43 protein-coding genes, 2 tRNA genes and 5 pseudogenes (1 of these 50 running past the window's edge) are annotated in these 57,671 nt (G+C 36.5%); 21 read left to right on the forward strand and 29 right to left on the reverse strand.

The window, feature by feature from the left end; translation table 11 throughout:
• The 5 pseudogenes from ACFILW_RS05730 to ACFILW_RS05750 form a co-directional block, all read left to right on the forward strand.
• Positions 1 to 171: pseudogene (locus ACFILW_RS05730) on the forward strand (type II toxin-antitoxin system HicA family toxin); the annotation flags it as partial.
• Positions 143 to 539: pseudogene (locus ACFILW_RS05735) on the forward strand (type II toxin-antitoxin system HicB family antitoxin). The pseudogenes ACFILW_RS05730 and ACFILW_RS05735, both read left to right, overlap by 29 nt.
• 509 nt (positions 540 to 1,048) lie before the next feature.
• Positions 1,049 to 1,363, forward strand: a pseudogene (locus ACFILW_RS05740) (hypothetical protein); the annotation flags it as partial.
• Positions 1,364 to 1,373: 10 nt separating this feature from the next.
• Positions 1,374 to 1,955: pseudogene (locus ACFILW_RS05745) on the forward strand (hypothetical protein).
• A gap of 328 nt (positions 1,956 to 2,283) precedes the next feature.
• Positions 2,284 to 2,622: pseudogene (locus tag ACFILW_RS05750) on the forward strand (antA/AntB antirepressor family protein); the annotation flags it as partial.
• A 680-nt stretch (positions 2,623 to 3,302) separates the two neighbouring features.
• On the opposite strand, the gene ACFILW_RS05755 reads toward ACFILW_RS05750, so the two are convergent.
• The 3 genes from ACFILW_RS05755 to ACFILW_RS05765 form a co-directional block, all read right to left on the reverse strand.
• Positions 3,303 to 4,232 (reverse strand): outer membrane protein, encoded by a 930-nt coding sequence (locus tag ACFILW_RS05755; protein ID WP_375685326.1) that lies wholly within the window; start codon positions 4,230 to 4,232, stop codon positions 3,303 to 3,305.
• 560 nt (positions 4,233 to 4,792) lie between these two features.
• Entirely contained in the window at positions 4,793 to 5,065 is a 273-nt protein-coding gene (locus ACFILW_RS05760; RefSeq protein ID WP_375685327.1) for a hypothetical protein, read from the reverse strand.
• Positions 5,059 to 7,434 (reverse strand): mechanosensitive ion channel domain-containing protein, encoded by a 2,376-nt coding sequence (locus tag ACFILW_RS05765; protein ID WP_375685328.1) that lies wholly within the window; start codon positions 7,432 to 7,434, stop codon positions 5,059 to 5,061. The genes ACFILW_RS05760 and ACFILW_RS05765 overlap by 7 nt, the downstream gene beginning before the upstream one ends.
• A 178-nt stretch (positions 7,435 to 7,612) precedes the next feature.
• Between ACFILW_RS05765 and ACFILW_RS05770 the strand changes: the two genes are divergently transcribed.
• The 4 genes from ACFILW_RS05770 to ACFILW_RS05785 all read left to right on the forward strand — a co-directional run bounded on the left by ACFILW_RS05770 (position 7,613) and on the right by ACFILW_RS05785 (position 13,415).
• Complete coding sequence (locus tag ACFILW_RS05770) at positions 7,613 to 7,990, forward strand: hypothetical protein (RefSeq protein ID WP_375685329.1); 378 nt, start codon at positions 7,613 to 7,615, stop codon at positions 7,988 to 7,990.
• Positions 7,991 to 8,082: 92 nt separating this feature from the next.
• The gene (gene secD, locus ACFILW_RS05775; RefSeq protein ID WP_375685330.1) at positions 8,083 to 10,596 is read left to right on the forward strand and encodes a protein translocase subunit SecD; all 2,514 of its coding nucleotides are present in this window, start codon (positions 8,083 to 8,085) and stop codon (positions 10,594 to 10,596) included.
• Between the two features lie 98 nt (positions 10,597 to 10,694).
• Positions 10,695 to 12,446 (forward strand): YbaL family putative K(+) efflux transporter, encoded by a 1,752-nt coding sequence (gene ybaL, locus ACFILW_RS05780; RefSeq protein ID WP_375623600.1) that lies wholly within the window; start codon positions 10,695 to 10,697, stop codon positions 12,444 to 12,446.
• A gap of 15 nt (positions 12,447 to 12,461) precedes the next feature.
• On the forward strand, positions 12,462 to 13,415 hold the full coding sequence (locus ACFILW_RS05785) for a YbhN family protein (protein ID WP_375623602.1): 954 nt from the start codon (positions 12,462 to 12,464) through the stop codon (positions 13,413 to 13,415).
• A gap of 1,003 nt (positions 13,416 to 14,418) precedes the next feature.
• Here ACFILW_RS05785 and ACFILW_RS05790 read toward each other — a convergent pair.
• A tRNA-Lys gene (locus tag ACFILW_RS05790) sits at positions 14,419 to 14,494 on the reverse strand.
• A 437-nt stretch (positions 14,495 to 14,931) separates the two neighbouring features.
• Here ACFILW_RS05790 and ACFILW_RS05795 point away from each other — a divergent pair.
• On the forward strand, positions 14,932 to 16,500 hold the full coding sequence (locus ACFILW_RS05795) for a TerC family protein (protein ID WP_375685331.1): 1,569 nt from the start codon (positions 14,932 to 14,934) through the stop codon (positions 16,498 to 16,500).
• Between the two features lie 526 nt (positions 16,501 to 17,026).
• Here ACFILW_RS05795 and ACFILW_RS05800 read toward each other — a convergent pair.
• The 4 genes from ACFILW_RS05800 to ACFILW_RS05815 all read right to left on the reverse strand — a co-directional run bounded on the left by ACFILW_RS05800 (position 17,027) and on the right by ACFILW_RS05815 (position 20,617).
• Positions 17,027 to 17,311, reverse strand: coding sequence for a DUF6990 domain-containing protein (locus ACFILW_RS05800; protein ID WP_375623606.1), 285 nt, complete (start codon positions 17,309 to 17,311; stop codon positions 17,027 to 17,029).
• 151 nt (positions 17,312 to 17,462) lie between these two features.
• Complete coding sequence (locus tag ACFILW_RS05805) at positions 17,463 to 17,693, reverse strand: hypothetical protein (protein ID WP_375623608.1); 231 nt, start codon at positions 17,691 to 17,693, stop codon at positions 17,463 to 17,465.
• 1,853 nt (positions 17,694 to 19,546) lie between these two features.
• Positions 19,547 to 20,002 carry a YbfB/YjiJ family MFS transporter gene (locus tag ACFILW_RS05810; RefSeq protein WP_375685332.1) on the reverse strand — a complete coding sequence of 152 codons (456 nt, stop codon included), beginning with the start codon at positions 20,000 to 20,002 and terminating at the stop codon, positions 19,547 to 19,549.
• 538 nt (positions 20,003 to 20,540) lie between these two features.
• Positions 20,541 to 20,617, reverse strand: a tRNA-Arg gene (locus tag ACFILW_RS05815).
• A 263-nt stretch (positions 20,618 to 20,880) separates the two neighbouring features.
• On the opposite strand from ACFILW_RS05815, the gene ACFILW_RS05820 reads away from it, so the two are divergent.
• Both ACFILW_RS05820 and ACFILW_RS05825 read left to right on the forward strand, forming a co-directional pair.
• The gene (locus ACFILW_RS05820) at positions 20,881 to 21,654 is read left to right on the forward strand and encodes an NAD kinase (protein ID WP_375623610.1); all 774 of its coding nucleotides are present in this window, start codon (positions 20,881 to 20,883) and stop codon (positions 21,652 to 21,654) included.
• A gap of 146 nt (positions 21,655 to 21,800) precedes the next feature.
• Positions 21,801 to 23,204, forward strand: coding sequence for a DEAD/DEAH box helicase (locus ACFILW_RS05825; RefSeq protein ID WP_375623612.1), 1,404 nt, complete (start codon positions 21,801 to 21,803; stop codon positions 23,202 to 23,204).
• A gap of 60 nt (positions 23,205 to 23,264) precedes the next feature.
• Here ACFILW_RS05825 and gltX (ACFILW_RS05830) read toward each other — a convergent pair whose 3' ends face one another.
• From gltX (ACFILW_RS05830) to ACFILW_RS05860, 7 genes are all read right to left on the reverse strand, one after another.
• The gene (gltX, locus tag ACFILW_RS05830) at positions 23,265 to 24,638 is read right to left on the reverse strand and encodes a glutamate--tRNA ligase (protein WP_375623614.1); all 1,374 of its coding nucleotides are present in this window, start codon (positions 24,636 to 24,638) and stop codon (positions 23,265 to 23,267) included.
• Positions 24,639 to 24,648: 10 nt separating this feature from the next.
• The gene (locus ACFILW_RS05835; RefSeq protein ID WP_375685333.1) at positions 24,649 to 26,310 is read right to left on the reverse strand and encodes an NAD+ synthase; all 1,662 of its coding nucleotides are present in this window, start codon (positions 26,308 to 26,310) and stop codon (positions 24,649 to 24,651) included.
• Between the two features lie 121 nt (positions 26,311 to 26,431).
• Positions 26,432 to 27,811 (reverse strand): class II 3-deoxy-7-phosphoheptulonate synthase, encoded by a 1,380-nt coding sequence (locus tag ACFILW_RS05840; protein ID WP_375685334.1) that lies wholly within the window; start codon positions 27,809 to 27,811, stop codon positions 26,432 to 26,434.
• Positions 27,812 to 27,879: 68 nt separating this feature from the next.
• On the reverse strand, positions 27,880 to 29,271 hold the full coding sequence (gor, locus tag ACFILW_RS05845; protein ID WP_375685335.1) for a glutathione-disulfide reductase: 1,392 nt from the start codon (positions 29,269 to 29,271) through the stop codon (positions 27,880 to 27,882).
• A 203-nt stretch (positions 29,272 to 29,474) separates the two neighbouring features.
• Complete coding sequence (locus tag ACFILW_RS05850; protein WP_375623622.1) at positions 29,475 to 30,044, reverse strand: DUF2059 domain-containing protein; 570 nt, start codon at positions 30,042 to 30,044, stop codon at positions 29,475 to 29,477.
• Between the two features lie 105 nt (positions 30,045 to 30,149).
• Positions 30,150 to 30,854 carry a ribose-5-phosphate isomerase RpiA gene (gene rpiA / locus ACFILW_RS05855; protein WP_375623624.1) on the reverse strand — a complete coding sequence of 235 codons (705 nt, stop codon included), beginning with the start codon at positions 30,852 to 30,854 and terminating at the stop codon, positions 30,150 to 30,152.
• A 333-nt stretch (positions 30,855 to 31,187) separates the two neighbouring features.
• A complete protein-coding gene (locus ACFILW_RS05860) occupies positions 31,188 to 33,458 on the reverse strand; it encodes a ComEC/Rec2 family competence protein (protein WP_375685336.1) in 2,271 nt (756 codons plus the stop codon).
• Between the two features lie 111 nt (positions 33,459 to 33,569).
• Here ACFILW_RS05860 and gltX (ACFILW_RS05865) point away from each other — a divergent pair, with 111 nt between their 5' ends.
• The 7 genes from gltX (ACFILW_RS05865) (at position 33,570) to ACFILW_RS05895 (ending at position 41,564) form a co-directional block, all read left to right on the forward strand.
• Positions 33,570 to 35,000, forward strand: coding sequence for a glutamate--tRNA ligase (gene gltX / locus ACFILW_RS05865; RefSeq protein WP_375685337.1), 1,431 nt, complete (start codon positions 33,570 to 33,572; stop codon positions 34,998 to 35,000).
• 265 nt (positions 35,001 to 35,265) lie between these two features.
• A complete protein-coding gene (gltA, locus tag ACFILW_RS05870) occupies positions 35,266 to 36,561 on the forward strand; it encodes a citrate synthase (RefSeq protein WP_375623630.1) in 1,296 nt (431 codons plus the stop codon).
• Positions 36,562 to 37,231: 670 nt separating this feature from the next.
• Entirely contained in the window at positions 37,232 to 37,984 is a 753-nt protein-coding gene (locus ACFILW_RS05875) for a transporter substrate-binding domain-containing protein (protein WP_375623632.1), read from the forward strand.
• Between the two features lie 468 nt (positions 37,985 to 38,452).
• The gene (locus tag ACFILW_RS05880) at positions 38,453 to 39,205 is read left to right on the forward strand and encodes a transporter substrate-binding domain-containing protein (protein WP_375685338.1); all 753 of its coding nucleotides are present in this window, start codon (positions 38,453 to 38,455) and stop codon (positions 39,203 to 39,205) included.
• Between the two features lie 79 nt (positions 39,206 to 39,284).
• Complete coding sequence (locus ACFILW_RS05885) at positions 39,285 to 40,007, forward strand: ABC transporter permease (protein ID WP_375685339.1); 723 nt, start codon at positions 39,285 to 39,287, stop codon at positions 40,005 to 40,007.
• Positions 40,004 to 40,711 (forward strand): ABC transporter permease, encoded by a 708-nt coding sequence (locus tag ACFILW_RS05890; RefSeq protein ID WP_375623638.1) that lies wholly within the window; start codon positions 40,004 to 40,006, stop codon positions 40,709 to 40,711. Before ACFILW_RS05885 ends, ACFILW_RS05890 begins: the two co-directional genes overlap by 4 nt.
• Positions 40,712 to 40,790: 79 nt before the next feature.
• Complete coding sequence (locus ACFILW_RS05895) at positions 40,791 to 41,564, forward strand: amino acid ABC transporter ATP-binding protein (RefSeq protein ID WP_375623640.1); 774 nt, start codon at positions 40,791 to 40,793, stop codon at positions 41,562 to 41,564.
• A 20-nt stretch (positions 41,565 to 41,584) separates the two neighbouring features.
• Here the strand turns inward: ACFILW_RS05895 and lpxB are convergent, their stop codons facing one another.
• The 13 genes from lpxB to ACFILW_RS05960 form a co-directional block, all read right to left on the reverse strand.
• Positions 41,585 to 42,781, reverse strand: a complete 1,197-nt coding sequence (lpxB, locus tag ACFILW_RS05900; protein WP_375623642.1) for a lipid-A-disaccharide synthase — start codon at positions 42,779 to 42,781, stop codon at positions 41,585 to 41,587.
• A complete protein-coding gene (locus tag ACFILW_RS05905) occupies positions 42,774 to 43,646 on the reverse strand; it encodes an LpxI family protein (protein WP_375685340.1) in 873 nt (290 codons plus the stop codon). The genes lpxB and ACFILW_RS05905 overlap by 8 nt, the downstream gene beginning before the upstream one ends.
• A gap of 2 nt (positions 43,647 to 43,648) precedes the next feature.
• Positions 43,649 to 44,473, reverse strand: coding sequence for an acyl-ACP--UDP-N-acetylglucosamine O-acyltransferase (lpxA, locus tag ACFILW_RS05910; protein WP_375623646.1), 825 nt, complete (start codon positions 44,471 to 44,473; stop codon positions 43,649 to 43,651).
• Between the two features lie 24 nt (positions 44,474 to 44,497).
• Positions 44,498 to 44,965, reverse strand: a complete 468-nt coding sequence (gene fabZ, locus ACFILW_RS05915; RefSeq protein WP_375623648.1) for a 3-hydroxyacyl-ACP dehydratase FabZ — start codon at positions 44,963 to 44,965, stop codon at positions 44,498 to 44,500.
• 1 nt (position 44,966) lies between these two features.
• Positions 44,967 to 46,013, reverse strand: coding sequence for a UDP-3-O-(3-hydroxymyristoyl)glucosamine N-acyltransferase (lpxD, locus tag ACFILW_RS05920; RefSeq protein ID WP_375623650.1), 1,047 nt, complete (start codon positions 46,011 to 46,013; stop codon positions 44,967 to 44,969).
• Positions 46,014 to 46,078: 65 nt separating this feature from the next.
• Positions 46,079 to 48,475 carry an outer membrane protein assembly factor BamA gene (gene bamA, locus ACFILW_RS05925; RefSeq protein WP_375623652.1) on the reverse strand — a complete coding sequence of 799 codons (2,397 nt, stop codon included), beginning with the start codon at positions 48,473 to 48,475 and terminating at the stop codon, positions 46,079 to 46,081.
• A 203-nt stretch (positions 48,476 to 48,678) separates the two neighbouring features.
• Positions 48,679 to 49,827: an RIP metalloprotease gene (locus ACFILW_RS05930; protein ID WP_375623654.1), complete on the reverse strand. Its 1,149-nt coding sequence runs from the start codon at positions 49,825 to 49,827 to the stop codon at positions 48,679 to 48,681.
• 15 nt (positions 49,828 to 49,842) lie between these two features.
• On the reverse strand, positions 49,843 to 50,658 hold the full coding sequence (locus ACFILW_RS05935; RefSeq protein WP_375623656.1) for a phosphatidate cytidylyltransferase: 816 nt from the start codon (positions 50,656 to 50,658) through the stop codon (positions 49,843 to 49,845).
• A gap of 725 nt (positions 50,659 to 51,383) precedes the next feature.
• Complete coding sequence (gene frr, locus ACFILW_RS05940; protein ID WP_273790667.1) at positions 51,384 to 51,944, reverse strand: ribosome recycling factor; 561 nt, start codon at positions 51,942 to 51,944, stop codon at positions 51,384 to 51,386.
• A gap of 37 nt (positions 51,945 to 51,981) precedes the next feature.
• Positions 51,982 to 52,701, reverse strand: coding sequence for a UMP kinase (pyrH, locus tag ACFILW_RS05945; RefSeq protein WP_273790666.1), 720 nt, complete (start codon positions 52,699 to 52,701; stop codon positions 51,982 to 51,984).
• Between the two features lie 157 nt (positions 52,702 to 52,858).
• Positions 52,859 to 53,782: a translation elongation factor Ts gene (gene tsf / locus ACFILW_RS05950; RefSeq protein WP_375685341.1), complete on the reverse strand. Its 924-nt coding sequence runs from the start codon at positions 53,780 to 53,782 to the stop codon at positions 52,859 to 52,861.
• A 102-nt stretch (positions 53,783 to 53,884) separates the two neighbouring features.
• Complete coding sequence (rpsB, locus tag ACFILW_RS05955; protein ID WP_273788135.1) at positions 53,885 to 54,664, reverse strand: 30S ribosomal protein S2; 780 nt, start codon at positions 54,662 to 54,664, stop codon at positions 53,885 to 53,887.
• Between the two features lie 167 nt (positions 54,665 to 54,831).
• On the reverse strand, positions 54,832 to 55,668 hold the full coding sequence (locus ACFILW_RS05960; protein WP_375623661.1) for a cell envelope integrity EipB family protein: 837 nt from the start codon (positions 55,666 to 55,668) through the stop codon (positions 54,832 to 54,834).
• A 145-nt stretch (positions 55,669 to 55,813) separates the two neighbouring features.
• On the opposite strand from ACFILW_RS05960, the gene ACFILW_RS05965 reads away from it, so the two are divergent.
• Positions 55,814 to 56,275 carry a RidA family protein gene (locus tag ACFILW_RS05965; protein WP_375607219.1) on the forward strand — a complete coding sequence of 154 codons (462 nt, stop codon included), beginning with the start codon at positions 55,814 to 55,816 and terminating at the stop codon, positions 56,273 to 56,275.
• Positions 56,276 to 56,409: 134 nt separating this feature from the next.
• Positions 56,410 to 56,832, forward strand: coding sequence for an HIT family protein (locus tag ACFILW_RS05970; protein WP_375623663.1), 423 nt, complete (start codon positions 56,410 to 56,412; stop codon positions 56,830 to 56,832).
• A 7-nt stretch (positions 56,833 to 56,839) separates the two neighbouring features.
• Here the strand turns inward: ACFILW_RS05970 and clpA are convergent, their stop codons facing one another.
• Positions 56,840 to 57,671 carry the final stretch of an ATP-dependent Clp protease ATP-binding subunit ClpA gene (clpA, locus tag ACFILW_RS05975; protein WP_375623665.1) on the reverse strand. The gene runs 1,520 nt beyond the window's last position, so 832 of the gene's 2,352 nt are visible here — the last part of the coding sequence; its start codon lies beyond the right edge, outside the window — the gene reads right to left on this strand; the stop codon is at positions 56,840 to 56,842.

Raw genomic sequence — 57,671 nt, forward strand, 5'->3', positions numbered from 1 at the left:
ACTTGTCAAAGTAAAAGGTTCTCATCATAAATTAAAAAAAGATGGTAAGGTTGTTATTGTTCCACATCCTAAAAAAATCTTCCGATTGGAACAACACGCTCTATTGCACAACAAGCAGGCTGGTTAAAAAAAGAGAAGAAAAATGAAGAGATTTTTTGCTCTTGTTCATAAAGATGAAGATTCTGCTTTTGGTGTTCAATTTCCTGATTTTGAGGGACTTTTTTCTGCTGCTGATAAGGAAGAAAATTTAATCGAAAATGCAACAGAAGCACTTCAACTTTATTGTGAAGATATGGATACAGTGCCTATTCCTTCAAAATTTGAAGAAGTGCATACAACGGAAATCTGTCAAAACAGCTTTGTCAGAAGGAGCTTTTTTAATACAATTCCCCTTTATTGAAAATGATGCAGAAGTGGTACGTATAAATATATCAATTGAACGAGGGCTTTTACGTGCAATTGATGATTGTGCACAAGAAAGAGGTTTAACAAGATATGCTTTTTTGGCAACAGCAGGCCTTCACGAGCTTAATATTTAGCTCATCAATCTGGAAAAATTTCTCACTCTAGATTTTTTTACAAAAGCGTGTAATTGCATATGATCTGCAAACTATTAATGAAAATCAAAAGGCAGCAGGCAAACAAAACGCTATAATTAAGAGAGATATAACTATCATTGATACCATATACACGGCATCTAATATTTCTGGACCTGTCATGGCCTTTCCCTCCTATAATAATTGCTCAATAATTTATAAAATCTAAAATGTCTTAGAAAATTCTATATATTCTATTTTAAAATAAAAAAATATAAAATATAGATTTTTTCTGTTGACAATATGTAAAAATTCTTATTTCATAATGATTCTGTATTGGTTAAATTGCATCCAAAATTCAAAAATGTTCCCAAAAATTCAGTAAAATATCATGCCTTTAATATAGCTAGAAAGCTCTGTTTTCTAGGTAATTCTGACTAATCTATTTTTCACAGAATAAAAATCAATATTTGACTAATGATGTCATTAATTATGACTCAAAAGGAGCAATGATGAAAGCAATCATCACGAAGCCAATGTGTATTGTTAGCGATAATAAGAGTATTGTTCGTTTTTAAACTTCAACACAAAATAATCCATTTGTTGAGGTTTCCAATCAAGTCTACGCACGTCTCAAGCGCGCCAATGCTGCAAAACTTTTTGTTGAAGTCAAAACAACAGCAAAACCTGACAAGGCAGTTGAACAAATTAAGCAAATAGAACAAGACTCCACACAAACATCATCTGAACCAGTGACAGAGAAAACCTCACTCGAAAAACCAAAAGCATCTAAAGCTTCCAAGTCATCAACACCTCCCCCCAAAAAAGGCTTAGAAGTTGAAGTTAATCATCCACCCAAAATGCTATCTTCAACAGGTGAAGGATATCTTCACAAGTCTTCAAGCCCCTCGCCTTAATTGGACTCTGCGTGATGCTGTAAACAACACAGCAAAACAAGTCGAACGCTTTACCGAAAAGCAAATTGCCAAAGTTACATCTGCCCAATCAAAGCGTATCAAAAAAGGGGGTTATATTAAAGAAAAAGCGACAGCAAAGTTTCTTGAGACAGATATCATTGGTTCTGGAACACTGATACCTCTTAATTTTTTTTCAAGCAAGAGAAACAAAACGCGGTGTGGCTTACAAAATGTTTGGAAAAAAAGAAATCTTACCCCATGCTTTTATCAAGGGAGGCAGTTTTCCAAAGCGTGTTGAATTAAAAAAGCTGAATGGTAATGTATTTCAAAGAGTGGATAAAAATCAATTTCCCATTGCAACACAAGAAGTCCTCTCAATTGCTGGGGTGATGTCCAAGCCAGAGATTGCAAGTGCTATTGTAAAAAAAACAATGAAAGATTAATCAAAAACATACAGTATCAACTTACTCGTCAAGAATACGCTGCTAATAAGAAAGGCTAGATCATGTTCTCAAGCTATGTCTATGTACTCCACACCGTCATCTTATTACTTGACAAGATTCACGGAAAACATATATCGTTAAATTAAGTGCTTGAAAAACACTTAAGCGATTAGCAGATGAATTACGAAACAATCTTTCCCCGCATTTTAAAAATCGGTTATTTTTTATGCTCGAGATAGTATGTGAAAGGCTCATCGGGTGTGGTTGTGCTAAAAAATACCCTTTTTAGGGAAAGCATAACGACAGACTTACTAGCGTGTTTTTCAGCGCCCGGCACTTTCTAATTAAAGTGTTAATGAAAAACGTCTAAATAGTAAGAAGTTCATCATGAACACTCTTATAGAAATTAAAGAACAAACTATTGGCCAAGAAACAGTTCAAACTGTTAACGCACGTGAATTATATGCATTTTTAGAGGTTAATGTGCGTTTCAATGATTGGATTGCACGACAAATTGAGGAATATTTTTTTAAAGAAAATCAGAACTTTGTGAGTTTTACTCAAAAAAGAGTAAAACCTAATGCCCCTCAAGAAAATCAAGGTGTTATGAGTTTCGGTAAAAATTTATCGAAACCTAAAGGCGGTCGTCCAAGTATAGAATATCATCTCACCCTAGATATAGCAAAAGAGCTCTCAATGGTTGAAAGCAACGAGAAAGGAGGTCAAACCTAAAAACCCATTATCCTTGATCTGGTGTAGTTTCGATAAGCCATAAACCAGCTTTATCAGCATATTTGCCTTTAGATAGATACAGATAAGACAGACAGTCTATCACGTATTCTTATTCTTCGAACCACCTTTTAAAAACCATCTTTTGAATCGCACTTAGAGCACTTTCATCTGGTACCAAGATTATATATAAAAAGCAATTTAATAAATAAAATAAAAACAATTAGTTATTAAATAGAAAAAAGATAAACCGCGCTATCAGATGATATTGTAGAGAGTTCTAAGGGAAGAAAAAATTGGTGCACAAACGTGCACGCTGCCCGCATCGCTCTATGTGTATTTTCTTTATTTTCTCATTACTTAGATAGTAAAAACTCTCTTTAAATTTACTGTTTGCAACTCTATAACGATATTATAAAATGATAACTGTAATAATATGAAAGACGAATTAATCCTTCTTTGCTAACATATATTTCAACCACACCTCGTGAACTAAAAATTTTTCATTCTTAACAATTAAGAATCTGAGTAACTCTTCCTTACCTCCTCATTCTCACTCAAAGTCAAAGCTCCCTTTTTTCACCATAAAATAGTATTTGCAATGCATAAAATTAAAAAATAAAGGCCCTATCAAAGAAATAGGACCTTTTAAATTTAAGCTCCTTTATCCTACAAAACTAGAATTTGTAAGCTATTCCTGCGCGAAAATCATTCGTCTTATACTTAACTTCAATCTCGTCTTTAAATTTCTTTTTACCAAAATCTGAGTAACGATATTCCGCACGCACAACAAAATGGTCTGTCATTGCAAAATCAACACCACCACCGAGAGTATAACCCATCATCGTTTTTGTTACATCCGATGTCCTATTAAATGGCTCACTTCCCGTAATTACTGTCGACAGAATATCTTGAAACTGTCCATAAGCAACACCACCAGCAATATAAGGCATCACACGCCCTGCAGAAAACCCAACACGCACCCGTGTAGCACCTGTCCATTTTTGTTTTAACGTATGATTAAAAGTTAAACTGTCTTTCTCTTCTTTAGCATCTGCAGCAGAGCGAGAAAAGCCTCTACCCTGTCTCCTGACAAGTTTTGCCCTTTTTCGACTTTTTTTTTCTGCACTTGCATCAGTATCACTACCCGATCCTTCAGTACTAGGACCATCAGTACCAGTCCCACCAGCACTCGATTCATCAGCCTGAAATTTTGTTTTTGTATCCTTTTTTTCCGTTAAAACGATATCCGTATCAACCCCCATAATAAAATTATTACCGAGATCAAAATTAATACCCGCATAAAAACCACCTATAAACCCAGAAAGATCGGGCAGATACTGTTTCTCGATGGGGATCCATGGTTTACTTTTACTCTCCTCAGTATGATGGAGAGGAATATCAACATGAGGCGTTGTTGCAGAAATTTTACTTGAAAAGCCCCCAACTTGCCCCCCAAAATAAAAACCTGCCCAAGAAAAAGGTGAAGAAGCAAAAACTTCTGAGGCAACATGTACTGGCTCTTCGTGAGCCACCACATCTGCAGCATGTACTATAGAAGGTGAAATTAACGAAAAAACAGATGCTGTTATAAATTTTGTATTCATAAAATTATACCCCATTGCTAAATTTAAATATAATCAAAAATCACATTTAGAAAAACAAAGTTTTATAAAATCTTATGCCGCAAAATCGCATGTACTCCTTTATAGTTACATTTAAATCTATCACTATACTAATATATCATTACATCAAAATTTAATATTATCAAATAAATTTTAAAATATTATAATAATCAATACTTCAAATAATAAATATTTAATAAAAAAACTATTATATTTTTAAAAGGAGAAAATATAAAACATTTTGTATCAATAATACTGCAAAAAAATTACAAAATAGTACATTTTATGCATTTTTTATGAGAAAAAATGCATAAAATGATGTAATAATTTTTAGAAAATTGATATTCATTAAAAATATTATAAAAATACCTAAATATTCTTACACCCTAAATGCATACTGTAGATTCTACATAGTATAAAAACACATCTATTTTATACTAAAATCATACTTTTTTACCATTTTCTAAAGGATGTGTTTATTAATTACGCACAATATCATTATCCTTCTAAATCTTGTCTCTAAACACAAATTCTCAATCATTTTATTTAAAAATTGCTCTTCCCCTACTGATTTCTATAGTATCATCTGCCTTTATTGCAAAACGATCTTTATTAGGAAAAGTTATAAAACATCCCTTCATACAAATTGTAATTATTTGATGAGTATTTAAAGAAATTGTTGAAGGTATACTTCCTTCAACAACAATAAGAGACTGTATCTTTAAATCAGTATTCTTCACTGTTGCAGCAAAAGCTGTTATGGTAAAAATACTTAACAGAATAACTGTAATCAAAGCATAAGTATATTTCAGCATTCTAAGATTCCTTCCTCAGAAAAACGCTTATATAGGCTAAATCGAAGAGCATTGGTTACATGAGAAGGTGAGGTAATATTAGGAACATAAATAGCCAAATTAAAGGAAAAACTCTTATGATCAAATGCAGTAAAACTCACCTGTGGGATAGGATTTTTTAAAACGCCTTCTGTCTCAGAAGCAATCTCTAACAAAATTTCAACAACATGCTCTGGAGCAACCTTAGATGATACAGTAACTGGTATATCAATTCGTCCTACTTTATTACGTCGTGTCCAATTACTAACGTTGTTATTAATAAGGCTTGAATTGGGAATAATAATTGTCTTACGCTGAATCGTCTCAAGTTCCGTTGCACGCACACTAATACGCTTAACAACACCAGCTACTGATCCAGATTCTATATAGTCTCCTATTTTAAATGGTCTTCCAACTAAAATAATAAGTCCAGAGACAAAGTTTTGGACAATATTCTGTAAACCAAAACCTATACCAAGTGAAAGTCCTCCAGCAATAAGAGCGAAATTTCTAAGATCCAAACCTGCCATTGATAATCCCGTCAAAGCAGATACAACAACGCCTCCATAACTTATCACTGTTTTGATAGAATTACGTATACCAGAATCGAACTCTCCATGAACCAACACAACACTATCTAACCAACCAATAAATCGGCGAATAAGAAACCAGCAAACACAAAAAGAAATAATTCCTGTTACAAGAGAAGTCAAAGAAAGAGTCATATTTCCAATCTGAAAACCGGTCACCGATTGCCACAAAACTGCTTTTAAATCAGAATAGGAAAATCCAAACTGTACAGCAATTGGCATTGTACAAAATATAACAACAAACAAATTGAGAAAAACGCTCACAAAAACTCCCAATTGATTCATCGTTTTTTCTTCTAAATGAAATCGCTGCATCAAAAGGTGACCAGCCGTTGTTTTCATCAATTGGCCTTTAGTTCCAAGTGCTTGAGCACTTTGTATTCCTAAATACATGAGAACTAAAAATACTCCATCAATCATAATTTGCTGCATAATAAAACGCGCAAGACCAACATAACCTAAAAAATTCAACACAAAGAGCAGTAACCCAAAGCCAATAAGAGGAATGCGTATATAAAATGGCCAAAAGTATGGCTCTTTTTTTTCTTCTTGAACACGCCTACGTCTAAACCGCAAAGGTACAAATGATATTATAAACAGCAATATCGCTATCAGAAAAACAGCAATAAAACTTTTAGCAATTGTCAAAGATAGAGGCGCTGAAATGATTTGATAAATACTATCAAGAACAGCGTCAAATGCCAAAATCCCCCCTAAAGAAGTGAGTAAAATCACTAATTGATAAGCAGACGATGGCGCAATACTGAAAAGACGCACATGGGGCTTATTCGATGATAAAAGAACAATCGCTAAGCGATTGATTAAAAATACTAAAATAATTTGGCAACCTATCATATCAAAAACTGTTGTAAGCCTACCTGGATCTAAGTTAAAACTACGAAACAAAAACAACACAAGATAAACGCAAAGAATACACACAAGTGAAGGTAAGAGAACTGAAATAAAGGCGATCAATAAGCGTTGTAAATAAGATATTTCCTCATTAGACTTCGTAAAATGGCAATACACATGAACAAGAACTTTTTGAGAAAAATACGAAAGTCCCAAAGTAATAAAAAGTGGAATTAAAAAGCAAAGAAATAGTTGTAAAAACTTGAAATAAAATATAAAATTCCACCAAGAATCTAACAACAAAAGAAAATCTGATGAAGCCTCTTTTGTTGTTTGGGCGAGATGCTGAACCATCGCAATCGAAAACTCAAGCCTATACGTAAGCGTGCGTTTAAAAAGCTCCCGAGATTGAGAAATAGAAAGTTCAGCTATTCTATTTGCCGCTAAGAAAATTGCCTCAAAACGAAGCATGATACTGTTAATTTTAGCTTTTTGCTCTATCAAGTAAGAATATTCCTTCACTGAGCTTTTCAGTTTTTTCACATCACGATGGAGCTCCGTTAATTGATCAAGAAGTGTATTAATCTCATTAAGAGGAGAACGCAAAACAAATGCTGCCTCAATAGCACGTTCACCGATATCTTGTGCACGTAACCGCAATTCTTCTAAAGCACGCTCATCTTCTGGCTTTCTGTCAAAATCTCTTTTTAAAGTTTCAGTATTTTCTTCAAGAGTCTTAATAATCAACAGTTGTTGTTGAATAATTTCATCAACTGAATAAGAAGCTATCGTTTGTTCGACAATTGTATTTTGTGCCCCCCTATTCCCCCATGCACCAGAATTAAATACAAAGATAATCCCCAAAAGAAGGAAAAGTATGTGGATATTTTTTCTACAAAATGAATACATATCTACCTTGTAAGAACAAAAAGGATTTTATTCCTCTCTTTTAAATATGCTATAAAATAGATATTTTCAACTTTTATAGAATAATCTTATAAAAGCTTTCCCTTATCCTATAATACTGGTAATAAGATAAAAGAATTAAATAAGATGAACTCAATAAGATTAAAGAAGGCACTCTAGCATGTTTTTTTTGCACCTTTATTGCAAAAAAGAAGATTTTCTTCCTTTGACAACTTGGATTTTTCTATCCAGTTTAGGTGTATTCTTGACGAACAACCTAGGAACGCGTGCTTATTTAATCAAACAATCACACACCAATAATATCATTAAAACGAATAGATTTGATTTACACAATAAGTGTGATCAGGTGAATGTTACCACAACTGAAAACAAAAAACTTGTAACATGCCATACAGAATCTATTTTTATGAGAACCTTTCAAAGAATCCTAGCATTGGATTTCTTTTTAATAAAGATTCCAGCTGTTGACACACAATTTCGTAGCGTTAAAACGCAATATTTCTCAAATAAACGCGCTCCCCCCAATGAACACACTTAATCCTCTTCCTTGAATTATAAAAACGATCATCTTATTTTACTTGTGCTTTTAACTTTGAATAACTGTTAGATTGCCTATTTGCGGAATATATCATGCGTACACCTAATTGGTTAACTGCCCTTTATTGTTTTATTCTCTTAGGCAGCATTTATGTTGCCTTACCCAATTTATTTTCACACGAACAAGTTAAAAACTCGAAATTCTTACCCGACACCCGTGTAGCACTTGGTCTTGACCTTCAAGGAGGCTCTTCTCTCCTGCTCGAGGTTGATAGCAAAACGTTAAAACACGATCAGTTACACACAGTTTTAAGCAGTGTACGCAATACATTGCGTGAAAAACAAATCCGAACCTCAAGTGTGCGTATCGTTGAAGATAGCGTTATTGCCCTTATTTCTGACCCATCGCAAACTGAAAAAGCGCTCTCTGCTTTGAAAACATTAATAACTCCCATACATAGTAGCTTTGGCACAACAGAACATAACATCGCGATCAGTGCTCAAAATGAAACTCTCCGCGTCACATTAACGGAAGCTGGTATAAAAGACCGTGTAAGCAATGCTATTGAACAAAGCTTAGAAATCATCCGTCGCCGTATAGATCAAGTTGGTGTTTCAGAACCAGCCATCCAAAAGATTGGAAATGATCGTATTATGGTCCAATTGCCTGGCCTACAAGATCCCAAACAACTGCGTGATCTCTTAGGAACAACCGCTAAGATGAGTTTTCATCTTGTTCCTTCTAATGTGGACCCCAATAATCCCCCTATAGGTGTTTCTATTCTCCCTGGATATACAGATGAGACACAACATTATGCAATTTATGATCAAATCGCTTTAGATGGAAATGTCCTGAAAGATGCCCGTGCAGGTTTTGACCCCCAAATACCAGGACGTTCTATTATTTCATTTACGCTAGATTCCGCTGGCGCTAAAATATTTGCCGATATAACACGACAAAATATTAACCGTCCTTTTGCTATTGTTCTGGATAATAAAGTTTTAACGGCGCCTACCATCAATAGTGTCATTCCCAATGGACAAGGTCAAATTACAGGAAACTTTGATCCCAAAGAAGCCTCAACTCTGGCTGCCCTGCTCCGCGCTGGTTCCCTCCCCGCACCGCTCACGGTCATTGAAGAGAGAACCGTAGGTCCCAATCTTGGTGCTGATGCCATCCAAATGGGACTTTACACCGGCGTTATCGGCTTTATTCTTGTTGCAATTTTTATTTTTCTTCTCTACCGTATTTGGGGATTAATTGCCAATATAGCACTAGCCCTCCACACGATTTTAACATTTGCTGCCCTGAGCCTCCTCGGTGCTACGCTTACACTGCCTGGTATTGCTGGTATTATTTTAGGCATTGGTATTGCCGTTGATGCTAATATTCTCATCAATGAACGTATCCGTGAAGAAAGTCGAAAAGGTGTGAGTGCTTTTGCAGCTTTAGATCGTGGATTTAAACAAGCTTTTGCAACCATTGTTGATGCAAATGTTACTGCAATTATAGCGACTGTCTTACTATTTTGGTTCGGTACCGGTCCCGTTCGTGGTTTTGCCGTAACAATGTTGCTTGGTATTATCATCTCCATGTTTACGAATATCACCATTGTACGCATCATCATGATTTGGATCGTTCGTAAATGGAAAATTAAAAAGTTGCATATTCACTCTGCTTTCAATATCATGCCACAAAACACAACTTTCCACTTTATGAAAGCACGTTTCATTGGTATTGGCGTCTCAATTGTTTTATCAATAGCTTCAGTTTTTCTCTTTTTTAAGCCTGGGTTGAATTTCGGAATTGATTTCATTGGTGGAAGCCAAATGAGTATTACCACGAAAGCACCAGCAGATCTAGCAACTCTGCGTTCCAAGCTTTCTACTCTTAATGTTGGTGAAGTTTCCTTGCAAAATATTGATAACGAAAATACCGTATTAATTCGCATGCAGAAACAAAGCGGTAGCGAAGCACAACAAACCATCGCCATTGATAAGGTTAAAACAGCTGTACAAAATATCTATCCCGATACCACATTCGATCAAATAGAAGTTGTTGGTCCCAAAATTTCAGGCGAGCTTGCCACAGCTGCTTTTACTGCTGTTATTCTTGCGGCGATTGCCATGTCTCTCTATATATGGCTCCGCTTCGAGTGGTTCTTTGCCGTTGGAGCCATTGTCACACTCATTCTAGACACCACAAAAATGATTGGCTTTTTTGCTTTATTTCAATTTGATTTTAATTTAACGGCTATCGCTGCACTCTTAACAATTGTTGGATATTCTATAAATGATAAAGTTGTCGTCTATGATAGAATGCGCGAAAATATGCGTCTTTATAAAAAAATGCCGTTGCGTGAGCTGATTGATCTGTCCATTAATCAGGTTCTTGTACGTTGTTTTTTTACATCAGCCACAACAATTCTTGCGATGCTCCCCATGGCGATATGGGGTGGAAGTGCTGTTCATAATTTTGCATTGCCCATGGTCTTTGGGATTATTATTGCAACATCATCCTCTATCTTTATTGCTGCTCCTATTTTACTCCTGCTAGGAAATTGGTGGCGTGAGCGAAATAATCGTGCAAATACCAAAGTGAAATAAAAATGCCCTTTAATGCGTATGATACATCTCGCCTCTCTTCTCGTAGAAATATAGTCGTTTTCATTCATTCGCTTTTTGATCAAGAATAGTAATAATCCATGCTCCACGACACACCACTTATCACAACTATTGTTGCAGGCTTATGTTTAGCATTTCTCTTGGGAATGATTGCGAGCCGTTTACGTATTTCACCACTTGTAGGCTATTTATTAGCTGGTGTTATTGTGGGACCCAATACAGGCGGATTTAAAATAGATTCCGTCATCATTAATCAACTTGCTGAAATTGGTATTATTTTGCTGATGTTTGGTGTTGGGCTCCACTTTTCATTAAAAGACCTTTTATCTGTCAAAGCTATTGCTGTCCCCGCCGCTATTGCACAAATAGTATTTTCTACTTTTCTAGGTTCGTGCCTTGGTCTGATTATGGGATGGGGCTTTAGTGGTAGTTTGATCTTTGGTCTTGCTTTATCCATAGCTAGTACCGTTATCCTGCTACGTGCTTTGCAAGAGCGTCATCTTATTGAAACAGAAAAAGGACGCATTGCCGTTGGATGGTTGATTATTGAGGATTTAGCAATGGTCCTTATACTTGTCCTCATCCCTTCCTTGGCAAGTGCCCTCAGCAATACCAAAAAAGAAGCGTTGGATCCTCTTGTTCAATGGTTGGATTTAAGTATTTGGGGTATTTTTGGTCTCACCATCCTGAAAGTAATTGTATTTATTGCACTTATGCTTGTCATTGGGCGACGCGTTATCCCATGGCTTTTAAAAATGAGCGCACAATCGGGATCACGTGAATTATTTCGTCTTAGCGTCTTTGCTATTGCATTAGGAGTAGCTTTCGGAGCCGCTCATTTATTTGGTGTTTCTCTTTCTCTTGGTGCTTTTTTTGCTGGTATGGTCATGAGCGAATCAGAATTAAGCCACCGTGCCGCGGAAGAATCTTTACCACTGCGAGATGCCTTTTCTGTTCTCTTTTTTGTTTCTGTAGGCATGTTATTTGACCCAGAGAAACTTTTAACTCATTTTTTCCCTCTCTTAGCAACCTTATTCATTATCGTAATCGGAAAATCTGCTATTGCCTTTTTCATCGTTAAGGCTTTTCGCTATTCTAATGCAACAGCTTTGACTATTTCTGCAAGCCTTGCCCAAATTGGAGAATTTTCCTTTATCCTTGCTGGTTTAAGTTTAAGCTTAGGACTTTTAAACAATGACGCTCATGATTTAATTCTTGGAGGAGCAATTTTTTCTATTTTGCTCAATCCTCTTGTTTTCATTGCCTGTAATAAAATTAAAAAACGTTTAGAAAAAAATTCTGCAGCTTCACAAAATACCCAAACAATTATTGATATTGATCCACAAGATCCTGACCAAGACTTTTTACCGATAACATTAAAAAATAACCATATCGTAATTATTGGCTATGGTCGTATCGGTAAGTGTGTTGCATTATCTTTAATAAATAGAGGTGATCCTATAGTGATTGTAGAAGAATCAAAACGCCTCTCTGATAAAGCGATTGCAGATGGATTTGAGACTATTTGCGGCAATATCATTCAACAAGAAATAATGAACGCAGCAAATATAAATAATGCACATAAAGTTGTTATTACAATGCGAAGTACCATTGAAGTAGGAGAATGTATCGTGAATATACGTGATATGAAGAAAGATATCCAGATAATCACACATGCATTATCTGACACAGAAACAACATATCTCATTGATTTAGGTGCTGATGTTGTAGTAACAGATGATGAAGAAATTGCCAATGGCATTATAGAGTATATAACAGAACGAAGATCTGTAAGGAATATGCTCAATCATGAAAATTTACAGAAAACATAAAATGGATACAGAATCATGAAAATAAAGCAATTTATATGGCCATTGATTGGTATCTTAGCAATGCTGGTGTCTATTCGGATCCTTTATATGAAGCTCTCTGCCATTTCATTTGGGGACGTATTGGAGCGCTTGAGCGATTTAAATGCACAGCACTGGTTATTAGCCTGTTTATGTTCTCTCCTAGCTTATGCTGCTCTTGCTGGATATGATCGAATTGCCTTACAACATCTAGGCCATAAAATTTCTTGGATTTTTATCGCTATATGTTCATTTACAACCTACGCTCTTTCACACAATATCGGTGCTTCAGTTTTTTCTGGTGCCGTTGTGCGCTATCGCGCCTATAAAATGAAAGGATTAAACGGAACAGAAATCGCAATATTAGTAGGTTTTTGCTCTTTTACTTTTGTAATCGGAACAATCTTACTTTTGGGAATCGTTTTGGTGCTGCAACCCGAAATTATCACTCTCATTCATAAAGAACTTCCCGAATGGCTAGGAACAACGGCTGGAGCAATTTTACTCAGCTGTATAGCACTTTATACGTTTGGTAGCTGGCTTCAGTTAAAACCCTTACGCGTGGGTAAGAAAATTCAACTTTCCTACCCACGGCTGAAAATTGTTATTCAACAGCTTCTCATTAGCCCTCTAGAGCTTTTAGGAGCAGCTGGAATTATATATGCTGTTCTCCCACACAACGCAGATGTTCATTTTATCTCTGTTCTTGGTGTTTTCCTAACATCTTTTACGATAACTCTTCTCTCTAATGCTCCAGCAGGAGGAGTAGGAGTTCTGGAAGCTCTCTTCATAACAGGCATGCCCAATATGAATCCAGCTGATGTTATTGCAGCACTTATTGTCTTTAGAATGTTTTATTTGATTATACCGCTCATCATTTCATTATTTGTGGTCGCCATTTTTGAAGCGCACCAATATTGGAAAAGAGCCCCTAAAACACCACCTGAATAAACAAAAGGTTATCAATTACTTCTTTTTTGTGTGCCTATTAAGAACAGAACACCATCGTATTACCAATTTACATATCTTTTTTAAGAAAATTCTCTCAGTGCTCTTCCCCATTACACAACAATACCCGTGAATGGTATAATAAAGTCATTGTTGCAACATCATCTTTATACTTAATAAAAGAGCAAGCCTGCACCATTATACTATTTTCCCAATGTTGGGATAATTTTTGGCGCCTAAGAACGTTAATAAGAATCATTTTTATGCTTTTCTTCAATAGTCTTTATCCACACGTTAATCCCATTTATAAAGCAAAAATAATAATTTTAATTGATTTATTATAAGAGGGATTGAGACAAAAGAAGTTTATGATAGTAAAGTTTAAAAAATAATAATTAATCATTATAAATCAATATATTATAATTATTCTGAGCGGCTTTCTTAATATTTATATTTTTAGAGGTTAAGCTAACGGAAAGACAGCATAGCGTAACTGCACAGCTTAATATTTTAAAACTTTAAGCCTCATTAAAGCTTATTCTCTTTCGTTTAACAGGTATTAGTTTTAAACAATTAAACTAATCTAATTTTATTCCTGTTATATCCGCTAAATACTTTATTTTATCTTGATTTACCTTCTTGGAATACTGATGATTATTACAGAAGTTTTTTGTTTAAGCGGGAGAGTTATCAAAAAATATCCACGCTGCTAATACAACTAAAGTCCAAAGTTTCTTCTGTCTTTAAACAATATGCTAAAAATCCAAAAAAAATTTAATCAATTTATATTAAAAGAAGAAACAATACGTATTAAAAGATCTTTAAATATCCTTTGGAAGTTTTTTGAGTCCCCTAAAAAGTACAAAAACCGATGACTAAACTATATCAACAATCTTCACTTTTAAACAAACAGATATGGGGAAATCATACTGCCCAATTTTATTTAGAAACTCGTATCTTAAAAAAATTTACGCAATCAATAAGTTATTTACGGTATAAAATAGAATGGTGGGTGATGAGGGGATCGAACCCACGACCCGCTGATTAAGAGTCAGCTGCTCTACCGACTGAGCTAATCACCCATAAGCTTCTCAAAAGACGAGAATGAGCGTTTCTATAACGCTCCTAAGGATGGATGTCCAGATATTTTGTTGTTTGTTATATAAACTCATTGTCTGTAAGGTTAAAAATATGATATTCACCTCTTGATCTTATATAAAAATAAACCCATTATAAGAAGCTTTATAAATAAATGTTCTGATTGTTACACAGAACCTATAGTTAGAGGATTATCGAGCATAATGCCCGAGCAAAATTTAGAGGGACCTTCTTGTGGTTGTAAGCGGGATGGGGCATCATTTTGTTTTATCAACAATCACATGCATTCAAGCAATATTGTGCTGTTTTTTTCTTTGAATATAAGTTTTCTTACATACAATGTTCATGATCCAATATACGAATAAAAGCCTATGAATTTTTTTTGTCAATCGCGCGCTTTTAAGCTTCTAAAAGGTAAGGAATGATGGAATGGATCACTGATCCCCATGCGTGGTTTGGTTTGATCACGCTGGTTTTTCTCGAAATTGTTTTAGGAATAGATAACCTTATCTTTATTGCAATTTTAGCTGAAAAATTGCCACTGCATTTGCGTGACCGCGCACGCTTTATAGGTCTTACTTTAGCATTAATTATGCGGCTTTTCCTTCTTACAGTTATTGGATGGGTTATGAGACTCGATAGGGTCATTCTTTCACTTTCATCTTTTGTATTTAGTTGGCATAGCTTTATTTTAATCGGTGGTGGAGCCTTTTTGCTAGCAAAGGGAACGCTAGAATTACATGAAAGGTTAGAAGGGGTATCACATGAAAGAAAAACAGGTCTTGGTTATGCTGTTTTTTGGCAAGTAATCGTCCAAGTCGTGGTGCTGGATGCCGTTTTTTCACTAGACAGTATTATTACCGCAACAGGTATGATTGCAAAAGAGCAGGCAGCAGTTATGTATATCGCAGTCATAGCTGCTATGGGAGTAATGATGTGCGGATCTGGTGCTCTTATGCGTTTTATTAATCGTCATCCCACTATTGTAATCCTTTGTCTTGGTTTTTTGATGATGATTGGTTTTACTCTCATTGTTGAAGGATTTGGTTTTCATATTCCAAAAGGGTATTTGTATGCTGCTATTGGTTTTTCTGTTCTCATCGAAGCTTTTAATCAAATTGGACGTCGTAACCGTGAAAAAATGATTAAAACGAATGATCTACGCAGTAGAACAGCTGATGCTGTTTTGAGGCTCTTAGGAGGAGGAAGCAAAGATAGTCACCTTGCTGAGACTGTAGATGTTATTGCTGAACAGGCTGCTGCTTCTGAGTTATTTAAACCAGAAGAAAAGGAGATGATTCGTGGTGTTCTCGATTTAGCTGATCGCCCTGTTCGCTCTATCATGTCGCCACGTAATGAGATTGAGTGGTTAGATTTAAATGCTGATGAAAATGAAATGCGTGAAGAATTACAAAAAGTTAAACATAGCCGCTTAATTCTTGCGCGTGAAAAAGTGGATGAATTTGTTGGCGTTGCGTTGACAAAAGATCTTCTTTTGAATTTGGCTGAGGGGAAAAAGATTAATTGGAAAAAAGCTATGCGAGAACCCCTCGTTGTTCATGAAAACACAAGTGTTTTACGATTGATGGAGCAGTTACGTCATTCTTCGATTCAGCTTGCAATTATTGTTGATGAGCATGGATCTTTTGAAGGAATTGCAACACCAACTGATATTCTTGAAGCTATTGCAGGAGACTTTCCTGATGACGATGAAGAACTCATGATCGCAGAACAACTTGAAAATGGCAGTCTTCTTGTTGAGGGATATGCTGATATCCGCCGTTTAAGTGGTTATCTTGGGCGTAACCTTGTAGATGAAGCAGATCGTTATACGACTCTGGCAGGCTTTATGCTTTGGCAGTTTGGTCATTTACCAAATGAGGGAGAAAGCTTTGAAACGGATGGTTTACACTTTAAAGTGATTGAAATGGAACGCCGAAACATATCTAAAATCCTTATTTCTCCACTTGTATCACCAGAAAAAAGCTAATTCTTTTTATAAGCAAGATGAATAAAAAGATTTTTTTATGATTAAAAATTGAAAATAATAAGCCGTTGATGACTTAATTGCATTTCATTATTTTTATATTTTTTTAAGCCTAAAATAATGACATACAAAAGTTATGTTATCAATGAACTTTCCATTACAAGAAGTTTTCATTGATGATTGACGAAAAGCTGGAAGAAAGAAAATGGTGCAAATTATTTGTCAATAGTCATTAATCTCAAAACAATGAATATATACAACATTTTGATTTATATAATTATTTATTACAATATTACCTTCACATCAAGAAAGCCTCTTTCAAACATCAGATTTCCGCCAATGGATAAAACTCCACCATTGTTGAGTTCACTCAACTGATGATGGCAGCTTTAAAGCAGAATCTGGTTCCTATAATCTTTTTAGATCTTCTTGATATTTCTTAAGGAGCTATTCCTTATCTTTTGTTTCGATAAATGTAGCTATTTTTTTCCTTCCAAGAATGAGACTCCACCTCTCTGGAAACCCCTTATTAAGAACTTTGTTTTTCTTCTAGATGGCTCATATTTTTTGCTAATTTTTTAATTAAAGTGTAGCTGAGCTGCTTAGATTTCACTACTTTTTTGGCTAAAGCCAATGCACGTTCCAGATGAATCTGTTGGGTGTTTTCATCAAAGCCTAAATGATCCTCTGCACTGAAACTTTGATAATAAGATTGTAAGGGTGCAACATCACCCAATAAAGCCACTGCACCAATATGAAGTAAGCTATAATCTGCATCATCTACCTTGATAACCTTATGTGCCTCCAACTTCACTCTTTTACCAAGATGGTGCTCCATATCTGGAATAAAAGCATTTATGAAGATCTATTTTTTTCATCGCCTATTTCAAGATATAATCAAGCTTAATTCCAACTAATCTGCATATATTTCTTCTTCACAAACTCTCAATCCCTTTTTATCAAAATCAAGTTGTAGATCTTGTAAGTGCTAAGAATTGATAGGGATCAATTACCATGCAGGCAACAGCTAAAATACCAGTACTAATCGAAACTCCAACATCAAATTGCGGATAATCTTTGATAATTGCGCCATTGTAAAGAATTTGCGCTTCATGATCTGGTCGTTGATAACGTATTAAATGATTACCTGCCTCTTTAATTTTTTCAACAAACCAATCAAGATTTTTAAAGAGCACTGTTGCACTCTCCATGATTAAAAAATTCTTTGCTCTACCTCAAAAGAGGTTGTATCCATATCAAAAGTCAAAAGACAAGCAGATTTTTGCAAACAAAAGTGATAACGCCGTGTAAGAGAAGAATCTTATCAATAAGGTCTTTGGTGATTTCTCATGAAACGTTTAAACGAGATGGAATCTTGTTCAATAAAAAATACAATAAAGTCAATATTTTGTGTACAATTGTTTTATATGAATCCCATTTAAAATCTACACTTTCATACGTAATTTAATTGACCATTTTGATAAACAATTACCATGTATGAATAGACCATAAAAAGCAAATCATGATGCAAATGTTATATCTTGTGATAATCAAAAGCTTTTTAATGATATAACGCAAGAAAATGAGGTCCCCTCAAATTTAAGGATACCTATTAAGACAAAGATAAGCAGATAAATTTAAAAAAATTGTAATCATATCACAAAGGCATGGGGTTTTACTCAATTTTGAGTCAAAAGCGACAATGTTTAAAGAATGCTCTATTCTAAAGTTAACGAGCTCGAATTTGTGCTGGTTAATTTTGCCAGCTCAAATATGGACCGGCTTATTTGCAGAGAAGTTATGTTTAAATGCAAAGTGAAAATACGCTTATGAGAACCTCACTAAATGAACGTTTAAACGTTTAGAGACATAAAATGATATCTCTATAAAAACGTTTGAAACCTAGATTTATAACAGTTTAAAAGCCTTAGATTTTATAAAAAGCGGTTGTTTATTGTCTTCTGAAAAGCTGCTTTTAAAAACCAATGCTTGTAAATATAAACAACGGATTTTGTTGCAAATATTCACTTAATACGCATTTTCTCTTGATTGTCTTAATATGAACCTACCAAGCGTTGAAACATTTTGATAATGTACTTTGTGTCAAATGACCACCTCAAAAATGAGAGCGTTATTCTTAATACGTTTTATAGCCATAAATAAAGTGTTTATAGGTTCTGTAATTCAAATGAGTGATTAAAGATCATATCTGTCATTTACGTTCCTTTTGATCAGTTTTAATCAATATAATAGAGCGCTTGCAATATGATATGTTTTGTATATATGCATTCATTATTGATTTCTTTTGTATGATCTGTAGCACCTCTATTTAAAAGCAGCGTCATATCAATTGGTATGGCTTTCTTTTATGAATTCTTTCTTTTATGACGCGTTTATAATCATCAAAAAAGCGCCCCCCACGTCTGTCATTTATTCTGTTTATCAATCTTGATAATGTTATCGCTTTCATAAACCTCACAATTTATGGGAACCGAATATAAATCGCTATGTCTTTTTATTCTTGCATTGCCATATACATTACCTCTAATCACGAAATAACCAGAGACCTTGGCATTTCCGTAAATAGAGCTATACACATCAGTATGACACCCCATGCTATCATTGCCCGTAAACCTTTCCTAACAACAGCATGATTCATAAACCGCAGCATTGCTATGAATACGTGCACTACCGGATAATTTTGCATTCCCATAAACCCGCGCATAATGATAAACTCAACCGTTATAAGAAAGATGAGCATTGTCATAAACATGAGCACTAAAATACACATAGGTTTTATCACATATAAGGGTATTGCCATAGACATAGCCACCAATGGCAGTATTGCTATAGCCCCTTGTATTTTCATAAACACGACTATATTTTACAACACAGACACTATCAGCAACCCAGCAATTGCCATCATGAAAGAGATTGCTCTTTCATTTTCAATAAAAGCATCTAGACCGCTTTTTTTACATCACCAAAATCGTTTAAAGAACGAATGCGATATAAAATATATGACCAGTCACGAAATCTATTTGATTGGTTAATTCATATTTTTGGGATGGTTTTTTCTTATTAACAGGAGTGATTTCATTTGCAATAGAAGAAATAACAGAGTTGTTTTTTTTGATATAGTTGTCATATTCAAGCTAATAATAACATATTCATTACCTAATCGAATACCAACTCCTACACCTGCATAAAGCGAAGCAATAATCCGCCCATTATGGCTATGCTGCATGACCAGAATAGACCCCAAAACCATCATTGCTACACTCGCAACACCAGCAGCAAATGGATCAAAAGGACCAAGTGTTAACGCCATGAAAATAATAAGTGCACTCATTACTATAGCTGCACAAGATAGTATGTGAGGAGCAAGAGATATATTCCCAATTCTGCCAAATGTAAAGAACATACTCCCAACTAAATAACCACCATAATTAGCGCTCGGTATATAAGAAAGTTGATTAAAGGTAAACAATCCCTCATCTAACATAACTGGCAATATTGGTGTATAAAGAAATCGTCAGATACCCATTCCCAAAACCATACAGAATACAGCGTTTTGAAAAAAATCAAATCTTGACGATTACTTTTTCCCCATTATGATTCCTTTAACTGGTGATATTCCTCATCCGCGTTCCATCTCACCATAACAGCCTTTAGCTCCAAAAATAGAATAAACGCAAATTTAGCTATCTATTTTAATGCTCAAAACAATATATTTAGCGATCTACTATCAACATCACCTGATCAATTGTAGAATAACATATTGAATTAATATGTATTTTTATGTTATAAATGTTTATAGTTAAATTGAAAGCATATTTAGATAATCTTGCTCTTTTATCTCGACATTCAAAATACCTAACCGAAGAATTATATACGCAGCCGTAAATTTTACTTCTCTTAAAATCATTGGCTTATTCGCTAAAAAACTTAATAAACAATTCAAATAACCATTTTCATAAAAGAGGAAATTGACTTCTTTTTAGGTAATATTGTTATTTAGGATAATATGAAGTTGAAGAATTTGGTGCACCCGACAGAATTCGAATCTGTGACCTCTGCCTTCGGAGGGCAGCGCTCTATCCAGCTGAGCTACGGGTGCTTCACACTGATTATTAAAATCAGTTATGGTCTTTTAACTAATCATACTCTTAGCTTCAATGCTAAATTATCATTCTAATAAAAAAATTACTTGTTTGTAATTTATCTAACGACGCACTCCTTTTACTTTTTAATGATACTTTACCTTGAAATAACTTCTCTTTATTCAATGCTCTTTTTATTATAAAAAGAGCTTTTATTACAACTTCAAAACTCTCAAAAATAAGTTACAACATAAATTATAAGTATCAGGATAATTTTTAAATGGCTACATTACCAAGTCGCTTTCATTTTATTTCCGCAGAAACTGAGGAGGCTGTTAAAGCTACCCATAAATTAATTTCCGTTTATGGTCATTCTTCTTTGGAAGAAACTGATATTGTTGTTGCTATAGGTGGTGATGGGACAATGTTACAAACCGTACGAGAAGTCATGAACACAGGCAAACCTATTTATGGCATGAATCAAGGTTCTGTAGGATTTCTTATGAATGAATTTCATGAAAAAAAATTGCCCAATCGTATTGCTGCCGCACATAAAAAAGAAATCCATCCCCTGCGCATGATTGCAAAATCTGAATGTCAAGATTCTATCGAGGCGCTTGCAATTAATGAAGTATCCCTCTTTCGGCAATCTTATCAAGCAGCAAAAATTCGTATCACCATTGATAACAACGTACGCATGGAGCAATTAAATTGTGATGGTGTTCTTGTTGCCACACCAGCTGGATCAACCGCCTATAATTTATCAGCACAAGGACCTATCTTACCTCTTATGGCTCCCCTTATGGCCCTCACTCCCGTTAGCCCTTTTCGCCCTCGGCGTTGGCATGGAGCTTTGCTTCCCAATACAGTAACAGTGCGCTTTGATATGCTTGAACCTGACAAACGCCCTGTCAACGCTGCTGCAGATAATATTGAAGTTAAATCTGTCCATTCAGTTACTATTTCAATGGCAACAGAAGTAACAGCTTCAATCCTTTTTGACTCAAATCATTCATGGGATGAGCGCATTTTATCAGAACAATTTCGCTATTAATGATTGTATTATGCGTTTTATGTGTATATGATTGTTATAGTTAATTTTTTTGTAAAAACATCTTAACACTTTTAAAGAGTGTAGAATATTGGTTATAATTATCATTTAGATAACGCAGTTAAAATCACAGAGCAGTTGATAAAAAAATGATACCATCTTTAAACAGTTTTGATGATTTAGGTCTTTCCGCAAAGGTTATTAATGCCGTAAAATCAGCGGGATATACCGTTCCAACACCTATTCAAAGTGAAACAATTCCGCATGTCCTTCAAAGAAAAGATGTTCTAGGAATCGCTCAAACGGGAACAGGTAAAACTGCTTCTTTCGTATTGCCTATGCTCACTCTCCTTGAGAAAGGTCGTGCAAGAGCACGAATGCCCCGTACGCTCATCTTAGAACCAACACGGGAAATTGCAGCTCAAGTTGAAGAAAATTTCGATAAATACGGAATAAACCATCGTTTAAATGTTGCTCTTTTGATTGGTGGTGTTTCTTTTGAACTCCAAGATCGCAAACTTGAACGGGGAGCTGATGTTCTTATAGCAACACCAGGGCGCCTTCTTGATCATTTCGAGCGTGGTAAATTGCTCCTGATGGGCGTTGAGATCCTTGTTATTGATGAAGCTGATCGCATGTTGGACATGGGCTTTATTCCTGATATTGAACGCATCTGTAAGCTAACCCCTTTTACGCGTCAAACTTTGTTCTTTTCTGCAACAATGGCACCAGAAATTACAAAACTAACGAAACAGTTTTTACATTCCCCAGTAGCTGTTGAAGTTACAAAAGCTTCCTCAACAGCCACCACAATTACACAACGGCTTGTCAAATCTGGAAATAAATCATGGGACAAAAGAGCAGTTCTACGAGAACTTATCCAAAATGAAGGTGCAGAGCTTCAAAACGCTATTATTTTCTGTAATCGCAAGAGAGATATCTCTGAACTTTTTAGATCACTCATTAAACATAACTTTAATGTAGGTGCATTGCATGGAGATATGGACCAATATTCACGCATGAGCACCCTAGCCGATTTTAAAAATAATAAACTTACACTTCTGGTTGCTTCTGATGTTGCTGCCCGTGGACTCGATATTCCAGCTGTAAGTCATGTATTTAACTATGATGTTCCTACACATGCTGAAGACTATATCCATCGAATTGGTCGTACAGGACGTGCAAATCGCAGCGGAAAAGCCTTTACAATCGTTACAAAAGCTGATCAAAAATATATCAATGCCATCGAGGAAATGAGTAATGAAAAAATTGAATGGCTCAATGGAGATCTCTCGACTTTAATAACTGATGATCAAACAGAAGATATTGTTGTAAAGAAAAGGTCTTCAAAATCTTCAAAGAAAACTGCTCCCAAAGAGCCTGTTGCTCACATTAAAAAATCTGCAAAAGAGAATAAAATAGATTATATCAAAAGCGTGAATAATAAAGAAAACCCACCTGAACAACAGCGCCCACGAAAAAATAAAAATTACACGCCCCTTGGATTTGGTGATGATATTCCTGCATTCATGCTCATAAAAACGCGTAGATAGACTTGTCCTTTACTTTCTGTAAGCATAAAGTAAATAAAAAATGCCTTTTAAAAGTTTCTCTTATTTCTTAGAGAGTCTTTCTATTACCTTTTCACGCCCTAAAAGCTGCAAAAGCTTTCCCATTTCAGGTCCATGATCCATGCCGGTAAGTGCTTGACGTAATGGCATAAATAAAGACTTTCCTTTCCGACCTGTTTTTTCTTTTAATGCGGTTGTCCAAATTTTCCAACTTTCCTCATTCAAAGCACCTTCAGGTAAGAAATCGAGTGATTGACGCACAAATTCACAATCCTCTAATGCTACTGTGTCAAAATTCTGTTCATCATGAATGATTTTCCACCATAAGACAGCATCATTGACTTTATCAATATTGCTTCTTACCGCGTTCCAGAAATATTCCGCCTTATCTCCTTCAATAGAAAGTTTTTTAAGGCGCATGTTAACGTTTTCATAACTTAGTTCATGAACAAGATGACTATTCAAAGTACAAAGATCAGCAATATCAAATTTTGCAACCGATTTTGATGTATCTTGTAAATTAAAATGCTCTAAAAGTGCTGCTTGATGGGGATAGGGATGTACATTTTGTGATGTCCCAATCAAAACAGCAAGACACTGAACAGCTATAGATTCAAATCCTTCTTCTCGTAGAGAACGAATAGAAAGATCATTATTGCGTTTTGAAAATCCTTTTCCTAAAACTGTTGCCAATAAATTGGTATGACCAAAAACAGGTAATTCTGCATTGAGAGCTTTAAAAAGAGCAATCTGAACCCCTGTATTTGTAATATGATCATCCCCACGAATAATATGTGTAATGGCCATATCTGCGTCATCCACAACAGACGGCAATGTATAAAGATAGGTTCCATCTTTACGAATAAGAACAGGATCTGAAAGAGAAGCCAAATCAATCGTCTGCTTTCCCTTTACGGCATCATTCCAGCAAACTTCTGTTCTCTTTGTTTGCAAAGGATCACTTTCAAAATTAGGAAGAAGAAAACGCCAATGCGGTTTACGACCTTGTAATTCAAAGTTTTTTTTGTCTTCTTCTGTCAACTTCAATGCTGCACGGTCATAAATAGGAGGCAATTTGCGTGAAAGCTGGATTTTACGACGCCGCTCTAATTCCTCTGTTGTCTCATAACAAGGATAAAGAAGACCACGTTGTTTGAGAATTTCTGCCACTTCATCATATCGATTAAATCGCTTGGATTGGTAATAAATTGCATCTGGTTGAATACCGAGCCATTCAAGGTCAGCAGCAATAGCATCGATATATTCTTGTTTAGAACGCTCAATATCTGTATCATCATAGCGCAAAACAAATTCTCCCTTATACGCTTGCGCATAAAGCCAATTGAAAAGCGCAATACGGATATTGCCAATATGAATATAACCTGTTGGAGAGGGAGCAAAACGAACTTTAACCATAAAATAATACTCAATTTTTATCGCGAAAATGATTGACTATGGGATAGCGACGATCGCGTCCGAAATTCTTGTAACTGATTTTTACACCAGGCGCAGATTGACGCCTTTTATATTCGGCACCATAAAGAAGCTGTTCAACTTTCGCAACAGTTTCTCGTGAATGTCCACGTCTAACAATATCACAAATACTCATGTCATTTTCTACAAGAGATTGTAATATATCATCTAAAATAGGATAAGGCGGAAGAGAATCTTCATCTTTTTGATTTTCCCGCAGCTCTGCAGAGGGTGCTTTTTCTATAATATTGGATGGAATGATCATTCCTTCTGGTCCTCTCAAATTGTGCAAGTGATTTTTATTGCGCCACTCCGCTAATGCATAAACCTGCATTTTATAAATATCTTTAAGAGGATTAAACCCGCCATTCATATCCCCATACAGTGTTGCATATCCCACAGCCATTTCTGACTTATTGCCTGTCGTTACCACCATTGAGCCGAATTTATTTGAAAGCGCCATTAAAAGTGTACCGCGTATACGACTTTGAAGATTTTCTTCTGTGACGTCAGAGGGTAACCCTGAAAAAACAGGGGCCATTGTCTTTAAAAAAGCCTCAACAGGTTGTGCAATCGGTATGATTTCATAACGACATCCCAAAAGATCAGCACATTCTTTGGCATCTTTTAATGACTCTTGCGAAGTATAATGATAGGGCATCATAATGGTGCGAACCCTCTCAGCACCAAGAGCATCCACCGCCATTGCCGTACACAGGGCTGAATCAATTCCTCCTGAAAGACCAAGAATAACATCCTTAAAGCCGTTTTTATTAACGTAATCTTTTAATCCCAAAACACAAGCTTGATAATCAGCCGCTAATCCATTGAGAAGACTTTCATTAGGACCTGAAATACAGTGCCATCCCGTCGTTGTTTTTTGCCAATGGCTTAAAGCAATATGGCTATCAAAGTGTTTCATTTGAAATATCTTTTTTCCTTGTCCATTCAAGGCAAAAGACCCACCATCAAAAACGAGCTCATCTTGACCACCTACTTGATTAGCGTAGATAATTGGCACTCCAGATTGTAGAGCCTGCGTATGAACAACGTCTATACGTTTTAATGTTTTATTACGATAATAAGGAGATCCGTTAAGGACAAGAATAATCTCAGCCCCTTTATCTTTAAGCTCTGTACTAAGAGAGAAATCATTCCAAAGATCTTCACAAATGACTATTCCCAATTTGATTCCATGATAAATAATAAGCTCAGGACGTGGACCGGAAGAAAATAGACGCTTTTCATCAAATTCGGCATAATTAGGTAAATCAAACTTTAAGCTTTCGGCAATGACTCTCCCTTCATCAAGAAGCATGACACCATTATAAATTTTGCCATTGCGTCTTAATGGAAGACCGATGACAATACCTGGTCCGCCTACGGTTACTTTTGCTAATTTCTCAATGGCCTCTTCACATGTTTTTGTAAAAGCAGGTTTTAGAACAAGATCTTCCGGCGGATAAGCGCTTATAAAAAGCTCCGAGAATAAAACAAGATCAGCCCCCTCTTCTTTAGCCTTTTGATGTGCCATAACAGCTAGAGAAAAATTCCCCTCAATATCACCAACAATAGGATTTAATTGGGCAATTGCTACCCGAAAATCATTTTTCATAAGCCTTTTTATCACTTCATCAGTTTGGCAACCACAACTTTATTTTTCATCATCGGAAATATCACTTTTAAAAAATTCTCTTCTGCCATAATGACCTAAAAAATATTAGGCCATTTTTTGCCTACCCCTCAGCAGCAATTTCTAACGAGTCAGTGGCACGATTTTTTTTAAGGAGTTCAGCAACAAGAAAAGCCAATTCTAACGCTTGATCTGCATTTAACCGTGGATCACATTGCGTATGATAACGATCAGACAAATCGTCCACAGAAATGGCATGCGCCCCTCCTGTACATTCAGTAACATCACGACCTGTCATCTCAATATGTATGCCTCCTGGATAAGTTCCCTCTCCATGATGCACGGCAAAAAAATTCTCGACTTCTTTTAAAACATAATCAAAGGGACGCGTCTTATAACCATTGGCAGTAATTGTATTGCCATGCATTGGATCACATGACCATATAACCGCACGCTTCTCGCGTTCAACGGCACGGATGAGTTTAGGCAGATAACTTTCAACCTTATCATAACCAAAGCGCGTAATAAGTGTAAGCCGCCCCAGCTCATTTTCAGGATTTAGAATATCAATTAATTTTAAAAGCTCATCAGGCTCAATGGAAGGACCACACTTTAATCCTATAGGGTTTTCAATGCCACGGCAATATTCAACGTGAGCATGATCAATCTGTCGTGTACGGTCACCAATCCATAACATATGGCCAGATGTTGCATACCAATTTCCTGAAGTTGAATCAATCCGCGTCAAAGCCTCTTCATAACCAAGTAAAAGCGCTTCATGACTAGTATAAAAAGATGTTTCACGTAATGAAGAATGCGTTTTGGATGTAATCCCTATAGAACGCATAAAATCAATTGCTTCAGAAATACGCTCTGCCAATAATTCATAACGTTCCCCCTGCGGACTGTTAGAAACAAAACTCAACATCCATGTGTGAACATTTTCTAAATTAGCATAGCCACCTTGTGAAAAAGCACGCAATAGATTAAGCGTTGCCGCAGATTGGCGATAAGCCATAGACATCCGTTGTGGATCCGGAATACGAGAATCGGCGCCAAATTCAATGCCATTAATAATATCCCCCCGATAAGCAGGAAGTTCAATCCCTTCTTTGCTTTCGATATCAGAAGAGCGTGGCTTTGCAAATTGACCAGCAATACGACCAATTTTAACAACGGGTTTAGAACTACCAAAGGTTAAAACAATCGCCATTTGCAAAAACACACGAAAAAAATCTCGGATATTATCAGCTTCATGTTCTGCAAAGCTTTCGGCACAATCACCACCTTGCAATAAAAAAGCTTGTCCTTTTGCAACAGCTGCTAATTCATTTTTTAAATCACGAGCTTCACCGGCAAAAACTAAAGGAGGATAGCTTCTCAGTTTTCGTTCAACATTTTCTAACATAGACTTATCCGGATAAGTCGGAACTTGTTTAATTGGCCTTTTTCTCCAAGAGTCAGGCGCCCATTCTTTTATCATTACACTCTCTCTAAAGACTAAACTTACAGCTTGGCATATCAAAAACTTTTTACCATAATATATGCTGTTTAACTTTCTATTTTCTTCCCATTTTCATATATATAACTTGGTTTATACATTGTTACCAATTCTTCTGCCATCGTTGGATGCACTGCCATCGTCTCATCAAAGATATCCTTCGTCAGCTTACCCTTGAGAGATATCCCTATAAGCTGAGCCATCTCACCAGCATTTTCCCCTAAAATATGAGCGCCCACAACAATACGGCTTTCACCATCAACAATGAGTTTCATAAGCATTTTCTCTGAACTACCAGAAAGAACATTACGCATAGGACGAAAAACTGTACGATAAATTTCAAGACGCTTATAACGCTTTACCGCCTCTTCTTCTGAAAGACCAACTGTTCCAATCTCTGGCTGTGAAAAAACTGCTGTTGTAATTAAATCATAATCAGGTGTTGTGGGAATATTCTCAAATGCTGTCTTAACAAAACACATTGCATCATGAATCGCAACAGGTGTTAATTGAATATGACCTGTTACATCACCAACAGCCCAAATATGAGGGATATTTGTTGTCATTTTCTCATCAACAACAACTGCACCAAATTCATCCACTTGAACACCTGCCCTATCAAGTCTTAAACCCGTTGTATTTGGTACACGCCCCGTAGCCAACATAATCTGATCGGCACTGATTATTTTCCCATTGGATAAAACAACTTCATAACAATTTTCTGCAGCCTGCACTTTAGAAATTGTTATTCCGTAGAGAATAGAAATCCCTTTTTCAATCATCGCATCGCTGAGCAATTGCCGCAAATCATGATCAAAATTACGAAGGATTAAATCACTCCGATGGAGGAGTGTTGTTTTTACACCTAATTCATGAAAAATATTAGCAAATTCAACACCAATATACCCTCCACCAACAATGACTATTGATTTTGGGAGTTGATCAAGGTCAAAAATCTCATTAGAAGTAAGGCAAAATTCACCACCTTCTATGGGAGTATTTTGTGCAAATTTTGCTCCCGTTGCAATCAAAATTTTTTCTGCACTTACCCGCTCACCCGTAGCAGAAAGCTCTAATGTGTGATCATCTATAAAAGTAGCACGACTTTCATAAATATGCACATTGTTATTTTCTAATCCCTTACGATACAGCCCTTCTAACCTTGATATTTCTTTATTTTTAGCTGCAACCAACTTGTCCCAGCTAAAAATTGGATCCGCATATTCCCACCCAAAACCAACACTTTTCTTAAATTCTTTTACATATTGTGATGCATAAACATAAAGTTTTTTGGGAACGCAACCACGAATAACACAAGTGCCCCCTATACGATATTCCTCTGCTATAGCGACCCGCTTGCCAAGACCTCCAGCAAGCCGTGCTGCACGCACTCCACCAGAACCACTTCCAATAACAAATAAATCAAAATCAAAAGAGCCCACGAATTATTCCTTCTTATATAGCTGCAAGAGTAGGCTAAGGTCTTTTATTATCAAATGAAAGTCTTTTTTTCTTTTGAAGAAGCCTTTTTTATAAAACAGTATTCTAAAAAGACCTAATCTCATTAAAATATTAAAAACGGCGGGAAAACCGCCGCTATTAAAAAAATCAGAAATTGCCCATTGTTGTCATGATATCGATCAAGCTATTTTTTATTTTTTGAAGATTCTGATTTTATAGGCATATTTGTAGGCATAGTAGAATTATTCAAATTAAGTGTTTCAGACATCTCTTTTTTCACATTTTCTACAAGATCCCGCATAAGAGCAGTACGCCATATATCAAATGCTGAATAAGAATCACGTGCAATATTAGGGACTTCTGTCAAAAACTTTTTACCGGTATCAGAATTATAAAATGTTGTTATCGCATCAAGCTCTTTTTGAGTAAAATATTTTGCGTACACATGAGCAATCTCTTTTTCTAGATCAGAGCGCCTTTTAATTAAAGCAAGCGCCTGCTTATCAACAATATCAGAAATAGCTGTTGCCAAATTCGGATCATCGCTGATCAGTTCATTTTTGAAATCATGGACCGCATTTGGTAAAAAACTATCAAATTGATCCGTTGCATGAATAGCTCTGATTGCCTTTCGCGCTGAAGCCAAATGTTGATCACTCACACCTTGTGCATAAACCATTCCAACATTCACAAAAAAAATAGCGATTGCACCAAAATATACGACAAAACGCTGAAAAGAAAATATTATTCTCATTTAATGATTACCCCGATAGCTAATTATAATTTTAATTTGTTATTCTACCTAAAATCTTTAAGACCCTTTTTACTGTGCTAACATATCATCATGTAAATGCCTTTTCTAAAAATCAAACGGTTCTAAAATTTTTATTTGACCATCAGCCATAGCGACAATTGCACGTGAAGCCAACCCCAAAAAAAGGCCATGCTCAACAACACCAGGAATAGCAAGAAGTGCATCCGATAATGGTTTTGGTTGCAAAATGCAGCCCCAAAATGCATCAAGAATAAAATGACCACCATCTGTTTCAAAAGGATCTTTTCCATTCATTCGCAATGAAATTTTCCCAGAAAGCCCTAAATCATCAGCGACTTTTTCAATGGCTTTGCATGTTGTGTGGATACCAAATGGATTAACTTCAATTGGTAGTGCAAAAGCACCAAGTCTTTTTACCACCTTTGTTTCATCCGCAATGACAAGCATTGCACGAGATGCCGATGCCACAATTTTTTCATACAACAATGCTCCCCCTCCCCCTTTAATGAGCATCATCTCAGGACCAATTTCATCTGCTCCGTCAATATCAAGATCAAGCTCAGGTATTTGTTCTAAAGTGCTAACAGGCACTCCAAACTTACGACAGAGTTGTTCAGAATATTTTGAAGTAGCAACACCAGTCACCCGCAAACCATCCGCAACACGCTCACCTAGAAGACGAATAAATTCATTGACTGTCGAACCAGATCCGATACCAAGCCGCATACCATCTTCAACAAACTCAAGCGCTTTAATAGCTGCCATTTTTTTTAACTGCTGAACATTCATGAATGATTTTGCCTTTTTCCGTAAGCAACATTTATCCCCCTATTACCACCGATAATAATGATAATAAAAGATAACCTCTTGACGTAATCTATTTAAATTTACCGTCATCTTTTGCTTGAAGAGATGTTACTCGTTATAGAAATATATGATAAGAATAAAATAGAATAATCAACAATTATCTTTTTTATTTCTTTAAGAAAATTTGTTAGCATTTTTCTCATTCAAGATGACGTTGATAAACTTACCAATTGAAAAAACGCAAAATATGACCAGAAAAGTCTTCTATTATTTTTTGTTTTGTCATTATCCAGATATGAAGAAAAATGTGATAAATTATATGTTTTTTTGTGAATACTGTCTGTGTATATTCCATGGTCTATGAAACCCTAGTGAAGACCAAATAATATCCCCACTTTTGGTCATCATAACGCTTCCTCGTGATAACAATTGCTGAGGTATAAATATTATTTTTGCCTTCTTGTAACAAGTTGGATTATGCATTACAAATGTCTGAATGAGAATATCTGCCTCTACACATTGATCTGTTTCTCTCTGTAAAACGATCACTTTTAATCCATTATCCAATAAAGATGTACATACATGATAATCACAAATAAATTGTCCGTGCAACGAAGGACCATATTTTGTTGGTTTAATCGTTTCATTCACACGAAATGACTTTTCCCATATGGATGTCGTGAACTTAGAAATATGGTAACGATCAATATATAATTTTTTATCATGGATAACGCCCACGAGACGCATATTATCTGCTATAATCAGTTGTACAGGAGAATGCATTATACAAATAGAAATACCTGCCAAAATAAACAAACTAAAAAAGAGCCGGATGGGTGTTTTGCAAAAAGTCAGTCCAACCAAGCCTATACTCAATAAAACTAACGCTGATAACGGCATAAAACCAGGATTCAAATCAGGAGAAATAGCCTTGATAGCATGTGCAATCTTTATTACAAGATCAACTCCAAAACCCATAATTTGAAGAGGAAGCCATTCGAATCCTCCTAACATTGCAAGAACTGCGATTAATCCAAAGGGAATGACAAAAATTGAGATGACAGGCAAAGCAAAAGCATTACTAATAATGCTCAAAGATGCCATATTAGAAAAATGATAAGCAGCATAAATTCCACTTGCACTCCCTGCAACAAAGGAAGAAGCACATGTTGAAAGCATCGATGAGAAAACAAAATTTATCACTCCTCCTCCAACATAAGAGGGTGTTGTTTTTCTTTTACGAAAAAATGATCTTCCACTCCACCAATCAAAAAAAGCAATCAAAGCAGCAGTCGCAGAAAAGGACATTTGAAAGCTAGGACCTAATATTTCATGGGGTGTCATCGCCAGAGTTATCAACCCTGCAATGGAAAAATTACGCATTGTTATAGCAGAGCGATTACACAATATAGCAACCAACATAACAGCAATCATCACAAAACTTCTTTGCGCTGATATTGCTAAGCCTGACAATAATAAATAAAAAGCTGTTATCATAAACGCAACGATAGCAGCAAATTTTTTACTGGAATAATAGGAAGAAAAAACTGGAAAAAATGCTAAAAAACTACGGATACTCAAAAGAACTATACCGCTTAACAACGCCATATGTAAACCTGATATTGATAAAATATGGGCTAATCCAGCTGTACGTAATGCTTCATTTGTCTCATTTGAAATACCAGCACGCTGCCCTGTTATGAGAGCAGCTGCAACGCTCCCCTTTTCTCCTTCAAGGGCTATACGGATTCTTTGTGTCATCTTCGTGCGTAAATTTTCAATTTTCTGTAGAATGATAGCGAATATTCCATCAGGCTGCGAAACGGATATTTTTCTTGGTTTTCCTAAATAAACGCCTTGTGCTCCAATTCTTTTAAAATAATTATGAAAACTAAAATCGTAGCCTCCTGGACGCACCGGCCCAGAGAATGCACGCATCCTCACTTTTCCATGCAGTCCATCACCAATCGCTAAGCCAGATGGCAAATATCTTGCCGATAAACGAACACGAAGAAGACTATGGCGTAATACGGGCTTTTCTGTACTCAAAATATCCAAAACTAAACGAAATCCTCCTTTGGCACCTGACTCAATAGAAACAATTCTTCCCGTCAATGTAGTGACAATGTCACTGCTTAGCATGGGTGTTGCAATACGCCACGTTTCTATTTTTGCCGCTAAAGCACCCAATATAATACAAAACAGAAACCCCACGGGAATCCATATTTTTCGATAAAAACGTGCACCATAGAATATTGCGAGAAAAATACTGACCAACGCCCCCAATTGTCCCCAAGTTGGTTCCCACTCTAAATGAAAATAGAAAATGATTCCTAGGGCAAAAAAGACTAAAATCAGCGAAAAAAGGATACCAAAAGAAACTTCTTTATTGATACAATCTTCTAACCATTTGCGAAAAAAAATGATTACTTCTTTTAAGAGTGTCCATAAAAAAAGTTTTTGTTGGTTATAGCCACCATTCTTTGCATCATCATATCTAGAAAAAACACTCTGCCCTATCTGACATGGCTTTTTTTCTTCTGTAACAGATTTTTCGGATAAACCCTCTTTACTTTTATAAAACATCAGTCCCCCACTTTAACTCGCAATACGGCTATTGCACGCCCCATCACTTATGCTAACATGACTTTTCTATAAAATTCCATAAGTAATATCTTAGTTTAAAGGAAAATATTCGTGTCTGTTATTACTCGTTTTGCCCCTTCACCCACTGGCTTCCTTCATATTGGTGGTGCTCGTACTGCTCTTTTTAATTGGCTTTATGCAAAACATACCGGTGGAAAAATGCTTTTACGAATTGAAGATACAGACCGAGAGCGTTCAACAGAAGCAGCTGTAAAAGCCATTATAGATGGCTTGCACTGGATGGGTCTTAGTTATGATGGCGCCCCTATTTCGCAATTCGAACGTGCAGAACGTCACCGCCAAATCGCTGAACAGTTGGTCAAGAATGGTAAAGCATATTATTGTTATGCTTCACCTGAGGAGTTAGCTGAAATGCGTGAAAAAGCCCGTGCAGAAGGGCGCCCACCACGTTATGATGGACGTTGGCGCGACCGTGATAGTTCTGAAGCTCCTAAAGGTGTTAAGCCTGTTATTCGCATCAAAGCCCCTCAAGATGGAGAAACGATCGTACATGACCGTGTTCAAGGTGATGTTCGTTTCCCTAATAAAGATCTCGATGACTTCATTATTTTGCGTTCTGATGGTTCACCTACCTATATGCATGCCGTTGTCGTTGATGATCATGATATGGGGATCACACATATCATACGTGGTGACGATCATCTTACCAACGCAGCCCGACAAACGATTATCTTTAAAGCAATGGGATGGGACATTCCTGTTATGGCACATATCCCTCTTATCCATGGTGAAAGCGGCGCAAAATTATCAAAGCGGCATGGTGCGCTGGGTGTGGATGCCTACCGAACTATGGGATATCTGCCTGGTGCTCTGCGCAATTACCTTGTCCGTTTAGGTTGGAGTCATGGTGATGATGAACTTATGTCACTCGAAGATATGATTTCTTGGTTTGATATTGAGGATATTAACAAAGGTGCTGCTCGTTTTGATCTCAAAAAGCTCGATTCCATCAACGGACACTATATGCGCATGAGCAATGATCAAGAACTTTTTGATAACGCTCTCGATATCCTACCAGAAACCGATAGGGGGACACAAATCATTGAAAGACTTGATGAAAAACGCCGTGTTCAATTTTTAAAAGCAATTCCACATTTAAAAGAACGTTCAAAAACACTGTGTGAACTAATTGACAATGCCGCCTTCATTTTTACGCAACGCCCCTTACAGCTTGATGAAAAAGCAAAAATGCTCTTAGATAAAAATGGACGAACCATTTTAAACGATCTTTATCTTGCCCTGAAAGATTGCTCTTCTTGGGATACGAACGTTCTAGATGAAATTCTTCGCTCTTATGTACAAACACAGAATCTCAAATTTGGATCTATCGCCCAACCACTTCGCGCAGCTCTTACAGGATGTGCAACATCGCCAGGTGTTTTGGATATTCTTGTTTTATTAGGACGCGATGAATCCCTTTATCGCATCAAGGACCAACTTATCACAACAATATGCTCATAATGGGTACTGAATATATCTCCTCAAATGAGCCTCTATACAGATATCTCAACACGATCTAAAAGAGTTTTTTATGTTACATCATTGAAATACATTTCCTATTGAGTAATAATGATCAATAAGGAAATATTTTTAGATTGCATGTACTCACTTTTAGAGGCAATCTACCCTTAATATAAGTAAGAAAAGCTTCAGTTATTGTATATCTCCTACTCTGATGAAGCAGAGTCTTAATTTTTAGAAGCGAAGGATCTGAAAGGAATACCGAATGTCTGAGAATAGCGCACATATTATTGTGAATGATAAAAAAGTAGAACTTCCCCTGCGTAAAGGCACAAGTGGACCCGAAGTCATCGAAATTGCTTCTCTCTACAAAAAAACTGGTATTTTTACTTATGATCCGGGGTTTACTTCAACAGCTTCTTGTGAATCAAAAATTACTTATATTGATGGTGATAAAGGTATATTGCTTTATCGTGGTTATCCTATCGACCAATTGGCTGAAAAAGGAGATTTTCTCGAAAGTTGTTATCTTCTCCTTTATGGTGAACTCCCAACACAGCAAGAAAAAAATGACTTTGATCGATGTATTATGCAGCATACCATGGTCCACGAACAGTTTTCACGTTTTTTTCACGGCTTCCGTCGTGACTCTCATCCTATGGCTGTTATGGTTGCCTGCCTTGGCGCTATGTCTGCGTTCTATCACGACTCTATTGATATTACAGATCCTCACCAGAGAATGATTGCTTCTGTACGTCTTATCTCAAAAGTTCCAACGCTTGCTGCTATGGCCTATAAATACAGTATCGGACAAGCCTTTGTTTATCCACGCAATGATCTTAGTTATGCTGCAAATTTCCTCCATATGTGCTTTGCTGTTCCTTGTGAAGAATATAAAATAAACCCAGTGCTTGCCCGGGCGATGGATCAAATCTTTATCCTTCATGCAGATCATGAACAAAATGCTTCTACATCTACAGTGCGTCTTGCTGGATCCTCGGGTGCTAATCCGTTTGCCTGTATTGCAGCAGGTGTTGCATGCCTTTGGGGACCAGCACATGGTGGTGCCAATGAAGCATGTCTAAAAATGCTCCAAGAAATAGGTTCTATTAAAAGAATTCCTGAATTTATTGCACGTGCAAAAGATAAAAATGATCCTTTCCGCCTCATGGGCTTTGGGCACCGTGTCTATAAAAATTATGATCCACGTGCAAAAATCATGCAAAAAACTTGTCATGAAGTTTTAAAAGAACTCAACATTCAAGATGACCCGCTTCTTGATATTGCAATAGAACTTGAAAAAATCGCTTTAAATGATGAATATTTTATCGAAAAAAAGCTTTATCCCAATGTTGATTTCTATTCCGGCATTACATTAAAAGCTCTAGGTTTTCCAACTGAAATGTTTACTGTCCTTTTTGCATTGGCACGCAGTGTCGGGTGGGTGGCGCAATGGAAAGAAATGATTGAAGACCCTGAACAAAAAATTGGTCGTCCTCGACAACTCTACACAGGCTATGCCATGCGTAACTATGTTCCTATAGATGAACGTGCAAATTAAAAAAAGAAATCAATAAAGCTTCATTTACTGAAGCTTTATTGAGAATAATCAAAAAACATCCTTTAAGAATTTTTATAAAATGTGATTCTAAAACTCTATAAAAATTTACTAAAAAATTCTAAGTTTTAGCTCTGTAAAGAAATTGAGAATTTTACCTTATAATTCTCATTATCTTTAATGGAAATGTATCCCCTATCATTCCCTCATGTTTAAAAGCCTTATTACATATTAAAATCTAGCAAAGCCAGAATTTTTCTTTTTATCTTCTCCAGATAAAATTGCAAAAAGCTTACATTAAGTGCTTCTCTAAGATGCCAAAACTTCTTATCCCTCTTCAAATAGATTCGAATAAAAATACTTTACATTTTGTCATGTTAAGAGCTAAAATTTTCTTTGTATTTAAGTTAATAGGTTTTCTTTTAAAGACAAATTATTGATTTTTAAGTAAAATCATTAAAAATCATCATACAATCAATAAGAGGTGACCTTCTTTCCTGTATTTTTTATTCCCATACTTAATAAAAAGAAATTATTTTTTTGACAATGATATTCAGCATAATGATATCAAAATGAACACAGATAAATTTTTTACATTGCTCCAAAAGAGCTTACAGATTATAAAAATTCATGATGGTTTCATATTTGCCAGCTTATCCAATAGGAGAACATAATGAAATTATTAGCAGGAGCTCTTATAATAAGCGCGACACTATTTACCCTATCGGCCAATTCTCAAACGCTGAAAATTGCAAGCGATGCTTCTTATCCGCCATTTAGTTATATTGACTCAAATAATGAACTTCAAGGGTTTGATATTGATATATCTTATGCTCTTTGTAAAAAAATGAATGTTGAATGTACTATTGTCACACAAGACTTCGAGGGGATGATTCCCGGTCTTCTTGCCAAAAAATACGATGCTATTGTTTCTTCCCTTTCTCCTACAAAAGAGCGCTTACAAAAAATTGATTTTACAGATCCTTACTACAACACAGCACTCGCTGTTATCGTTACCAAAAATTCGGAAATTAAAGAAATCTCAACACAAGCCTTTAGAGGTAAAAACCTTGGTGTACAATCAAATACAACACAAGCTGCATACGCAGAAGATCATTATGCCTCTGAAGGAGTTAATATCAAACTTTATCCTACAGCAACAGAAGTTAATCGTGATCTTTTAAGCCATCGGCTTGATATCATCATCTTTGATAAATTAAAAGCATTAAATTGGCTTGAAAATGAAGGAAAAGACTGCTGTCTCCTCTTGGGAACTCTAGAAGAAACAAATTTTCCTATTGCAATTGCACTCCGTCAAAATAATAATGATCTTAAAAACAGTTTTAATAAAGCAATAGAAGAAATCCGCGCCGATGGAACCTATGAGAAAATTATGAGAAAATATTTTACTTTCGATATCAATTAGATAGCACTATGAATTAAAACTCAATCTGTATATTTAAGGAGTATTTTTTAAATCTTTATTGGACATGCAGATATAATTAGAAATTCGGCTTTTTTATAAGAAAATTTACATTTATCAAAATAACTTTTAATTGCTCCTTGAGAGCTAAACATTTTATAGAATCTAATGACAACAATAAGGTTGTATTTTTATCGTATCAAAATCTAATTTTTTCTTTATGTCCAAATTTAATAGCCTTATTTTCAAGAAAAATCCGCAGTTTTGACTCATGAAATGATTCAAATCAAACATTTCGTGAAAATTAAGCTATCATACAAGCAATAAGATATTTATTCTTTTTTTATCAATAATGTCCAACATAATGATCTAAAATAAACATCAATAAATTTTTGAATTGCTCCCAAAAAGCTTACAGATTATAAAAACATAATGATTTCATATTGCCCGCTTATCCAATAGGAGAACATCATGAAACTATTAGCTGGAGCTCTTATAATAAGCGCTGCACTATTCACCCAATTGGCTGATGCGAAAACATTAAAAATTGCGAGTGAAGGCACCTATCCTCCCTTCAGTTATATTGACTCAAATAACAAACTGCAAGGATTTGATATTGATATATCTTACGCACTTTGTAAAAAAATGAATATTGAATGTACTATTGTCACACAAGACTTCGAGGGAATGATCCCTGGACTTATTGCAAAAAAATATGATGCTATCATTGCTTCCCTCTCTCTCACACAAGATCGCTTACAAAAAATTGACTTCACAGATCCTTACTACGATACAGCACTGGCTGTTATTGTTACCAAAGCTTCGGGAATTAAAGAAATCTCGACAAAAGATTTTAGAGGTAAAAATCTTGGTGTGCAATCCAATACAACACAAGCTTTCTATGCAGAAGATCATTATGCCTCTGAAGAGGTGAAAATAAAACTCTATCCTTCCACAATCGAAGTTAATCGTGATCTTTTAAATCATCGACTTGATGTGATTATTGTTGATAAATTACAAGCATTAAATTGGCTTAAAAATGAAGGAAAAGATTGCTGTTTCCTCCTAGGAACTCTAGATGAAACAAGATTTCCTGTTGCAATTGCAGTCCGTCAAAATAATAATGATCTTAAAAATAAGCTCAATGAGGCGCTAAAAGAAATTCGTTTGGATGGAACTTATGAGAAAATTATGAGAAAATATTTTACAAGTGATGTTTATTAAATATCAATATGATATTTAAATGAAACCCGTTGGTTATTGCTAAAAAATATTATCTAACTCTTTCATGAGGAACACAAGAATGATTGAAAATTTAGCATTGCTATCATTTAGCAATGGGGGATGGGGAGCTGTTATACTTTCCAGTGCAGGAATGACATTGTCATTGGCGTTATGTTGTGGCCTTCTAGGATTTCCTCTAGGACTTCTCAATGCAGTAATGATTCGATCCAATATTAAGATAGCTAAAGCTCTAGCACGTCTCTTTTCAACGGTGTTTCGTGGATTACCAGAGCTTTTAACTCTGTTTTTAGTTTACTACGGATTACAAAGCCTTATTCAAAATTTATTTGACTATTTTAATTTTGAAATCATGTTCAGTATCAATGCTTTTGTTGCTGGTGTTCTTGCTCTTAGTATGGTTCTTGCAGCTTTTTCTTGTGAAGTTTGGCTTGGAGCATTTAATATTTTTGATAAAGGTCAATACGAAGCGGCTAAAGCTTTAGGCCTTTCACGAACAACCACATTTTTTCGTATTGTCTTTCCTCAGCTCATCCGAAATGCCTTACCAGGACTTTCTAATAATTGGCTTACTTTACTGAAAGATACATCCCTTGTTTCTACCATCGCGCTTGTTGACCTCATGCGACAAACGAATTTAGCTGTCGCTGCTACCAATAAACCCATGCTATTTTATTTCGTAGCATGCTTACTCTATTTGTTATTTTCAGCGGTTTTTACTGCAATCTTACGCCATTTGGAAACATACACTCAAATAGGCTATCAAAAGGTGCTAGGTCAATGATTCCTGAGTGGCTTTATTTCCTTTTTAATCCTGATCTTTTAAGCCGTTATGGAGCAAAATTTATTGATGGCTTTATTGTTACTGTTGAGCTTGTTTCTATTTCTTGTTCTCTTGGTTTTTTCCTTGGTATGCTTATCGCTTTTGCGCGTTTATCAAAGAATACGTTTTTACAATATTTTGCAAATGCTTATGTTTATTTTTTTCGCGGCTCTCCTTTGTTAGCCCAACTCTTCCTTTTTTATTATGGGCTTGGTTCAATGAACAGTTTTTGGCAACAGGTGGGGCTATGGTGGTTTTTTCAAAACGCGTGGTATTGTTGTCTTTTTATTTTTACACTCAATTCTGCGGCCTATCAATCTGAGATCTTTAAAGGAAGTTTTCTATCCGTAACAACTGGACAACGTGAAGCATCAAAAGCTTTAGGTTTAAGTAATTCTGTCACATTTTTCAGAGTTATTCTTCCACAAGCAATGATTGTAGCATTACGCCCCCTAGGAAATGAGTTGATTTTAATGATTAAATCTAGTGCTGTTGCCTCACTTATTACTGTTTATGATTTAATGGGGATTGCTAAACTCACTTATTCACGGACATTCGATTTTCAAGTTTACGTTTGGGCTGCTCTTATCTATCTCTTTATCGTTGAACTCATTCATCGTTTTATTATTTTTATCGAACAGCGCCTCACTCGATATTTACGCTAAATAAAATGATCATAAAAAACTTTACCAAACAAAAATGTTGAATTAATCAAGTTCTTCATCAATGAAAGAATAAAATAAGATGAATTTGAAAAATAATAAATCGATCTCTCCCAGTAAAAAACCAGTGATCTCTATTCGAAACCTCAATAAATGGTATGGAAACTTTCAGGTCCTACATGATATCAACCTTAATGTTCAAACTGGTGAACATATCGTTATTTGTGGACCTTCCGGATCAGGAAAATCAACATTAATTCGTTGTATTAATCAATTAGAACAAGCACAAAAAGGTTCAATCTGTATCCATAACGTTGATATCCATACTGCTCCTGTACAACAGCAAAAAAATGTTCTTCGTAAGATAGGAATGGTCTTTCAGAATTTTAATTTATTTCCCCACATGAGCGTTATACAAAATTGTATTTTAGCACCTATGACAGTTCAAGGGCTGTCCAAACAACAAGCACAAGAACGGGCAATTCGTTACTTAACGCATGTTGGTATTGAAAAACACTGTGAAAAATATCCTTTACAACTTTCTGGTGGGCAACAACAACGTGTTGCGATTGCCCGTGCACTTTGTATGGAACCTGAAGTCATGCTTTTTGATGAACCAACCTCTGCTCTTGATCCAGAAAGTGTGGGAGAAGTTTTGGACGTGATGGCTCGATTGGCAGATACAGGAATTACAATGCTTTGTGTTACCCATGAAATGGGCTTCGCACGTAAAGTCTCAGAAAGAATACTCTTTCTAGAAAATGGAAAAATTGTTGAAGATACAGAATCTGAACAATTTTTTACCAATCCTAAAAGCCAACGTGCTTGTGATTTTCTTGCTAAAATTAAATATTAATCATTAACATATTGCTTTATTTATACAATTTTATTCCTATTTTTTAAAAGAGTAATAATTGTTTGTGCACCAACAACCCCCGATGGTACTTCAGTTTTCATTTTCTGTTCTACCATCTCAAAGGAATCAAGTTGAGCCTGTCGCAATAAAGGATTAGCCAAAAGTTGTTCTACTTGTCTTGCTAACATGCCAGGACGGATTAATTCATTCAAATATTCCGAAACAATAGGCTTATCAGCAATAATGTTTGGAAGAGCAGCACTCCATAACATCATTTTAGGAAAAATAAATAATTTAGAAAAGCGATCAAGTTTATAGCAAAGAACCATAGGAATTTTTGCTAAGGCTAATTCAAGTGAAACAGTTCCATGTGCAGCAAGAGCAACATCTGCTTGTGCAAAAGCACGCCATTTTTCATCTTCACCAACGACAATTTCTATCTTGCTTTTCCAGCATTGCACAAAGTCACGGATTCTATCTACCAAATGAGGTAGGGTTGGTAAAATAATACGTAAATGAGGAATACGTTGTACAAGAATCTCTACTGTTTCTCGAAAAATAGGCATTAAAGAATGAATTTCTGAATTGCGTGATCCTGGCAAAATAACCAATGTAGGTGATAATGTTTGTGTATCAATCAAATTTCTTTGTTCTAATTGGTGTTTTTTTTCTGACTGAACGCTCAAAAGGGGAGGATATGTCAAAAGACGATGTCCAACATAGGTCGTGGCAGGACCTCCCAAATCTTGCATAATCTTTTCTTCAAAAGGAAAAACCGCTAAAATATGATCAACAAATCCACACATAGCTTTTGCACGCTCTGGTCTCCATGCCCAAACGGTTGGTGCAATATATTTAATGATAGGAATAGAAGGTGCTAAAGCACGTACTTTTTTTGCAACACGATGCGTGAAATCAGGACTATCAATAATAATTAAACAATCAGGTTGTTCTTGTGCAATAAATTTGGATAAATTGCGAATATGTAGCAATAACAATGGTAGTTTTTTCAATACTTCCTTTAAACCTATTAAAGCAATATCATGGGAATCAAAAAAGCTTTTTAAACCTAATGCCTTTAAATGCCTCCCCCCAACACCAATCAAATGAATATTGCATCCTATCTGTTGTGATAAACAAGAAATTAAATCGGCCCCAAGTAAATCACCAGATTCTTCACCTGAAACCACTGCAATCTTTAAGAAACAATTATTCATGACCAAACTTTTCAAATGTCTCTATAAATAGAGAATATTTGTTGGCTTTTTCTATTGTTGTTTTCACCGATAATATTAGACTTCTATTTGCCTCCACCGCAACACCAGATAAACCACTCTTTGCAATATTCATTATTGTCGCGGGCCCAATTGATGGCAAATCAACGCGATTATCCTGTTGTGGTTTTGCACATTTTACAAGAACGCCACCTTTAGAGGGAATTTGCCCTCTTTCTCGCATTTCACAAACACGCCACAACATATTATCAGTTCCCTCAGCGCCCTCCAGAGCAACTACCCTTCCTTGGACAACAACAACGGCTTGCCCAATATCCAATTGCCCTAAAAGCTTTGCTGCTTTTGCTGCTAAAAAAATATCTTTTTTCTCTTTTGAAGTAGCACGCCGTACTGTTAAATTAAATTCTATGGGAGCTAAAAGATCTGGTACTATTTCGTGAGCACCAACAACACAAAAACCGTGCGCTTCAATAATCCGTATAAAAGCTTTTAATAACGCATCATCTCCCCTCCTCAAAGCTCCAATTAACTTAGGAAGAGCTAAAAATGTTGTCCAGTCCAGTCGCAATTGTTTAAGAAGTGGACGCTTTTTCACACCACCTGCCAAAACAACATTATATACACCAGCCTCTTTTAAAATTTTAACGAGTCGTGCTAACTCTACAATTGATAGCTCGCAATGCTCATAGCGATAAAGAACAGAATCTGCCTCACCATGTAACAGCACAAGAAAAGGATTTTCTCCATTCTTCTCAAGAGTCTGCGCAACAGTAATCGGTAGAACACCATTTCCTGCTATAATAGCAGTACGGCCGGAAAGAAAACTTCTGGCTCCCCGAATAGGCATTTTTAATCCTTATATTCTTTTATTCTATCGCCTTCAAATTTTGGTGTACAATAAAAACGCTTTCCTTCTTCTTTAATAAAATTAACAACTTCAGAAACAGACTGAGAAGAAGAATAGAAAGAAGCAACATCACTGACACGCTCTTTAAATGGTTTGCTATGATCAAAAAGCATCGCAACCGCATGACGGAGTGCATGAATATCTTGACGCTCAAGTCCTGCACGCTTCATGCCAATAATATTGAGGCCGGCAAGTTTTGCCTGCACACCAACAGCTGTTCCATAAGGTATCAGATCACCAACCAGCGCAGATACGCCGCCGATAAATGCATGATGTCCAACACGAACAAATTGATGAACAGCAGCACCACCACCAATAATAACATAATCACCAACAGTAACATGACCAGCAATCATTGCGTTATTGGCAAATGTTACATGATTGCCTACATAACAATCGTGAGCGATATGCGCATAACAAAAAAATTGGCAATTATCACCAACAACTGTCATTCCTACACTCGAATCGGAACCCCTATGCATTGTTACACCTTCACGAATCGTACAATTCTTACCAATAAAAAGAGTTGTAGCCCCTCCTTTATGTTTATTATTTTGCGGATCTGCCCCCAAAACAGCATGAGAAAATACTTTACTCTTGGCTCCTAACGTTGTCTTTCCCATTATTACAACATGACTTGTCAAACTACATTCATCACCAATAACAGCCTCTGAACTAATATGGCAAAATGGTCCAACGCGTACATTCTCACCAAGCTGCGCTCCCTTCTCCACAAGAGCAGTTGGATGGATTTTCGTACCGGACATTTTTTAATTCCCATCAAATATCGTTTATGCTTCTTCGACAATCATCGCAGCAATTTCTGCTTCAGCGACGCGAACATCTTCTACTTTTGCAACACATGAAAAACGTCTCATACCAGATCTTTTTTTCAAAAGCTGAACATGGATCTTTAGCTGATCACCAGGTATAACCGGCTTACGAAATTTCGCATTATCAACCGTCATAAGGTAAACTAAATTTGTTTGCTTATTGCCTAAATTTAAAAGTGCTATTGCTCCTGCCGTTTGTGCCATAGCTTCTAAAATCAAAACTCCAGGCATAACAGGCTTTGCGGGAAAATGTCCCGTAAAATGTGGCTCATTAATCGTTATATTTTTAATACCAACCGCTTCTTGTTCACCATCAATATCAACGATACGATCAATCAATAAAAATGGATAACGGTGCGGTAATATTGATAATAGCTTTTCAATATCGACAGCCTCTAAGTTTTTAGTTTTTTCACTGCTGATCATATCAGCGTTTCTCCTTTTTAACTTTTCCCATACTGCGCAACGCCGCTACTTCACGAAACCATTGTTTAAATGGTCGCGCTGGACTACCTCCCCATTTTTCGCCATCCGGAATGTCATTCATAACACCACTACGAGCAGCAATCTGAACAGATTTACCTATTATGATGTGATCCGCTACTCCCACACTTCCGCCAAGCTGAGACATATCCCCTATAGATGTACTTCCCGCAATGCCACATTGAGCGGCAATAAGACAATAGCGTCCAATTTTGACATTGTGGGCAATTTGTACAAGATTATCAATCTTGCTTCCTTCACCAATAACAGTATCTTGAAATGTCCCACGATCAATTGTCGTGTTCGCACCAACTTCTACACCATCCTCAATAATAACACGACCAAGCTGTGGAATTTTCTCGATTCCAGCCCCGCCTCCAACATAACCAAAACCATCTTGCCCAATGCAAACGCCAGGATAAAGCTGAACCTTATCACCTATTATAGAACACTGAACTGTGACCTTAGGAGCAATATAGCAGTCTCGCCCAATACGGCAATTTTCACCGATAACAGCTGTGGATGAAATAAGAGTTCCTGCACCAATCTCAACATTTTTACCAATAACAGCTCCCGCTTCAATACACACATCATCTGCCAACTTAGCCGTTGGATGAATATGCGCATGCGATGAAATCCCCTTCTGCCCCAACCAAGGCATTGGCTTGACAGAATCCGGAAACAAAATACGACCAATCTGAGCAAAGTCACGCTGTGGTGTGGATGTCACCAAAATTGCCATAGTTTCGGGAACTTTAAAAACAATCTCATTCGTACAAAAAACAGCAACAGCAGAACTGTCCAGTAAAGCATCAGAAAACTTCCGATGCTCTACAAAAACAAGAGAACCTTCCACAGCACTCTCAAGTGAAGAAAGAGTATTGATAACTTTATGAGAAAACTCTGGATTAAGAAGCTTTGCACCCGTCAACTCAGCAGCATTTGCAACTGTCAATCGTCGGGACGGCGTAAAAAAAAATGTATCCGCCATCAAAACACTTTCTCTCCCAGCTTAAGCTATTCTCTTCAAGTTTTTCCTTCTTAAAATCGCTCAAATCAGAACTTCGTAGAAATACCAAAATTCAATTGTTGCAAACGATCACCTTCCTGCTTCGTTATTGGCCAAGCATAATCAAAACGCAAAGGACCAAACGGAGAATCCCACATCAAACTCACACCTGCAGATGAACGCCAAGCACTTTTGGTATTAGTAACAGACGGTTCACCCTTAAAAACGGCTTTATAATTATTGCCATAAAGCGTAGCAATATCCGCAAATAAAGCACCGCGCAACCCGAACCCTTCAGGCACAACAGGGATAGGAAACTGGACTTCAGCAGTCGCATTCATATATGTCGTTCCCCCCAAGAAATAAACCTCACCCTTACTGGAAACCTGACGTGGACCTATTCCATTATATTTGAACCCTCGAATCATATCAGAATTTACTTTAAACATATCGAAAATACGAACACCATCTCGGCCCATTCCGTGGATATAACCACCCCCAAAGGAAAGCAAACCAACGATATCCTTCTGATCAGAAAGAGTCTTGTACATCATCGCCTTACCCGTGGTCTTTAAGAACTTTGCACTCCCACCAAGCCCTGCATATTCCTGAAGAAGATGCACGTACCATCCATCATGAGGAGATCTCATATCATCAATCGTATTATAGGTGAAACCATAACTAATTGATGAACGTTTCCAAGGGCTGTGTTTTGCAGCTTGAACAATCGCACCAGAATATTTCCCATATAATTCTATTATGTCACTCTCTTTGTCAAAATCATACTCTCCGCCAAAATCATATTCTTCCTGCACATAAGAATAAGCTACATTAGCAGATAATTGATTATTAATAGGTAACGAAAACCGCAGCGATCCACCTGTCTGCCGTACATCATAGGCTTTATCAGCACGATAAGTACTACGAAAAACATCAACGCCAGCAGATAAACGATACCCTAAGAAATAAGGATCAACAAATGATAAATTATAATTACGAGATTTTTCTTGCCCCGCACCTAATCCTAAACGAACATATTGACCACGTCCCCCAAGATTACGTTCAGTAACAGAAACTTCAAGTGACATACCAGGACTTGTTCCCCCTGTTGTATACCCTCCAGAAAGAGAGAGATCTCCTGTTGAAGCTTCAACGACATCTATTACCAAAACAACTTGGTCAGATTGATCTGTAGGAACCATTGAAATATTAACGGCTTTGAAGAAACCTAAACTTTCTAGACGACGTTTTGCCCGCTGTAATAAAGTTTGATTGTAAGCATCTCCTTCGTTTAAATCAATCTCACGGCGAATGACGTAATCACGCGTTTTCTCATTGCCACGTATATCAATACGTTGAATATAAGCACGTGTACCTTGTTCAATATTATATAAAATTGAAATTGTATGATTTGCTAAATTACGATTTCCCCGCGGTTCAACTTTAGCAAAAGCATATCCCGAATCAGCAACTTTGTTATTAATAGTTGCAACAGACTGTTCAATATCCTCTGCACTATAAACATTACCTGGCTGGGTTTTAAGCACCCTTTTTACAGATTGAACATCAATTCCATCAACATCACTTTCAACCTGAATATCGCTAATTTTATAGAGCGCACCCTCATCAAGAACGAAAGAAATTTTATACGTATTGCTTGCCGCATCAAAAGTTGCTTTAGAAGAGACTACACGAAAATCTGCATAACCACGGTTATAATAAAAGCGACGTAAAGCTTCTTCATCAACAGCGAGGCGCTCTTCACTATAAACATCACCTCCCAACAACTTCGAAAAAATTCCTGAAGTTTTTGTTGAAATCACATCACGCAAACGGCGACTTCCAAAGACATTATTTCCCTTAAAAGTGATATCACCAATCTTTGTTTTTTTCCCTTCAACAACATTAAATACCACATTAACCCGCCCTTTTCCGAGGTTAATCGTTTGAACATTAACAGTGATATTATTACGACCAAGAGTTTTATAAGCTTCACGAATTGTATTTATATCAGCAGAAAGCTTAGCAGAATTAAAAGGCTCATTCGGTTTTAAAGAAATAAACCGCTTAAGATCTGGGTCTTTAAAAGATTTATTTCCTTGAAACAATATTTGATTGACAACCTCGTATTCTTTTACGAATACAACCAATTTATCACCCACCGGATTTATTTTAACATCATAAAATAAACCCAATTCGAAAAGGTTCTTCACAGCACTATCAACATCACCACTGGAAACACCTTGCCCAACCTTAATCCCCATATTGTCTCGAATCGCCTGAGAACTTACAAACTTATTCCCACGAACTTCAATAGATCGGACTACAGACGCTTGTATTTCTCCGACCGCAGCAAGTGACATAAAAACCGTTGCTGGGGCAAGCAACCCCATCTTTAACACCAATACAGATGCTGCATTTAAAAACTTTGAATTCGTAGTCATTGGCTTTTTTACCTTACTCTTGTTCCTTGGACATGATGCCTTAAAAAGCTAACTGCCATAACAACCTTTTTACAGCGAGACTTTTTATTCCTTAATTACTCATTATAATGTACAACGCCACAACATTTTGTAGACATGGTAAACAACCTTCAATTTATTTTTGCTATTATTACTCAATTTATAAAGCGTTTTCCATAATTTAATTAGCTAAACCAACAAAAATAATCATTAAAAAAGACAAAGATCATAAAAAGGAGAAGAATGGAAAAACCTAAACGAAAAATGATTCCCTGAATTTTAGCAGATATTTGCCTCCCAGTAATGACTTCAATGACATGCAATAAAAGATGCCCACCATCAAGCGGTAGAATCGGAAAAAGATTAATAAGCCCAACACTTATTGAAAGAAAAGCTGCCAAGTTCAACAAAGAGATAAAACCTGTCTCGCTCACTTTCCAAGCAATTTTAACGGTTTTAGAAGGTCCACTTAGTCGACAATGATCCTCTTTTCCTCCTATTAAACGACTCATAAAAAGAACGGTTTGAGTGGCGATAAACACAGTACGGTCTGACGCTTCTCTTATAGCTGTTACAAAACCATAGCGAATATGTTTTATATAAGTTGGATCTAAACGTGCAGGATTATTTAAATCAACAGGAACGCCTACACCTATCATAGCACTTCGGGTTCGATTACCAAATCCATCATCTCGCTCAACGACTTTCGGGGTAATCATTGTTGTAAAGACTCGCCCCATGCGCTCTATTTTAAACTCTATGGGTTCTCTTCCGTGAAAAGTCACATAGTTCATCAAATCTTCAAAACTTTCAACCCGTCGTCCATCCATTTCAACAAAACGATCACCTAATTCCAAACCAGATTGAAGAGCAGGGCTATCTTTTACCAAAGAACCAACAACGGGCTCAATGGCTACACGACCATAGATAAAGAAAAAAAATGTTAGAATAACAACAGTAAAAAGGGCATTGAAAAGGGGACCAGCAAAAACAGTTGCTGCTTTTTTCCAAGCATGCGCACTCGCAAATGAACCATCAACAATCAGAGATGATTGGGATGATACCGTATCGATTTTCTCCTCATCCCCAACAAATTTTACATAACCTCCTAAGGGGATAAGTGCTAAACGCCACTTCGTGCCACGCTTATCTGTATAACTCGCTATCTCTGGTCCAAATCCAAGCGAAAAAACTAACGCCTTAATACCACACCACCGACCAATGAGATAATGCCCAAATTCGTGCACAAAAATGATAATCATAATGATGAAAAGAATACTCAAACTTCTTAAAAGAAAATCACCCATAGTGACGATATGATTTAAAAGTTCCAAACTATCTTCTCCCAATTAGATCATACTAAAAAGATTAAAAGGCGCATCCATATCAGACATAAATGAACCAATTAAATAAAGAAGAAAAGCCGCCCCTACCAATCCGTCTATACGATCCATAAAACCACCATGTCCAGGCAATAAAGAGCTAGAATCTTTAACAGAAAACCGTCTTTTGAGCCATGATTGCCCTAAATCACTCAATTGTGAAACAATTGATAAAACAAGTGTAAGGAGCGGCACAAAAAAACTTGCTAAATTTATATCAAAAAATCCAAAAGCAACCCATATACCACCGAAAACTCCGACAAATGTACCACCAAGTGCTCCTGACCATGTTTTATTAGGAGAAAATTGTGGTGCTAATTTAGGCCCCCCTAATGCACGTCCGATAAAATAACCACCAATATCTGTTCCCCACACTATCGTAAATAAGAAAATAACAACTTGGAACCCCAACATTTCATGATCCCGCAGAAAGCATAAAGCAACAACAGGAAAAGATGCATATAAAAAACCACAAAAAACCCAACCACTCTTCTTTATAGATATGATAGCCAACACCGTAGCCAAAACGATTAAAACACAAAAAATTAATGAAGCAGATACACTCAACACTAAAAAAAAGCCAAAGATCAAATAAAAAATACTTGCTAATATTTTTTGTAAAACACACCATTTTTCTTTAGTAATACTCATCCACTCATAAAGAACAAAACCGCCAATACACCATACAAATAAAAAAAAGAAGTTTCCTCCCAACCATGTTAGATACAACGCAATAACGCCAAAAACAAAAGCTGTCAGAATACGATAAACCAAATTAGACAAAACAACATCCAAACAATAAAAATAGAAAATACAAGCTCTAAAAATTAACGCAAGAAAAACTCTCCTACGCAGTATTTTTATATCATACCTGTATAATTTCTCTTATAATTTATCATAAATAATTCAGTCTACTAAGATAGCGCTTATGAAACTAATAATCAATGAAAACAGCTTCAAAAATCTCTGTCAAGATTAATCCTAAAATATTTTTTAATATTTTCTCAAATATAAAATGAAAAAGCAGCCACCTATGCCCCATACAAATTAACTAATACAGGTTTCGTATAAAAACACTTTTCTATCAACTATTTGTCATTAAAAAACAAATTACGCCACACAACATCTGCTTGATCGATTATACCCACATGTTTTATAATGAGAAATATTAGGCGTATTTTTTTGCGTTATATTCTTTCCGCAACCTTTATCTTAGAATCTTTGAATAATTTCTAATAATACTTTATATTATGCAGTTTAACAAAGACGAACTCAACTAAAAGCCCACACTATGCTGTTAAATAGTGTCCTTCAGCAAAGGGCATAATTTATCACGCAGATAAAAAAATAAAAACATCTGCACTTTCAAATCAATCTCTCCCATATCAAAATGATAAAACACCTTCCTGCATCACACCTTGCTATCACAGAGCACCCCCTCCTATTATCCCTAGAAATAATTTACAGGCTGGGAGTATAATATCCTTTTTTCTAGCGACAAAACCGTCTTAAACGTGCATAATTTCAGATTCTTTTACGGCTAAAATTTTATCAATATCAGCAATAGTTTCATCCGTGAGTTTTTGAACTTTTTCAGACAAACTATGGGCTTCATCTTGTCCAATTTCACCATCTTTTTCTAACTTTTTCAAATTGTCCAGACCATCCCGACGAACATGACGTGTAGCAACACGCGCTTGCTCTGCATAGTGATGCGCAATTTTTACAAGTTCTTTACGGCGCTCTTCATTCAATTCAGGCAAAGGAATACGTAGATTCGTACCATCAGTTATGGGATTTAAACCAAGACCAGAATCGCGAATAGCGCGCTCTACAGCTCCGACCATCGTTTTATCCCATACAGAAACAGAAAGCATCCGAGGTTCAGGAACAGAAATATTAGCAACCTGATTTATATGCACAACAGAACCATAAGATTCAACGGTCAACGGCTCTAATAAACTGGCCGATGCACGTCCAGTCCGTAAACCACCTAATTCATGTTTAAAAGCCGTAATGGCACCATCCATGCGACGTTTCAGATCATCCATAATCGATGTAACATTCATATTTCTGTCTCCTTCAATTGTCCTTTGAAGCTTACCCTTATTCCGATACTATTGTAAAGCGTCCTGTTCCATTCAAGACCTTAGCCAAACCGCCTTTTTCATGAATGGAGTACACAATAATCGGTACATTGTTCTCACGTGCTAAAGTGACCGCCGTTGAATCCATAACAGATAATCCCCATTGCAAAACTTCAACATGTGTTAATTGGTCAAAACGCTTAGCCGTAGGGTCTATTTTTGGATCTGCTGAATAAATACCATCAACTTGTGTTCCTTTAAGAAGGACATCTGCACCAATTTCTGCTGCACGTAAAGTAGCAGCAGAATCAGTGGTAAAAAATGGATTTCCTGTACCACCTGCAAAAATAACAACTTTTCCCTGATTCATATAAGCTATTGCTTTACGTTGCGAGAAACTTTCACAAATTTGTGGCATAGCAATCGCAGAGAGTACAACAGTTTCAACCCCTAATTTTGTCAAAGATGTTCGCAATGCTAAAGAGTTAATAGCAGTTGCAAGCATTCCCATATGATCACCTGTCACTCGGTCCCCACCATGCGAAGCAACAGCAACGCCACGAAAAATATTTCCCCCACCGATAACAACAGCAACTTCTATCCCCATTGTGCGCACTTCTGCAATATCAGCGGCAATACGGTCTACAACAGAAACATCAATGCCAAAATTCTGCCCTCCCATAAGAGCTTCACCAGAAGCCTTTAAAAGAATACGTTTATACGGAAGTGCTAATGCCATTAATAATCTCCCCAAAAGCCCATTTACTTTTTGCTTTTGACATCACGAAGGGCACCACTTTTTTCACGTGACGCCCTCTCAACAATTACATTATTCCCCTCAGAGATTCTACAACCAATGATATGACTTTAAATCTCTGATCAAGAGTTTGCAATAACTAGCCTTTTACAGCAGCAGCAACCTCTGCAGCAAAATCAGACTCCTCTTTTTCCACACCTTCACCTAATGCAAAACGAATAAAGCCTGTAATTTTTGCTGGAGCACCAATTGATTTCTCAGCATCCTTTAAAGCGGCCTCAATAGTTATATCAGGATTCATAACAAAAGCTTGAGAAAGCAAAACAACCTCTTCAAAAAACTTACGCATACGTCCTTCTACCATTTTTTCAATGATATTTTCAGGTTTTCCAGACTGACGCGCTTGATCTGAAAAAATTGCTTTTTCTCGCTCAACAGCAGCAGCATCAACATCTTGTGCTGTAAGTGCTAATGGATTGGTTGCCGCAATATGCATCGCGACCTGCCGACCAAAAGCAAGAGCAGCCTCTTTATTTCCTGTTGTTTCAATCGCAACCAAAACACCAAGTTTTCCAAGCCCATCAGCCACACTATTGTGTATATAAGTCGCAACAACACCATTCTCAACAGACAATTTAGCGGAACGACGAAAAGTCATATTTTCGCCAATTGTACCAATTGCATCTTTAATTGTAAGCTCTACAGTCTTCTCAGAGCCTGGATAAAGAGAAACAGAAACAGATTCAACATCCCCTGGCGTATCTAAGGCAGCAGTTGCTACTTTACGCACAATGTCTTGGAATCCATCATTGCGTGCAACAAAATCTGTTTCAGAATTAATCTCAATCAAAACTGCATGTGAACCTTTTGATACGACTCCGATTAATCCCTCAGCTGCTGTACGACCAGCCTTTTTATCTGCTTTAGCTATTCCTTTTTTACGAAGCCAATCAACAGCAGCTTCCATATCTCCATTGGTCTCTGCTAGAGCGGCTTTACAGTCCATCATGCCAGCGCCAGATAGTTCTCGAAGTTCTTTTACTTGTGCAGCAGTAATGCTCATATTTGCCTCTTTATTTTGTAACAGTGAAAGCGTGCAAAATCCCTCTGCACGCCTATAACTTCTTCTTTAGACAATAAAAGTACCTTAATTAGGCATTTTATATTATTCAGAAACTTCTGAAACTGCATTTTCTTCCAAAATAGGTTCCACAGGTGCATCAACTTGAGCTCCTAAATCGATACCCATTGCTCCTTGCTGGCGTGCAATACCATCAAGAGCAGCACGGGCAAAAAGATCGCAATAAAGAGAAATTGCACGTGAAGCATCGTCGTTCCCTGGTATTGGATGTGTTACGTCATCAGGATCACAATTGGTATCAATAATAGCAATCACTGGAATACCTAAACGTTTTGCTTCTTGGAGTGCAATATTTTCTTTATTCGTATCGATAACAAAGATAAGATCTGGAACAGAACCCATATCTTTAATACCACCAAGCGCACGATTAAGCTTTTCACGATCACGTTCAAGATTTAAACGTTCCTTTTTGGTAAAGCCTTGCGCTTCAGCAGCAAGAATTTTATCAAGCTTCCGCAAACGATGGATCGAATTGGAAATCGTTTTCCAGTTTGTGAGCATACCGCCAAGCCAACGTGCATTAACGTAATATTGGGCGGAACGATTCGCCGCATCTGCGATAATGTCAGATGCTTGCCGTTTCGTACCAACAAAGAGAATACGACCACCACGCGCTACAGTATCTGAAACAAGTTTAAGCGCTTGGTGTAAAAGCGGAACGGTCTGAGCAAGGTCAATAATATGGATATTATTACGCTGACCATAAATATAGGGAGTCATTTTGGGATTCCAGCGATGAGTCTGGTGACCAAAATGCACACCGGCTTCTAAAAGCTGGTGCATAGTAAAATCGGGTAGTGCCATAAATATTATCCTTTCCGGTTCAACCTCCGCGGAAAAAGCAGGAAGACCTGCTACCGGCGGATGCTTGCTAGAATTTTCTCACAGATCATTTGCAAACACCCAGACTCCGCGTGTGGAATAGCGCAAACATACTAATATTTGATTCTTTTTCAAGTTATTTTCTTTAATCATTTAATATTTGCATTTTCACATTGATTAAGATCTTTTCCAAGTTCCAAGAATTCGAGACTGTTCAATTTTGCACGCACTGAAAAAGTTCCATAATCTATATGAAGATCACGCATGACACCATTCTCATGTAAGAGAAAACTGCTACGATAAACCGGCAAACCATCTTTATTTTCTCCATCATCAAAATAAGAAATTGTAACAGGCCAATACTCTTCTTCATCCAATTTTCTTACTTTTTCCGTTTCGCTATCAGATAAAAGCGTCTTCTTTTCCCCTATGACGATACTTTCTTTTATAACTTTATCTGCTTTATTTGTCCCATCAAATACAGTAACATTGTAAAAATGATCTCCTGCTTTTGCATGGCGGATAATATTTTTTAGTTGCATCATTGGAAATTCAGCCATGGCAAGCTTATACTCTTTTTCCTTTGGCTTTTTTAAGGTAACTGTAATACCATCTTGCGTACGCTCCGCAACCCCCTCGGCACGATGCACAACCTCTTCTCCCTCTTGATCTGTAATATTAAAACGAAATGTACGGCTATCTCCTGTTTCATAACTCGTCGTCTGTTGATCCGTCAAACGTACTGGCATATCTTCAATGTGAACACGGCTAATGAAACGAAAACGTGTGCTATAGCCTTGGCATGCCGAACCAGTAAGCTCGTAAACCATTCGCCCTGACATCGCAGAAATTGTCATTTCATGAGAAACGCTATCGAGATGAAAATCATAAATTGCTCGATGAGGCACAATAAAAATGGGCTCTTCAGCTCTCGCAGTACATAAAAAAACACTATATAAAATTATTATAAATAATGATCTAATCATTCCCAACTTCCGAACTTTATCCCCGTTGCATAACATCATACAATAAGGCAAAAAAGGCTAATTTCTCAATTAACCACACATTTTCTTAAATAAAAAAATAGATTATGCAATGAATATATTATAGAGCAGCTATGGAGTTAACATTATGACCAATATGATTGAAAAAAACTTAGAAAAATTCGGAATCACTCTTCCTGAAGTAATCTCCCCCCTTGCCAATTACATCACCACTTCACAAAGTGGCAATCAACTCTTTATTTCTGGACAACTCCCTCTTATTAATGGAAAACCAATAGCCATTGGTAAAGTTGGTGCAACTGTGAATACCGAACAAGCCCAAAAAGCATCCGAAGCTTGCGCTCTCAATATTCTCGCGCAACTCAAGGCAACTCTGGGTGACTTAAATAAAATAAAACGTGTGGTCAAAATTACTGTTTTTGTGGCTGTAGATTCTCATTTTACCGATATTCCTTTTGTTGCTAATGGAGCTTCTAATTTATTCGTCAATATCCTTGGTGAAATTGGAAAACACGCCCGTTCTGCTATTGGTGTTGCTTCTCTTCCTATGGATGTTCCTGTAGAAGTTGAAGCCATCATAGAAATTTAAACCTTCATTAAGACAGTGCACCATTCTAAATATAACTGAAGTCAAAATACTTCTTTGTCTTACATTCTGATAAACCTTGCATTCTTTCGTTTTTAAATTAGAATCTTAAACTTACAATAAAAGGAAATATTTGTATGAAACAAGCTTATGACAATAACAATATTTTTGCTAAATTGATTCGCAATGAAATCCCTTCTATTCGTGTCTACGAAGATGACGATGTTATTGGATTTATGGATATCATGCCACAAGCACCAGGTCATACGCTGGTCATTCCTAAAAAAGGCTCTAGAAACTTACTTGATGCAGATCCTGAAACATTATTTCCTGTTATTAAAGCTGTTCAAAAAATTGCAAATGCTGTCAAAAAAGCCTTTCAAGCAGATGGCATAACTGTCATGCAATTTAATGAAGCAGCTAGTCAACAAACCGTCTATCACCTCCATTTTCATATTATACCACGTATGGAGGGAATAGAGCTTACCCCTCATAATGATATGATAACGCCTTCAGAAATACTTGAAGAGAATGCAAAAAAAATTCGTGCAGCTTTATAACACACTCTTAAGTTGTTGTGCTTTTTTTTCCTACACGCTTTTTTGTAAAATTTTCTATTTTACTTTTCTTTGAACTTACAGATATATCGGAAGATGAAATTTCTAAGTGTAAGCTTTCTTTTTTGCCATTTGATTTTTGTGTCAATACGCGAACGGTACCACCATTGCGTAACTTTCCAAATAAAATTTCATCAGCTAATGGCTTTTTAATATATTCTTGTATAACGCGCCCTAATGGGCGTGCTCCCATCTGAGAATCATATCCTTTATTGGAAAGCCATAAAGTTGCAGAAGGGCTTAATTCAAAACAAATTCCCCGATCAGCTAATTGTGCTTCAAGCTGAAAAATAAATTTTTGCACTATCTGATTGATGATTAAATGAGATAAAGGTGCAAATGGAATAATTGCATCTAACCGATTACGAAATTCTGGTGTAAAGAACCGATTGATTGCTTCTATATCCTCACCATCACGATGCACTTTCCCAAATCCAATAGCTGATTTTGCCATATCTGAAGCACCAGCATTGGTTGTCATAATCAAAATAACATTGCGGAAATCAATTTTCTTACCATTATGGTCTGTTAATCTACCATAATCCATTACCTGCAATAAAATATTAAATAACTCTGGATGCGCTTTCTCAATCTCATCTAGCAATAGAACTGCGTGAGGTTTCTGATCAACAGCATCTGTAAGGAGACCTCCTTGATCAAACCCTATATAACCTGGAGGAGCTCCGATTAAACGTGCTACCGTATGTCGTTCCATATATTCTGACATATCAAAGCGCAATAATTCAATGCCTAAAGATGATGCAAGCTGCTTTGCAACTTCA

The sequence above is a fragment of the Bartonella sp. TT110JLCBS genome (assembly GCF_042193405.1).
In the GTDB taxonomy this organism is placed as follows: Bacteria; Pseudomonadota; Alphaproteobacteria; order Rhizobiales; family Rhizobiaceae; genus Bartonella.

Bases quoted from the DNA above. Each gene is read 5' to 3' on its own strand.
- ACFILW_RS05755 (WP_375685326.1), bottom strand. From the start codon at position 4,232: ATGAATACAAAATTTATAACAGCATCTGTTTTTTCGTTAATTTCACCT.
- ACFILW_RS05760 (WP_375685327.1), bottom strand. From the start codon at position 5,065: ATGCTGAAATATACTTATGCTTTGATTACAGTTATTCTGTTAAGTATT.
- ACFILW_RS05765 (WP_375685328.1), bottom strand. From the start codon at position 7,434: ATGTATTCATTTTGTAGAAAAAATATCCACATACTTTTCCTTCTTTTG.
- ACFILW_RS05770 (WP_375685329.1), top strand. From the start codon at position 7,613: ATGTTTTTTTTGCACCTTTATTGCAAAAAAGAAGATTTTCTTCCTTTG.
- secD (WP_375685330.1), top strand. From the start codon at position 8,083: ATGCGTACACCTAATTGGTTAACTGCCCTTTATTGTTTTATTCTCTTA.
- ybaL (WP_375623600.1), top strand. From the start codon at position 10,695: ATGCTCCACGACACACCACTTATCACAACTATTGTTGCAGGCTTATGT.
- ACFILW_RS05785 (WP_375623602.1), top strand. From the start codon at position 12,462: ATGAAAATAAAGCAATTTATATGGCCATTGATTGGTATCTTAGCAATG.
- ACFILW_RS05795 (WP_375685331.1), top strand. From the start codon at position 14,932: ATGATGGAATGGATCACTGATCCCCATGCGTGGTTTGGTTTGATCACG.
- ACFILW_RS05810 (WP_375685332.1), bottom strand. From the start codon at position 20,002: ATGTTAGATGAGGGATTGTTTACCTTTAATCAACTTTCTTATATACCG.
- ACFILW_RS05820 (WP_375623610.1), top strand. From the start codon at position 20,881: ATGGCTACATTACCAAGTCGCTTTCATTTTATTTCCGCAGAAACTGAG.
- ACFILW_RS05825 (WP_375623612.1), top strand. From the start codon at position 21,801: ATGATACCATCTTTAAACAGTTTTGATGATTTAGGTCTTTCCGCAAAG.
- gltX (WP_375623614.1), bottom strand. From the start codon at position 24,638: ATGGTTAAAGTTCGTTTTGCTCCCTCTCCAACAGGTTATATTCATATT.
- ACFILW_RS05835 (WP_375685333.1), bottom strand. From the start codon at position 26,310: ATGAAAAATGATTTTCGGGTAGCAATTGCCCAATTAAATCCTATTGTT.
- ACFILW_RS05840 (WP_375685334.1), bottom strand. From the start codon at position 27,811: ATGATAAAAGAATGGGCGCCTGACTCTTGGAGAAAAAGGCCAATTAAA.
- ACFILW_RS05850 (WP_375623622.1), bottom strand. From the start codon at position 30,044: ATGAGAATAATATTTTCTTTTCAGCGTTTTGTCGTATATTTTGGTGCA.
- rpiA (WP_375623624.1), bottom strand. From the start codon at position 30,854: ATGAATGTTCAGCAGTTAAAAAAAATGGCAGCTATTAAAGCGCTTGAG.
- ACFILW_RS05860 (WP_375685336.1), bottom strand. From the start codon at position 33,458: ATGTTTTATAAAAGTAAAGAGGGTTTATCCGAAAAATCTGTTACAGAA.
- gltA (WP_375623630.1), top strand. From the start codon at position 35,266: ATGTCTGAGAATAGCGCACATATTATTGTGAATGATAAAAAAGTAGAA.
- ACFILW_RS05875 (WP_375623632.1), top strand. From the start codon at position 37,232: ATGAAATTATTAGCAGGAGCTCTTATAATAAGCGCGACACTATTTACC.
- ACFILW_RS05880 (WP_375685338.1), top strand. From the start codon at position 38,453: ATGAAACTATTAGCTGGAGCTCTTATAATAAGCGCTGCACTATTCACC.
- ACFILW_RS05885 (WP_375685339.1), top strand. From the start codon at position 39,285: ATGATTGAAAATTTAGCATTGCTATCATTTAGCAATGGGGGATGGGGA.
- ACFILW_RS05890 (WP_375623638.1), top strand. From the start codon at position 40,004: ATGATTCCTGAGTGGCTTTATTTCCTTTTTAATCCTGATCTTTTAAGC.
- ACFILW_RS05895 (WP_375623640.1), top strand. From the start codon at position 40,791: ATGAATTTGAAAAATAATAAATCGATCTCTCCCAGTAAAAAACCAGTG.
- lpxB (WP_375623642.1), bottom strand. From the start codon at position 42,781: ATGAATAATTGTTTCTTAAAGATTGCAGTGGTTTCAGGTGAAGAATCT.
- ACFILW_RS05905 (WP_375685340.1), bottom strand. From the start codon at position 43,646: ATGCCTATTCGGGGAGCCAGAAGTTTTCTTTCCGGCCGTACTGCTATT.
- lpxA (WP_375623646.1), bottom strand. From the start codon at position 44,473: ATGTCCGGTACGAAAATCCATCCAACTGCTCTTGTGGAGAAGGGAGCG.
- fabZ (WP_375623648.1), bottom strand. From the start codon at position 44,965: ATGATCAGCAGTGAAAAAACTAAAAACTTAGAGGCTGTCGATATTGAA.
- lpxD (WP_375623650.1), bottom strand. From the start codon at position 46,013: ATGGCGGATACATTTTTTTTTACGCCGTCCCGACGATTGACAGTTGCA.
- bamA (WP_375623652.1), bottom strand. From the start codon at position 48,475: ATGACTACGAATTCAAAGTTTTTAAATGCAGCATCTGTATTGGTGTTA.
- frr (WP_273790667.1), bottom strand. From the start codon at position 51,944: ATGAATGTTACATCGATTATGGATGATCTGAAACGTCGCATGGATGGT.
- pyrH (WP_273790666.1), bottom strand. From the start codon at position 52,701: ATGGCATTAGCACTTCCGTATAAACGTATTCTTTTAAAGGCTTCTGGT.
- tsf (WP_375685341.1), bottom strand. From the start codon at position 53,782: ATGAGCATTACTGCTGCACAAGTAAAAGAACTTCGAGAACTATCTGGC.
- rpsB (WP_273788135.1), bottom strand. From the start codon at position 54,664: ATGGCACTACCCGATTTTACTATGCACCAGCTTTTAGAAGCCGGTGTG.
- ACFILW_RS05960 (WP_375623661.1), bottom strand. From the start codon at position 55,668: ATGATTAGATCATTATTTATAATAATTTTATATAGTGTTTTTTTATGT.
- ACFILW_RS05965 (WP_375607219.1), top strand. From the start codon at position 55,814: ATGACCAATATGATTGAAAAAAACTTAGAAAAATTCGGAATCACTCTT.
- ACFILW_RS05970 (WP_375623663.1), top strand. From the start codon at position 56,410: ATGAAACAAGCTTATGACAATAACAATATTTTTGCTAAATTGATTCGC.